General features: G+C 58.9%; 48 protein-coding genes and 4 tRNA genes (1 of these 52 only partly in view). 35 read left to right on the plus strand and 17 right to left on the minus strand.

Annotation, left to right across the window (positions count from 1 at the left end; all coding sequences use genetic code 11):
* The 3 genes from trhP to A3GO_RS26430 form a co-directional block, all read left to right on the plus strand.
* A protein-coding gene (gene trhP / locus A3GO_RS22255; protein ID WP_037374578.1) for a prephenate-dependent tRNA uridine(34) hydroxylase TrhP crosses the window boundary here: on the plus strand, nucleotides 1–1,078 show its 3' portion. The gene continues 245 nt to the left of window position 1, outside the view; 1,078 of the gene's 1,323 nt are visible here — the last part of the coding sequence; its start codon lies off the left edge, out of view; the stop codon is at nucleotides 1,076–1,078.
* Nucleotides 1,079–1,490: 412 nt separating this feature from the next.
* A complete protein-coding gene (locus A3GO_RS0102820) occupies nucleotides 1,491–1,676 on the plus strand; it encodes a PA3496 family putative envelope integrity protein (protein ID WP_029132117.1) in 186 nt (61 codons plus the stop codon).
* Between the two features lie 162 nt (nucleotides 1,677–1,838).
* Nucleotides 1,839–2,030 (plus strand): hypothetical protein, encoded by a 192-nt coding sequence (locus A3GO_RS26430; RefSeq protein ID WP_211245078.1) that lies wholly within the window; start codon nucleotides 1,839–1,841, stop codon nucleotides 2,028–2,030.
* 43 nt (nucleotides 2,031–2,073) lie between these two features.
* Here the strand turns inward: A3GO_RS26430 and A3GO_RS22260 are convergent, their stop codons facing one another.
* Nucleotides 2,074–2,919, minus strand: a complete 846-nt coding sequence (locus A3GO_RS22260) for a LysR substrate-binding domain-containing protein (protein WP_037374579.1) — start codon at nucleotides 2,917–2,919, stop codon at nucleotides 2,074–2,076.
* A gap of 192 nt (nucleotides 2,920–3,111) precedes the next feature.
* Here A3GO_RS22260 and msrB point away from each other — a divergent pair, with 192 nt between their 5' ends.
* Nucleotides 3,112–3,684 carry a peptide-methionine (R)-S-oxide reductase MsrB gene (gene msrB / locus A3GO_RS22265; RefSeq protein WP_084609702.1) on the plus strand — a complete coding sequence of 191 codons (573 nt, stop codon included), beginning with the start codon at nucleotides 3,112–3,114 and terminating at the stop codon, nucleotides 3,682–3,684.
* A 12-nt stretch (nucleotides 3,685–3,696) separates the two neighbouring features.
* Here msrB and A3GO_RS25145 read toward each other — a convergent pair whose 3' ends face one another.
* The 4 genes from A3GO_RS25145 to A3GO_RS0102850 all read right to left on the minus strand — a co-directional run bounded on the left by A3GO_RS25145 (nucleotide 3,697) and on the right by A3GO_RS0102850 (nucleotide 6,597).
* Entirely contained in the window at nucleotides 3,697–4,107 is a 411-nt protein-coding gene (locus A3GO_RS25145; RefSeq protein WP_051301771.1) for a Mov34/MPN/PAD-1 family protein, read from the minus strand.
* A 192-nt stretch (nucleotides 4,108–4,299) separates the two neighbouring features.
* On the minus strand, nucleotides 4,300–5,358 hold the full coding sequence (locus tag A3GO_RS0102840) for a DUF3549 family protein (RefSeq protein ID WP_029132118.1): 1,059 nt from the start codon (nucleotides 5,356–5,358) through the stop codon (nucleotides 4,300–4,302).
* 20 nt (nucleotides 5,359–5,378) lie between these two features.
* Entirely contained in the window at nucleotides 5,379–5,822 is a 444-nt protein-coding gene (locus tag A3GO_RS0102845) for a YcgN family cysteine cluster protein (protein WP_029132119.1), read from the minus strand.
* 520 nt (nucleotides 5,823–6,342) lie between these two features.
* Nucleotides 6,343–6,597, minus strand: coding sequence for a hypothetical protein (locus tag A3GO_RS0102850; RefSeq protein WP_029132120.1), 255 nt, complete (start codon nucleotides 6,595–6,597; stop codon nucleotides 6,343–6,345).
* Between the two features lie 301 nt (nucleotides 6,598–6,898).
* Between A3GO_RS0102850 and A3GO_RS22275 the strand changes: the two genes are divergently transcribed.
* Entirely contained in the window at nucleotides 6,899–7,741 is an 843-nt protein-coding gene (locus tag A3GO_RS22275) for a tetratricopeptide repeat protein (protein WP_051301772.1), read from the plus strand.
* 147 nt (nucleotides 7,742–7,888) lie between these two features.
* On the opposite strand, the gene sthA is transcribed toward A3GO_RS22275, so the two are convergent.
* The gene (gene sthA / locus A3GO_RS0102860; protein WP_029132121.1) at nucleotides 7,889–9,286 is read right to left on the minus strand and encodes a Si-specific NAD(P)(+) transhydrogenase; all 1,398 of its coding nucleotides are present in this window, start codon (nucleotides 9,284–9,286) and stop codon (nucleotides 7,889–7,891) included.
* A 341-nt stretch (nucleotides 9,287–9,627) separates the two neighbouring features.
* On the opposite strand from sthA, the gene A3GO_RS0102865 reads away from it, so the two are divergent.
* Nucleotides 9,628–12,036 (plus strand): heavy metal translocating P-type ATPase, encoded by a 2,409-nt coding sequence (locus A3GO_RS0102865; RefSeq protein ID WP_029132122.1) that lies wholly within the window; start codon nucleotides 9,628–9,630, stop codon nucleotides 12,034–12,036.
* A gap of 35 nt (nucleotides 12,037–12,071) precedes the next feature.
* Nucleotides 12,072–12,275 (plus strand): heavy-metal-associated domain-containing protein, encoded by a 204-nt coding sequence (locus tag A3GO_RS0102870; RefSeq protein ID WP_029132123.1) that lies wholly within the window; start codon nucleotides 12,072–12,074, stop codon nucleotides 12,273–12,275.
* A gap of 59 nt (nucleotides 12,276–12,334) precedes the next feature.
* On the opposite strand, the gene A3GO_RS0102875 is transcribed toward A3GO_RS0102870, so the two are convergent.
* On the minus strand, nucleotides 12,335–12,769 hold the full coding sequence (locus tag A3GO_RS0102875) for a host attachment protein (RefSeq protein WP_029132124.1): 435 nt from the start codon (nucleotides 12,767–12,769) through the stop codon (nucleotides 12,335–12,337).
* A gap of 382 nt (nucleotides 12,770–13,151) precedes the next feature.
* Here A3GO_RS0102875 and A3GO_RS0102880 point away from each other — a divergent pair, with 382 nt between their 5' ends.
* On the plus strand, nucleotides 13,152–13,610 hold the full coding sequence (locus A3GO_RS0102880) for a cupredoxin domain-containing protein (protein WP_051301773.1): 459 nt from the start codon (nucleotides 13,152–13,154) through the stop codon (nucleotides 13,608–13,610).
* Nucleotides 13,611–13,722: 112 nt separating this feature from the next.
* On the opposite strand, the gene A3GO_RS0102890 is transcribed toward A3GO_RS0102880, so the two are convergent.
* The 6 genes from A3GO_RS0102890 to A3GO_RS26750 form a co-directional block, all read right to left on the minus strand.
* Complete coding sequence (locus A3GO_RS0102890; protein WP_051301774.1) at nucleotides 13,723–14,226, minus strand: DUF302 domain-containing protein; 504 nt, start codon at nucleotides 14,224–14,226, stop codon at nucleotides 13,723–13,725.
* Nucleotides 14,227–14,354: 128 nt separating this feature from the next.
* Nucleotides 14,355–15,254 carry a sulfurtransferase gene (locus tag A3GO_RS0102895; protein WP_029132127.1) on the minus strand — a complete coding sequence of 300 codons (900 nt, stop codon included), beginning with the start codon at nucleotides 15,252–15,254 and terminating at the stop codon, nucleotides 14,355–14,357.
* 84 nt (nucleotides 15,255–15,338) lie between these two features.
* Nucleotides 15,339–16,520, minus strand: a complete 1,182-nt coding sequence (locus tag A3GO_RS22280) for a multiheme c-type cytochrome (protein WP_051301775.1) — start codon at nucleotides 16,518–16,520, stop codon at nucleotides 15,339–15,341.
* A gap of 47 nt (nucleotides 16,521–16,567) precedes the next feature.
* Nucleotides 16,568–17,311 (minus strand): DUF6969 family protein, encoded by a 744-nt coding sequence (locus tag A3GO_RS0102905; protein ID WP_051301776.1) that lies wholly within the window; start codon nucleotides 17,309–17,311, stop codon nucleotides 16,568–16,570.
* A complete protein-coding gene (locus A3GO_RS0102910; protein ID WP_084609706.1) occupies nucleotides 17,308–18,531 on the minus strand; it encodes a YeeE/YedE family protein in 1,224 nt (407 codons plus the stop codon). The genes A3GO_RS0102905 and A3GO_RS0102910 overlap by 4 nt, the downstream gene beginning before the upstream one ends.
* A gap of 90 nt (nucleotides 18,532–18,621) precedes the next feature.
* Nucleotides 18,622–19,386: a c-type cytochrome gene (locus A3GO_RS26750; RefSeq protein WP_157606691.1), complete on the minus strand. Its 765-nt coding sequence runs from the start codon at nucleotides 19,384–19,386 to the stop codon at nucleotides 18,622–18,624.
* A gap of 531 nt (nucleotides 19,387–19,917) precedes the next feature.
* Between A3GO_RS26750 and A3GO_RS22295 the strand changes: the two genes are divergently transcribed.
* The 6 genes from A3GO_RS22295 to nudB all read left to right on the plus strand — a co-directional run bounded on the left by A3GO_RS22295 (nucleotide 19,918) and on the right by nudB (nucleotide 26,758).
* Nucleotides 19,918–22,536: an EAL domain-containing protein gene (locus A3GO_RS22295; RefSeq protein ID WP_051301777.1), complete on the plus strand. Its 2,619-nt coding sequence runs from the start codon at nucleotides 19,918–19,920 to the stop codon at nucleotides 22,534–22,536.
* A gap of 152 nt (nucleotides 22,537–22,688) precedes the next feature.
* Complete coding sequence (locus A3GO_RS22300) at nucleotides 22,689–22,958, plus strand: hypothetical protein (RefSeq protein WP_051301778.1); 270 nt, start codon at nucleotides 22,689–22,691, stop codon at nucleotides 22,956–22,958.
* A 221-nt stretch (nucleotides 22,959–23,179) separates the two neighbouring features.
* The gene (locus A3GO_RS0102935) at nucleotides 23,180–23,452 is read left to right on the plus strand and encodes an FmdB family zinc ribbon protein (RefSeq protein ID WP_029132130.1); all 273 of its coding nucleotides are present in this window, start codon (nucleotides 23,180–23,182) and stop codon (nucleotides 23,450–23,452) included.
* A gap of 9 nt (nucleotides 23,453–23,461) precedes the next feature.
* Nucleotides 23,462–24,106: a DUF502 domain-containing protein gene (locus A3GO_RS22305; protein WP_037374580.1), complete on the plus strand. Its 645-nt coding sequence runs from the start codon at nucleotides 23,462–23,464 to the stop codon at nucleotides 24,104–24,106.
* A 328-nt stretch (nucleotides 24,107–24,434) separates the two neighbouring features.
* Complete coding sequence (gene aspS, locus A3GO_RS0102945) at nucleotides 24,435–26,225, plus strand: aspartate--tRNA ligase (RefSeq protein WP_029132131.1); 1,791 nt, start codon at nucleotides 24,435–24,437, stop codon at nucleotides 26,223–26,225.
* A 92-nt stretch (nucleotides 26,226–26,317) separates the two neighbouring features.
* The gene (gene nudB / locus A3GO_RS22310; protein ID WP_037374581.1) at nucleotides 26,318–26,758 is read left to right on the plus strand and encodes a dihydroneopterin triphosphate diphosphatase; all 441 of its coding nucleotides are present in this window, start codon (nucleotides 26,318–26,320) and stop codon (nucleotides 26,756–26,758) included.
* Between the two features lie 109 nt (nucleotides 26,759–26,867).
* On the opposite strand, the gene A3GO_RS0102955 is transcribed toward nudB, so the two are convergent.
* Together A3GO_RS0102955 and A3GO_RS0102960 are read right to left on the minus strand one after the other, a co-directional pair.
* The gene (locus tag A3GO_RS0102955) at nucleotides 26,868–28,274 is read right to left on the minus strand and encodes a PhoH family protein (protein WP_037374582.1); all 1,407 of its coding nucleotides are present in this window, start codon (nucleotides 28,272–28,274) and stop codon (nucleotides 26,868–26,870) included.
* 49 nt (nucleotides 28,275–28,323) lie between these two features.
* The gene (locus A3GO_RS0102960) at nucleotides 28,324–28,860 is read right to left on the minus strand and encodes a glycine cleavage system transcriptional repressor (RefSeq protein ID WP_029132133.1); all 537 of its coding nucleotides are present in this window, start codon (nucleotides 28,858–28,860) and stop codon (nucleotides 28,324–28,326) included.
* 294 nt (nucleotides 28,861–29,154) lie between these two features.
* Between A3GO_RS0102960 and dapA the strand changes: the two genes are divergently transcribed.
* From dapA to A3GO_RS0102995, 7 genes are all read left to right on the plus strand, one after another.
* Nucleotides 29,155–30,030, plus strand: a complete 876-nt coding sequence (gene dapA / locus A3GO_RS0102965; protein WP_029132134.1) for a 4-hydroxy-tetrahydrodipicolinate synthase — start codon at nucleotides 29,155–29,157, stop codon at nucleotides 30,028–30,030.
* 35 nt (nucleotides 30,031–30,065) lie between these two features.
* On the plus strand, nucleotides 30,066–31,223 hold the full coding sequence (gene bamC, locus A3GO_RS0102970) for an outer membrane protein assembly factor BamC (protein ID WP_245621646.1): 1,158 nt from the start codon (nucleotides 30,066–30,068) through the stop codon (nucleotides 31,221–31,223).
* A gap of 25 nt (nucleotides 31,224–31,248) precedes the next feature.
* A complete protein-coding gene (locus A3GO_RS22315) occupies nucleotides 31,249–32,010 on the plus strand; it encodes an MBL fold metallo-hydrolase (protein WP_037374584.1) in 762 nt (253 codons plus the stop codon).
* Nucleotides 32,011–32,013: 3 nt separating this feature from the next.
* Entirely contained in the window at nucleotides 32,014–32,430 is a 417-nt protein-coding gene (locus A3GO_RS0102980) for a hypothetical protein (RefSeq protein WP_029132136.1), read from the plus strand.
* A 154-nt stretch (nucleotides 32,431–32,584) separates the two neighbouring features.
* Nucleotides 32,585–36,478 carry a phosphoribosylformylglycinamidine synthase gene (gene purL, locus A3GO_RS0102985; protein WP_029132137.1) on the plus strand — a complete coding sequence of 1,298 codons (3,894 nt, stop codon included), beginning with the start codon at nucleotides 32,585–32,587 and terminating at the stop codon, nucleotides 36,476–36,478.
* A 60-nt stretch (nucleotides 36,479–36,538) separates the two neighbouring features.
* On the plus strand, nucleotides 36,539–37,216 hold the full coding sequence (locus tag A3GO_RS0102990) for an AzlC family ABC transporter permease (protein WP_029132138.1): 678 nt from the start codon (nucleotides 36,539–36,541) through the stop codon (nucleotides 37,214–37,216).
* Nucleotides 37,213–37,545 carry a branched-chain amino acid transporter permease gene (locus A3GO_RS0102995; RefSeq protein WP_029132139.1) on the plus strand — a complete coding sequence of 111 codons (333 nt, stop codon included), beginning with the start codon at nucleotides 37,213–37,215 and terminating at the stop codon, nucleotides 37,543–37,545. Before A3GO_RS0102990 ends, A3GO_RS0102995 begins: the two co-directional genes overlap by 4 nt.
* A gap of 183 nt (nucleotides 37,546–37,728) precedes the next feature.
* Here the strand turns inward: A3GO_RS0102995 and A3GO_RS0103000 are convergent, their stop codons facing one another.
* Nucleotides 37,729–38,169, minus strand: a complete 441-nt coding sequence (locus A3GO_RS0103000) for a universal stress protein (RefSeq protein WP_029132140.1) — start codon at nucleotides 38,167–38,169, stop codon at nucleotides 37,729–37,731.
* A gap of 168 nt (nucleotides 38,170–38,337) precedes the next feature.
* On the opposite strand from A3GO_RS0103000, the gene A3GO_RS0103005 reads away from it, so the two are divergent.
* The 10 genes from A3GO_RS0103005 (at nucleotide 38,338) to A3GO_RS0103055 (ending at nucleotide 47,876) form a co-directional block, all read left to right on the plus strand.
* Entirely contained in the window at nucleotides 38,338–40,476 is a 2,139-nt protein-coding gene (locus tag A3GO_RS0103005) for a PhnD/SsuA/transferrin family substrate-binding protein (RefSeq protein ID WP_245621647.1), read from the plus strand.
* 14 nt (nucleotides 40,477–40,490) lie between these two features.
* On the plus strand, nucleotides 40,491–41,099 hold the full coding sequence (locus tag A3GO_RS0103010) for a response regulator transcription factor (RefSeq protein WP_037374585.1): 609 nt from the start codon (nucleotides 40,491–40,493) through the stop codon (nucleotides 41,097–41,099).
* A gap of 369 nt (nucleotides 41,100–41,468) precedes the next feature.
* On the plus strand, nucleotides 41,469–41,867 hold the full coding sequence (gene soxX, locus A3GO_RS0103020) for a sulfur oxidation c-type cytochrome SoxX (protein ID WP_084609708.1): 399 nt from the start codon (nucleotides 41,469–41,471) through the stop codon (nucleotides 41,865–41,867).
* A 62-nt stretch (nucleotides 41,868–41,929) separates the two neighbouring features.
* A complete protein-coding gene (gene soxA, locus A3GO_RS0103025; protein ID WP_029132144.1) occupies nucleotides 41,930–42,757 on the plus strand; it encodes a sulfur oxidation c-type cytochrome SoxA in 828 nt (275 codons plus the stop codon).
* 49 nt (nucleotides 42,758–42,806) lie between these two features.
* Nucleotides 42,807–43,139 (plus strand): SoxAX-binding protein, encoded by a 333-nt coding sequence (locus A3GO_RS0103030; protein ID WP_037374586.1) that lies wholly within the window; start codon nucleotides 42,807–42,809, stop codon nucleotides 43,137–43,139.
* A 27-nt stretch (nucleotides 43,140–43,166) separates the two neighbouring features.
* A complete protein-coding gene (locus tag A3GO_RS0103035) occupies nucleotides 43,167–43,838 on the plus strand; it encodes a rhodanese-like domain-containing protein (RefSeq protein ID WP_029132146.1) in 672 nt (223 codons plus the stop codon).
* Between the two features lie 27 nt (nucleotides 43,839–43,865).
* Nucleotides 43,866–44,336, plus strand: coding sequence for a thiosulfate oxidation carrier protein SoxY (soxY, locus tag A3GO_RS0103040; RefSeq protein WP_029132147.1), 471 nt, complete (start codon nucleotides 43,866–43,868; stop codon nucleotides 44,334–44,336).
* Between the two features lie 58 nt (nucleotides 44,337–44,394).
* Nucleotides 44,395–44,703 carry a thiosulfate oxidation carrier complex protein SoxZ gene (gene soxZ / locus A3GO_RS0103045; protein WP_029132148.1) on the plus strand — a complete coding sequence of 103 codons (309 nt, stop codon included), beginning with the start codon at nucleotides 44,395–44,397 and terminating at the stop codon, nucleotides 44,701–44,703.
* Between the two features lie 283 nt (nucleotides 44,704–44,986).
* Nucleotides 44,987–46,765: a thiosulfohydrolase SoxB gene (gene soxB / locus A3GO_RS0103050; RefSeq protein WP_029132149.1), complete on the plus strand. Its 1,779-nt coding sequence runs from the start codon at nucleotides 44,987–44,989 to the stop codon at nucleotides 46,763–46,765.
* A 220-nt stretch (nucleotides 46,766–46,985) separates the two neighbouring features.
* The gene (locus A3GO_RS0103055; protein WP_029132150.1) at nucleotides 46,986–47,876 is read left to right on the plus strand and encodes a hypothetical protein; all 891 of its coding nucleotides are present in this window, start codon (nucleotides 46,986–46,988) and stop codon (nucleotides 47,874–47,876) included.
* 7 nt (nucleotides 47,877–47,883) lie between these two features.
* On the opposite strand, the gene folD is transcribed toward A3GO_RS0103055, so the two are convergent.
* The gene (gene folD / locus A3GO_RS0103060) at nucleotides 47,884–48,738 is read right to left on the minus strand and encodes a bifunctional methylenetetrahydrofolate dehydrogenase/methenyltetrahydrofolate cyclohydrolase FolD (RefSeq protein WP_029132151.1); all 855 of its coding nucleotides are present in this window, start codon (nucleotides 48,736–48,738) and stop codon (nucleotides 47,884–47,886) included.
* A 162-nt stretch (nucleotides 48,739–48,900) separates the two neighbouring features.
* Between folD and A3GO_RS0103065 the strand changes: the two genes are divergently transcribed.
* The 4 genes from A3GO_RS0103065 to A3GO_RS0103080 all read left to right on the plus strand — a co-directional run bounded on the left by A3GO_RS0103065 (nucleotide 48,901) and on the right by A3GO_RS0103080 (nucleotide 49,244).
* Nucleotides 48,901–48,977 (plus strand) — tRNA-Pro (locus A3GO_RS0103065).
* Nucleotides 48,978–48,991: 14 nt separating this feature from the next.
* Nucleotides 48,992–49,068, plus strand: a tRNA-Arg gene (locus tag A3GO_RS0103070).
* 18 nt (nucleotides 49,069–49,086) lie between these two features.
* Nucleotides 49,087–49,162, plus strand: a tRNA-His gene (locus A3GO_RS0103075).
* 6 nt (nucleotides 49,163–49,168) lie between these two features.
* A tRNA-Lys gene (locus A3GO_RS0103080) sits at nucleotides 49,169–49,244 on the plus strand.
* The last annotated feature ends 77 nt before the right edge of the window (nucleotides 49,245–49,321 follow it).

Below are 49,321 nucleotides of genomic sequence, written 5' to 3' on the forward strand. Positions count from 1 at the left end.
AGAGCCGGTAGTGGCACTGGGTCCGGATGCCCTGATTATGTCTGATCCCGGTCTGATCATGCTGGTACGGGAACGCTGGCCGGAGTTACCGGTACATCTCTCGGTACAGGAGAATACGGTGAATGCCGCCTCGGTCCGGTTCTGGCAGCAGGTGGGACTGACCCGGGTGATCCTCTCCCGGGAGCTCTCCCTGGATGAGATCGAGGAGATCCGCCAGGCCTGTCCGGAAATGGAGCTGGAGGTGTTTGTACATGGTGCACTCTGCATCGCCTATTCCGGCCGCTGTCTGCTGTCCGGCTATTTCAATCATCGTGACGCCAATCAGGGGAGCTGTACCAACTCCTGCCGCTGGGAGTACAAGGTGGGCCAGACAGAGGCGGGCGAAGAGATGACCGGTGTGGCCCAGTCGGGTCAGATACGGCATCCGGCGGCCGACGGGGTCTATCTGCTCGAAGAGAAAGAGCGGCCCGGGGAGTTCATGCCGATTTTCGAGGATGAACACGGCACCTACATCATGAATTCCAAGGACCTGCGGGCCGTCGAGCATATCCACCGGTTGGTGCGGATCGGCGTCGATTGCCTGAAGATTGAGGGCCGCACCAAATCCCATTATTACACTGCCAGAACCACCCAGATCTATCGTCAGGCCATTGATGATGCGGTGGCCGACAGACCATTCCGCCCGGAGCTGATGGGTGAGCTGGAGAATCTCTCAAGCCGGGGCTATACCGACGGATTCTACCAGCGTCATGAAAGCCAGGAGCTGCAGTCCTACCGGGACAACTCCTCCCGCAGCGCCCGCCAGCAGTTTGTGGCGGAAGTGATGTCGGTGGATGAGGCAGACGGCAAGGTGCTGCTGGATGTGAAAAACAAGTTTGCCGTGGGTGATCGGCTGGAACTGCTGACGCCGGCCGGCAATCAACAGTTTGTCCTGGAGGTGCTGGAAGATCAGCTCGGCAATCCCATGGCAGAGGCTCCCGGTGGCGGTTATGTCGTCAAGACCCGACTACCTGGGACTCAGGTGCGGATGGGGCTTATTACCCGGTTGCTGGAAGATCATGGCCATTCCCTCGGCTAGCCGACTCTCGGGCTGTCCCCACAATTATGCATCCATTCGGATCCCGAAAAGGCCCTGTCCCAATTAGTTGTTGGTCTTGTTTTGGCTTCGCTTGGCGATTCGCCCGGTAGGGGCGGCGCCTTGCTGCGAATTCGGCCCGGGGCGGGCCGCCTACGGGTCTAACCCCGCTCCGGCGGCCAAGCGTAGCGGTAGGAGTGGCTTCAGCCGCGAATTTCGCGGATAAATCCGCTTCTACAAAATGGCCACTTCTCATGCACCAGGTAACTGGGACATAGCCCCCGAAAAGCGCTGTAGGATAGCGCTGTCATTGATTAATATTTTTTATCATCACGACAAAAATTATTAACTTTACCTCCGGGTGGCGCTGGGAGTAATTACTGTGCCTCTTTTGTTTGCGTGAGATTGGCATGTAATGAATATGGTTGATGATGTTCTGGATGACGATGATCTGGACACCGATGACGAGTCTGATCTGGACTATAGCGCTTCCAGGGTGAAAAAGAGCTCGCCCGACGCCAGACGTCGTGTCGAGCAACTGATGGAGCTACGCCGGCTGCGGCAGTTGTTGGGAGACCCTGATTTTATCGGCTTTGATTGACCGCGGGACCTGTCTGTCCAGATCTGTTCCGGGCTAAGGAGCGGTGCAGGCAGGCGTATTGAATTTGCCATAAAATTTTTAAGTTGTTTTCCCGGTCCATTTCGCAGTAAAAAATACCTCTGAACAAGCAATTACCAGCCAATTTTTATTGGAGATCTGACAGTGAGTAGACGTTCCGATAGGGATGAATTTGATGATGACCTCGGTGAATGGTCAGATGTAGTGCACCATAAGAACCGCAAGCAGGGAGATGGTGGCAGGAGCAAGCGATCAACCATGCGCGATAAAGAGAGTGGTGCGCGGAAACCCAACAGTCCCCGCAGAAATACCAACAAACATTCGGATCATTTCTGATTTTGATGATGCCGGTACACGCGCTTGCTGTACCGGCATTTTTTCAGGTACCCGCTTTCAGGCAGGCGATGACGCTCCTGACCGGTTTGCGCTGTTCGCTTTCCGGGCGAACCACGAGGTATACCTGTCGTTCCAGCACCGGCGCACCCTCTACCCGGAACAGCTTCCCCTGTGCCAGCGCCTCGCTTACCATCTGCTCGGCAAGATAGGCGGTGCCACCCTGTTGTTGTATCAGATCATAAGCCAGACCACCCGATCCGGTCCGCATTATCGGGACTGCCGCATCGGGAAAGTACTCGGCGTGCAGACTGGCAAAGCTGTTACCCCAATCCACCAGGGTGTAGCCGGATTGCACCGCTTCTGCGGCCAGAAGACCTTCCCGGGACGAAACCATAATAAGCGGAACATCCATCACTTTTCTGATCAGCAATTCAGACATCTGCGGCGGCTCAAACATGAACGCGAGATCGAGCAGTCCGGAGGTCAGGCGCTGAATCAGCATATCACGGGTCAGAATCTCGATTTGCATCAACATTTCGGGTGCCTGCTGAGTCAGTTGCAGGCACAGTCCCTTAACCGTGATGGGCCAGAGATCATTCATGCAGCCGATGGCGATGGAATCGGAGAGTGAAGATTCCATGGCGATATCCTGCCTTGCCCTTGCCCATCCCTTGACGATGGTCTCCGCGTGGCGCTGCAGACGGTTTCCCGCGATAGTCAACTGGATGTCGCCACGCTTGCGGATAAACAACTTCACATCAAGCGTCGATTCAAGCTGTTTTATACGTGCGCTAACCGCCGACTGGGTAACGCACAGAGTTTCCGCCGCCTTGCCGAAATGACGAACTTTGGCAACCTCAAGAAAGGTTCTGAGTAGTGAGATATCCATGCATAAAGTTCGGTTAACAATGGGAATTTCAGGAGCATGACATTTCATGCCATCGAATGCAATTCGTGCCGTCGGGTGGCAATCTCCAGGTTTGCGCTGGTGGTAAATGTCACAGTTTTATAACGGCGGAAACAAAGGATGGTCTGTCGGGGTCTCTGTTAGAAGACAAACTAATTAGCAAGGAGTATGACCATGAGAGGATATGGGGCGGGAATCATCCTGACTGCTGTAGCCACTATGTTTTGGCTGAATGCAGGGGCTGAGAAAATGGCACCGGTTGCCGATAATCAATCCCTGGAGGTGGTCGTTGCCTCCTCTAAAGACAATCAGCGCTACGTCAAACCGACGGATGAGCAGTTACGCCGGCAGTTAACGCCGTTGCAGTATGAAGTCACGCAGAAGGATGCTACTGAGCGGGCCTTTAATAACGCCTATTGGGATGAAAAACGGGATGGCATCTATGTCGATATCGTAACGGGCGAGCCGCTGTTCTCTTCCCGTGACAAGTTCAAGTCGGGAACCGGCTGGCCAAGTTTTACCCGGCCGATCAATCCCGATGCTGTGGTCGAGCAGACCGACTACAAACTGATTTGGCCGCGTACCGAGGTGCGAAGCCGCCACGGCGACTCCCATCTGGGCCATGTGTTTGATGACGGTCCACAGCCAACCGGTCTGAGATACTGCGTGAACTCAGCCGCACTGCGCTTCATACCGCGTGAGGAGTTGACCGCTGCCGGATATGGGGACTATCTGGACAATCTGTGACCGGATGGCCGCTCAGGACACCAGGTCCTCTTCTTCAAACCGATTGCTGTTCAGTCGCCATGATCGCAGCTCGGCAATGCCTACCGGAGTAATGGAGGCGATCAGGTAGGAGTAGCCGGGGGACACCAGGTGTCGTTCGCCATCCGAGGGGATATGGCTCTGGTCGGGCAGGGCGCGCCAGATGCCGACGATCTCCAGTCCCTGCTTTTTTGTCCTGCGATCGATCTGCTGCTGGTTGAGCAGTTCCAGGCGGAAGTCGCCTTCTGTTTGATCGGGATAGGCTATCTGTTCTACCTTGTGTACCGAAATATGCCCCTGCACCTGTTTCCCGAACAGCACACCACAGGCCTCATGGGGATAGGCGAGACTCGCCAGCAGCCCCAGCTGATCACGCAGGTGTTGGGACAGATAAAGGTGCGACATATATCAATAATAGGGCATATTTTTGTCGCTGGAGTATTTATTTACCGGAACTGACTGATTTAACTGGTTTTTATTGTGGGATTAGCCGGTAGGGACAGATTACATCGTGGTATTGAGGTCGCGGTTTCCGTCGGTCAGGTAGATATGCCCTTCGGGTTGGTGATCCGATAGGCAGGGCCTTTTTCTGCCATCCTATTGTCCAGTTACGCCCTGGAACAGGGCGCCGATCGCGCTCGAAAGCCGGCTTGAACGGTTGGGGTCACGCACCGTGGCGAGGATCGGTTGACGCATGCCGGGCAGGTAGAGCAGATCGGTCATGCAGAGATTAAACGCCTCCTGTCCAGCGCTGTTCTCGGCCAGGCGTTCCAGGAACAGATGGCGTATTTCGGCATCCAGCAGCTGTTCCCAGGCGCGCCCTGAGACGGCGGTCAGAATCTCGATATGGTTGCCACCGGGGGATGTGAGGATACGGCTGATCAGCTCTCGCTGCGACCGCTGTGCGCTGGAGCGGGCACTGCCGCGAATTGCCGCCGCCAGCAGACCCGGGTCGGTGGTGGCCTGCTGCAACTCATGGTCTACCCGATCGAGCAGTGCCTGGGTGATTTGCCGTGGCAGGGATTCATTCTCCAGGCAGTGGCAGAGGGCAATCAAGGGTTGGGCGGGCATGACAGTGATGGCGCTGGCGACGATGGTTTCGTTGCCATCCTGGTCCAGCCGGGCCGCCAGGTCGGCGATGCCCTGATAACCGACAAAGGACCACTGCTCCCATCCCGGCTGGCCGGAAAAGTAGTGTTGTGCATGTGCATAGAAGCGGGAAGGCGGGGCGTTCAGCAGTCGGGAAATCCGGGCATGAAAGATCGCCATGCGTTCGTCCTTCGGTTTAAAGCTGTAGGGGTTGTCCTGCAACGCCGATTCCAGCTGCTGGCCCTCGCTGTCCGCTTGCATTTTTTCACCGATGCGTTCGATCAGTCGATGTATGAAGTCATCGCGTGCCGCCTGCAATAGCTTTCCCTGTTCGTCCAGCGGCAGGCGCAGGAACCAGATCAGCGGTTCCTGTTGGCTGCTTTTATCCTGGAACAGCAGGGCAAACCAGGCCTGTTGCTGCAGCGGGAAAGGGTAGGGGATAGCAGTTTTTTCAAACTGCAGAAAGCGATCCCGGGAGATTTTGTCAACCCGGCGCCCCATGTCGAAGAAGCGCAATCGGGCACCGCTGGTTTCCAGGAATTCGGTAATGGTACTGATCTGTTCCACGGGTTATCTCGTTAAGGCTGTTATCTGATCCAGTCTATGATGTGGTATTCCAGGTCATCGGCCTGCAGTTCACTGATCACCCGACCACCCACTGAGTGACCACTGTAGATAACCGAATCAGGATCACCGGAGACTAGTGGGTGCCACGACGGTAGTGGCTTGCCTTCCGCCAGCAGCCGGTAGGCGCAGCTCTCGGGTAGCCAGTAGGGGTCCTGGAGTACCTCCAGGGTGATGGTGACGCAATCCGGTACGTTGATGGAGCGGTTGGGGTAGTCGCTGCAGTGGCAATCGGACTGATCCAGATAGCGGCAACAGACATTGGTGAACTGGATCTCCCGGGTCTCTTCGTCTTCAAACCGGTGCAGGCAGCATTTGGCGCAGCCGTCACAAAGCGACTCCCACTCCCCGGGAGTCATTTGGGCAAGGGTTTTATCGACCCAGAATGGTGTTTCGGATGATGACATCGGCCTATTCTATCAGCCATCGGCTGAATGTGGCTTCCCCGCTGTGCATTTTCCCGGCGGATTTCACTTGCGTATTAATGCCAGGGTTAAGCCTGCTAAATGGTCTGACAATCAGCGTGATTATGTCTGAAATATCCTCTAAGTCATTGTCATTCTGGGAGTTTGTTAACACCGGGCGGCGGCATGTGGATTTGTCAGAATAATTTTCTTGGTGGTCGGGAAATTGTTTTGTCAGTCAATATAACTTTATGATTTATATCATAATTATAAATCGTATAAAAAATAACCAAAATAATAATATGGTTTAATGGGCAGGCTGTTCAGACTGATTTCAGCAACTTTTCCACAATGTTATCCACAGGTACTGTGGATAACCTGGGCGTGGTTCCACTTGTTAGCCATGCAGGGAATTAAACTATTTCTCAATTACCCGTCCTGCTCAACCCGGGTAGGGAAAATATTAGCCGCGAATGAACGGTATTCGAACCTGGCTGAGCGTTATGGGTAGTCAGGAACTATCTTATTTGCTTCCGGGTGGGTGTGGAGCCGATTCGGTTTGCAGTTGCTGATCCAGCAGGCGGTTCTGCTCGCGCTGTGCCTCAATCAGCTCCTGTAAAGCGTCAAGCCGGGTACGCGCATCCCGGGTGGTCTGCCGGATATGCTCGATTTCATGCCGCAGTTGATCCCGCTGGATGGCCAGCTCGGCCTGCTCGTCGGCTGGCGCCTGGGCAGGAAGCAGCAAGAGGCAGGAGAGTGACAAATAGCGTTTTTTCATGGTTTGTGGCCGGTATGCAGCGGAACGTGTAGGTGGGTATTGTGCCAGTTTCCGGACCGCTCTTCAGCCGCCGACGGGTTGAGAATCCGGGAATGGGAAACAGGTCGCTTTTCATGGGATACTATACCGTTTTTTAATTATTCAGTTCACGGCGCAAACCGTGTTTTTGCTTGTGGTCAATGGGGAAGTAGCACTTCTCTTCTTTGGCAACCTCAAAAACCGGAAAGTCGCTATTAGTAGACAGCCCGGTAAGCGGCCTTTTTGGACAGCGACGCCGTGTTTATATCTGAAGGAGTTCGGGATGCTCTCTGCGCGGCGTTCCATATCACAGGGGCAGGACCATCAGGCATCGGTGCGGCAGGATGCCGTCTCCTATGCGCAGGGCGTGGCGGCCTATGCGCGGCGCGCCTATGGCGAGGCCTATCGCTGTTGGGCGCAGCTGGCCGAGCGCGGCGATGTGCAGGCACAGTATGGTCTGGCGGTGCTGTTCGATCGTGGTGAAGGGATAGCCAGGAATCTCGCCAAGGCGGTCGATTGGTATCAACGGGCGGCCGACCAGGGACTGGCGGATGCACAGTACAATCTGGCTCTGCTTTACAACGAAGGCATCGGTGTCCAGGTCAGCCGTAGCCAGGCGGTACGCTGGTTTCGCAAGGCGGCTGAGCAGGGCGATGCCGAGTCCCAGTATCGCCTGGCCCGTTGTTATGACCAGGGGCTGGGTGTGGCGAGAAACCGGACCCTGGCGGCTGACTGGTACGGCAAGGCGGCCGAGCAGGGGCATGCCGCAGCGCGTAACTGCCTGGGGGATATGTATCGAACCGGCGACGGCGTTGCCCGGGACTATGCCCAGGCGCTGTACTGGCTGACCCTGGCGGCCCGGCAGGGCTACGGCTATGCCCAGGTTAACCTGGGCTTTCTGTATGATCAGGGCCTGGGCGTGCCCTCCGATCCGCTGGAGGCGATCAACTGGTATCGAGAGGCGGCCCTGCATGGCGACCCCATGGCGCAGTACAACCTGGCGGAGATGTTCCGGATCGGGCGCGGGGGACAGCAGGACCCGCAGCAGGCGATCCGCTGGTATCGGAAAGCGGCGGCTCAGGGCCATCCCGGTGCGGTCAGGCGCCTGCGCCAGATCGGCGCCTGATCTGTGTGCCGGGGTTCATAAGCTTACTCCAGCCTTTTAGCTCTGAACTCATCGTGGGAGGCTCGCCCCGGGCCGAATTCGCGGCGAGGGCGCCGCTCCTGCCGATACGGCTGACCGTCGGTGTGGATTTGATCTTTTGGCTGGGTATCAGAAGATCCGGTTGAGACCGTTCAGTGCCGCCACGCGGTAAGCCTCGGCCATGGTCGGGTAATTGAATGTGGTCTCGGTGAAGTAGAGCAGGCTGTTGGCGCTGCCCTTCTGGGACATGATCGCCTGGCCGATATGGATGATCTCCGCGGCCGTCTCGCCAAAACAGTGAATACCCAGAATCTCTAATGTCTCCCGGTGGAACAGGATCTTTAGCATGCCCACGGTATGTCCGGTAATCTGTGCCCGGGCGATACTCTTGAACATGGCGTGCCCTACCTCGTAGGGGACCTGCTGTTCGGTCAGTTCCCGCTCACTCTTGCCCAGGGAGCTGATCTCGGGGTTAGTGTAGATGCCAGTGGGAAACTGCTCGATCAGGCTCCAGTCGCACTTGCCGGCGCTGATCTGGGCGCCGACGAAGCGACCCTGATCATAACTGGCGCTGGCCAGTCCCGGTGGTCCGGCCACGTCACCGGCGGCGAAGATATGCGCCAGATCGGTCTGGTATTTTTCGTTGACCTCGATCTGTCCGCGATGATTGATCTGGACGCCGATCTCTTCAAGGCCCATGCCCCTGGTGTTGCCTGAGCGCCCGTTGGCCCAAAGCAGGATGTCTGTCTTAAACTTTTTGCCGGATTTACAGTGGAGGACCACGCCGTCGTCCAGCGGCTCCACCCTGGTGTACTCCTCGTTATTGCGGATCACCACCCCCTGGTTACGCAGATGGTAACTGAGGGCGTCGGTAATCTCGTCATCCAGGAAAGAGAGCAGGCGATCCCGGGTGTCCACCAGGTTCACCTTGACATCCAGGTTACAGAACATCGAGGCGTATTCGCAGCCGATCACCCCGGCGCCATAGACGGTCAGGGATTTTGGCGTGTGCTTCAGCGACAGGATGCTGTCACTGTCATGTACCCGCGGATGGGAAAAATCGATATCCTCCGGGTGGTAGGGGGAGGAGCCGGTGGCAATCACAAAGTGATCGGCCGTCACCTGTTCCGCTGAGCCATCCACATGCCGGATATTCAGGGTGTGGGCGTCAAGAAAGGCGGCGGTACCGTAGAAGATGTCCACGTTATTGCGGGAATAATAGCGGTAGCGAGTGCTCACCTGCTCCTGGATGACCGAGTCCGCCGCCCGCAGCATGCGCGGATAGTCCACGTTGACCTGCTCGATGCTGTGTTGAAACAGGGGGTTCCGCTTATAGTCCACCATCATGGAGATGTTATGGCGCAGCGCCTTGCTGGGGATGGTGCCCCAGTGGGTACAGCCACCGCCGACCTTGGCGTGTTTCTCTACAATGGCTATTTTTTGCCCCGATTTGGTCAGTTTCATGGCGGCGCCTTCGCCGCCGGGGCCGCTGCCGATAACGAGGGTGTCGTAGTGCTTTTGTGTCATATTGTCCGTTCTTCTGGAGAGGCATCAGGGTTTTCGCGGCAGCCCGGTTCGGGATTGGCCATCGAATTTATTAATATAATCATCAGTATACCCTGTGGGCCCGGTTGGAGCCAGAAGTAGAGTGTATGTTTGCTCTGAAATAGGATGATCGTATTATTTTCCCCCATTTTTTTCCGTGAGACGCCGGGAGGAAAATCAGTTTCCGCCCCGATCCGCCTTGTGGCGTGAATTATGTGCCGCAGGGGTAGTCGAAACAGGCAGGATTGAATTAGCAAGTCCTGATAGACTTGGTGGGTTATTCATGGGTCGCATGGCCCCCCCAATACAGCCTTGATACAGTTATGCAACAGCAACCGTTCGTACAATCCCTCAGCCTGCCCGTGGAGGGCATGACCTGCGCCGCCTGCTCCACCCGGCTGGAGCGGGTGCTGGGAAAGCAGGTCGGTGTCACGGCGGCGCGGGTCAACCTGGCCGCCAACAGCGCCAGTGTCGATTTCGATGCGGCGCAGCTCTCGCCCCTGGATATTACCGCGGCCATCAGCCGGGCAGGGTTTTCCGTGCCCTCGGAAACCCTGGAGCTGTTGATTGGGGGCATGACCTGTGCCGCCTGTTCCAGCCGTCTGGAGAAGGTGCTGTCGCGCCTGCCCGGTGTCGAACGGGCGGCGGTGAACCTGGCGACGGAAAAGGCATCTGTTACTGCACCTGCCGGTGTGGTTTCCTTGGCGGCAGCCATCGCGGCCGTTGAGAAGGCGGGCTTCACCGCTACTCCGGCGGTCACTGCGGCGCAACAGCAGGCCCAGTTGCAGGAAAAGTCCGCTCAGCAGAGCCGCAAGGAGTTGCAGCAACTGGTCCTGGCCATGCTGTTGTCCCTGCCGCTGGCGCTGCCTATGCTGTTGATGCCGTTCGGTATTCACGCTGAGTTGCCGGCCCTCTGGCAGCTGACGCTGGCTACTCCGGTGCAGTTCTGGCTCGGCTGGCGCTTTTATGAAGGGGCCTTCAAGTCCTTGCGCGGCGGTGCCGGTAATATGGATGTGCTGGTGGCCATGGGTACCAGCGCGGCCTGGGGGCTGAGCGCCTGGGTCACCCTGTTCGGTGGCGCGGGTGGCCACCTCTACTTTGAGGCGGCGGCCATGGTCATTACCCTGGTGCTGCTCGGCAAGTGGTTGGAAGGTCGGGCCAAGCGCAGTGCCGCATCGGCTATCCGCGCGTTGATGGATCTGCAGCCGGAACTGGCCCGGGTTGAACGCGATGGAGTCGTAATGGAAGTGCCGGCCGAGAGCGTCATCGGCGGCGAGGTGGTACAGATTCGTCCCGGCGAGCGGGTACCGGTGGATGGGGTGATCCTGGAGGGGGCAAGCCAGCTGGATGAATCCCTGATCACCGGTGAATCCCTGCCGGTTGACAAGGGGGTTGGTGAGCGGGTGACCGGTGCGTCGGTGAACGGTTCCGGACTACTCAGGGTCGAGGCCACCACCGTCGGCACCGAGTCCACCCTGGCACGGATTATCCGTCTGGTGGAAAACGCCCAGGCGAGCAAGGCGCCGGTTCAGAAACTGGTGGATCAGATATCGGCCGTCTTCGTGCCGGTGGTCGCCACCATTGCCCTGGTGACTTTTCTGGGGTGGTGGCTGATCGGTTCCAATCTGGAAGTGGCCTTCATCGCGGCGGTTTCGGTATTGGTGATCGCCTGCCCCTGCGCCCTCGGACTGGCCACTCCGACCGCCCTGATGGTGGGCACCGGTGTCGCCGCCCGCAACGGCGTACTGATCAAGGATGCGGAGGCGCTGGAGCGCGCACATCACAGCAGTGCCGTGGTGCTGGACAAGACCGGTACCCTGACCCTGGGTAAGCCGACCGTCGAGTCGGTGGTGGCGGCGGACGGCGATACCGCCGGGCTGTTGCGGCTGACCGCTTCCGCACAACAGGGCAGTGAGCATCCCCTGGCCCACGCCATATTGAGCCGGGCAGAGACGGACCGGCTGGAGCTGCTGCCGGTGGCCGATTTCAACACCCTGCCCGGGCGCGGACTCTCCGCCAGGCTGGGCGAACGTAAACTGCTGGTCGGTAATAGCCGCCTGATGCATGAACAGGGGATTAAGCTGGATGCGCTGGGGGTAGAAGGCGAACAACTGGAGTCCCGGGGGCGCACCCTGATGTGGGTTGCCGAGACCGCTCCAACACCCGGCGTGCTGGGCTACATCGCCGTGAGTGATCCGGTGAAACCGGAGGCGGTGGCCGCAGTGGCGGCACTGAAGCGGCAGGGTATTCTGACGGTGATGCTCACCGGTGATAACCGGCATGCCTCCCGCGCGGTGGCTGAGGCAGTCGGCATTGACCGGGTAGTGGCTGAGGTGCTGCCCGAGGAGAAGGCGGCGGAAGTGGCCCGCCTGCGGGAGCAGGGTCGGATGGTCGCCATGGTGGGTGACGGGATCAATGACGCCCCGGCCCTGGCGGCGGCCGATGTGGGCATGGCAATGGGCACCGGGACCGATGTGGCCATGCACACCGCCGGTATCACCCTGATGCGTGGTGATCCGCTGCTGGTGGCGGATGCCATCTCGATCTCTCGAGCCACCTATCACAAGATCAGGCAGAATCTGTTCTGGGCGCTGATCTATAATCTGGTCGCCATACCCCTGGCAGCGTCGGGCCTGCTCAGCCCGGTGGTCGCCGGAGCGGCCATGGCCATGTCGTCAGTCAGCGTGGTTTCCAACTCCCTGTTGCTGAGACGTTGGCGCAGGGTTGCCTGACAAGTTTTTATATGCCCTTGTTTTCGGAGAGAATGATGTCAAAGACCTACAAAGTGGAAGGCATGAGCTGCGGCGGTTGTGCCAGCTCGGTGGAACAGGCGATCAAGGCTGTGGCGGCGCAGGCTAGCGTCGAGGTCAAGCTGGAAGGGGGCCTGGTCACGGTTGCCGGAGTGGATGATGATAGCCTAGTGAAGCAGGCGGTTGAGGATGCCGGGTTCACCTACGCAGGAACAGTCTGACAGCGAGTCAGGTAGCCGTGGTGGACAGTCGGTACACCACGGCCTGTACGGACGCCAGATCAGAGCCTGTGGGGCAGGTTCTTGCGGATGGTTTCGACGTCGTGGGCAGTGAGGTTCTTGGATATTTCGGTAGCCACCAGTTTCTGCAGCGGTTGCGGCTGATGTTTCCTGAGCAGGCCGAGGAAGCTGGGCGCGGCGATGACATGAAGCTTGTTGAAATGGCCCTGGGCACGGCCGGATTCCAGGGTGGCGCAGACTTGGTGTGCAAAGCGTACCGCTTCGTCGTGCTTGGTCTCGTCCACATGGCCGACATCGTGGCTGCGTGGGCCGGCACTGCGGTCACGGCCAGGCTTGTCCGTCACCAGGTCGCCGGCGTGAAGCCGCGCTTCCGGATGGTCCAGGGTCTGGATCTCGACTAACGGGCTGAAGGCGTTCTCGGCGGAGAAGATTCTTGCACGGCTTGTGTCAGCAACAACTACCCAGGCTGCATTCATAATCATTCCTCTCTCGGTTGATGGCAGGGTCAAAGACCCCGGAAGTTAGAGTATAGAGGAATATCATCTGCCGGTTTAGCGCTGGATTCTTCCAAGTCGTCTTCTTCCCGTCTGATTGTCAGATGTTCAAGTGAAATCGGGATGGGGTGTTTTATCGCTCTTCTCCGGTCCGGATGCTGCCTTCGAGAATCTCCAGGTGTGTTCTCCCTTATGCCATGAGCGGCACTATGGAACTCGGCATATATGCGCCGCCTCCCTCTCCTGGGGCTTTGCTGCTCAGAGTGGTGTTTCCCAAACCACCCAAGTTGCCTTGATTAATGAAAGCTTTTCCCGCTAGTACCGGTCTCATGCATTGAGAATCCTGAAAAACGAGGAGGTTGAGATGCGCCAATATATGATGGCCGGACTGATTCTGTTAACTCCGATTATGAGTAACCCGCTTGCTGCAGAGACCCGTGTTGTCGAATTGACCCAGGTGCCCTGCCAGTTTCTGGAGAGCGAGAAAGATATCGACCGCGGTTTCACATCCCAAAGCATCAGTGATTGCCAGACGCTCAACAAACAGACGGGTGAAAAGCGTCTGGCCGAATCCGAAACACTGGAGCTTGCACCTGGGCGTTACGTGTTCCGGGTCACCAATAAAAATGTGCCATATGAGTTGGGTTTCTGGCTGCGCGGTGACGGCCTGATAAATCTCGCCCGATTACCCAGTGTTTCTGGTGGCGGATTGACCACCGGCAAGACCCAGGATTATGAAATCGAGCTGAAACCAGGCGAGTATGTCTACTCCTGTCCCCTGAATCCGACCCCTGACTACAAACTGATCGTCACTGAAGGCTGATAGTTGCCTGGAGGGCAAGCTGCGAGGCCACGCCAGAGGTGGCCGAGGCCATGACAAACTGGATGCGCAGCAATGGTTGGGTGTAATCCATCCTGGCGACTTCTGTTGCTTGTTACTCCACGCCGGATGATGGCCGGGTGGCATCCGATCCGATGGCCTCAAATAGCGCGTCGAGCTCCTTTGCCAGCGCATCCAGGTCCGCATTGCCATAGGGCGCGAAGACCGCGCTTGGCAGGCGATAGGTGAGGTTTGATGTGCCGTCGCTGTTCTCCGTCACATAGAGTCGCAATGGTGCCTCAATGCCGGCGGCAACGCTGGCCTCGAGCATGCGTACCGCATAGTCGTTACGGAACACCATCAGCACCAGATTGCCGGGGATCTTTACCCCGCGCTGGGCGGCACCCCGGCTGGCGCTGGCTTGCGCCACCAATCCCATCTGGTGTTTTTGAATCGCCTGTTCGACGCGGGAGGCGAGCGCATCAAATGGATAGGTGGACTGCAGGGTGACGGTTCCGGAAAGTGGTGCGTTGCTGTCGGCCCGGGCGGTTGCAATCAACAGCATGCCGAGAAGCAACAAGCCGATGTGGAGACGGATTGATATTGCCGTTGTGGTCATGGTGATTTCCTGTCGTGGCTTTCTGTTTCGGAACATACTTCGCTATTGCTCTTGCGGGGTTCTGCTTCCCCGATGGTCCATTTCGTGCGTGAGGACAATCAAGCCGCATGGCCCGCAATGCCTTCGGCTCAGTTGAGCCGGATTTTCTGCTCCAGTGGCAACGAGGGGTTTGCCGCCCACTCGGCAGTGGAGCCGTCATAGAGCTGTGCCTTGTCATTGCCCAGCAGTTCATGGGAGACGAACCAGGCCAGCGAGGTGCGGTGTCCGGTATGGCAGAAGGAGATCTGTTCGCCGTCCAGCGGCACGCCGGCGGCCTGGTAGATGCGCTTGAGGTTTTCCGGCGTGTGAAAGGTTGCTCCGCGGTTAACGGTCAGCCAGTCGAAGGGGAGATTGACGGCGCCGGGGATGGTGCCGGGGCGCTCCTTCTTGCCGCTCACCAGACCCATGTGTTCAGCGCTGCTCCGGTTGTCGACCAGACGGATGTTGCGGTCGAGGGCGTCCTTGACCTGCTCCGTGCGCACCAGATATTCCGCCCTTGGGTGGGCCTTGAATGTCTTGCCGACGGGCTGGTTGACACGGTTCTCCAGGGGGTGCGAGCGGTCCTGCGCGTAAGCGACGAGGCCACCGTCGAGAATGGAGACATTATCGTGTCCCAAGGCCTTGAAGGTCCAGTAGACCCGGGTGGCGCTAGCCATTTCGCCCGCGCTGCGTCCCGTGACCACCAGCACAACCTGGGTTGTGTTGTCGATGCCCAGGCCACCGATCAGTTGCTCCAGCTCCTTTACCGGGGGCAGCATCTGCGGGACGCTCTTGGCGTCGGTGCGGCGCCAGGAGCCGTAATCGCTGTGGATGGCGCCGGGTACATGGTATTGCTGATAGGCCGGCTTGGGTTGCAGATCCAGTACCAGCAGATCGGGCTTGCCCAAGTTGGCGGCCAGCCAGCCACCGTCCACCAGCGGCTGGGCCGCCGTCAGTGCGGGTGATATGAGCAACAGCAGAAACAGGGTGGCAAGTTGTCGGATTGGCATTGAAAGGCTCCTTCGGACGGGTCGGTTATTGGCGTTGGACCAATGGGACAGGTAGTAGTGCCACGGCCCGGACAGTGCTAGGTTTCAGGGCAGCGGAATTTCTCTCTGGAACAGCGTATAGGCAGACGCCTCTGCGGCACGCAGTGCGTGGCGCAGCATCCCGGTACCTTTGCCCTCCGCATCATTGCCCAGAACGGCGCGGTAGAAATTCCGGTAAAACAGATCCGGCTCGACCTGAACGCGCAGGCGCAGGGCGCCGGCTTCCCCGTCCTTTGGTAACCGGTAGTCGAGGCTGTTGCTCTCGCCGGGGGCGAGCCGGGTGTCGAACAGCTCCTCGCTCAGGTCCAGGCTCACCTGGCGGGCGATGATACGCTCCTGGCGGGTGTGCGGAATCGGTGCCCCGGTGCGGTCCAGCTGGACCGCTTCCAGTACCACGCGGGGTGTCACGTAGGTTGGGAAACGGTGGCCGACACCGCTATTGGTCAGGGTGAGTCTGGCAGAGAGTATCGCGCCGCTGGTCGTCAGTCGGTCAAGCGTGATCTCCACGCCTGACAATACGGTCGCCTTGTCGTGGATGCCGTGCCACAGGTGGCGGCGGTCCGGCATGTGGCAGGACTGGCAGCTCTGTCCGGCCGCTGCCTGGGGACTTGCGCGCCACTCCTCGAAGGTGTTCTCCAGCAGCTTTCCGTTGAGGGCAAAGCCGTCCGCCTCGAACTGGTGGCAGGCGGCGCAAAAGCGTGAATCCTCGAATGCCGCGCTGCTCTGAAAGCCGCCGTGAGGAACCGCCCTAGTGCCACCACGATCGTCACGTGGCGGTGGTCCGTGGATCTCCCAGGTGCGCAAATGGCAGGCGGCACAGATCAGCCCCTGCTGGTACAGCGAACCGTTGGTCTCCGGGTTTTCCGTCGGCGGGTCTCTGACGGTTTTATCATCGGCGATCCATGCGGCCAGTTCATCGGCCTGCTCCGCCAGTGGGGCATGACAGCGCAGACAGGCCTGGTGCCCCGCGCGATCGTTTGGCTCCATCTCCCGCAACTGCCCCAGGAGGCCCGGACCCATGGCACGGGCATGCAGACTGCCTTGCCAGTCCTGCAATTGCCGCGGATGACAAGTGCCGCAGGCGCGCGGATCAAGAGACGCCTCCAGGGGTGAAAAACCGGGGGGCGTTTCACCCTGGTAGGGCAGCGGACGCTGCCAGTGGCGGCTGAGGAAGGTGTCGATGGAGCTGGCGGAATTGCTATCCGCCACTGCTGCGGATCCGCCCATCGTGAGGAGTATCCCGCAGACAAACCAGCCCACGTATGGGTGTGGTGTCATGGCGCTGCCCGTCTCAGCGCCGCGATCCAGTCGCCGATTGAGATGGGCAGATAGCCGGTCAGTTCCAGATTGCGATTTTCAAACACATCCTGTTCAGGATAAGCCTGTTGCCAGGTGTTGATCACCTGGTCACGATGCAGGAGCAGTGTCTGGATGTGCGGCCGGAACAGCCGCAACATGGCACCGATCCAGCGGTTTACCGGCCAGGAGGGCCAGGCGTGTTCGATGGCGAAATGCGGCAGTATCTGAATGATGTCTGCGGCCGAATACCAGGTCTCGCCGGTGACCCAGCGATTGGCGGCAAACAGCCCAATGGGCCGGCCCCAGGCGTCCATCGAGATGCCTGCCAGATGGGCGATTGCCTCGTTGCCCTGCGGCCAGGGCGTGCTGGCCAGGGGGTAATCCAGGGGGTGGATCTCCCCGCACAGGCCGCCAGTACGCAGGAAGGTGTGGAAGTGGCCGTGCTCCCCGAATTCACTGCGATGGGCGTGGTAATAGTACTGGCCAAACGTCTCATCATCGAAAACGTCATCCCGGGGATAGTGTTCTGATTCAACAAAATCCCCCTGGCCCTTGAGCACCTCTCCCACCAGGTTGAACCCGACCCGCTCCAGTGCCCGCATGCAGGCGCGGACCTCGTCGCCCACGGCCAGCAGCTGCTCGATTTCGCCGGGCGGCAGCCGGGACGGATCGGGCGGTGTCGGTGCGGTTGACTGGATAAGAATCCCTCTGTCGTTCATCTGTTCGAAAGTCCGAAGCGGGGTCGCCAACGCACCCCCACCGCACTGCCGAGGAGGGCGCAGATGATCCACAGCCAGCCATGCAGGCTGAGCGAGGCAACCCCGGAGAAGAAGGCGCCGATGTTGCAGCCATAGGCGATCCGGGCGCCGTAGCCCATCATTATACCGCCGAGGATGGCGGCGGCCAGCGAACGTAGCGGTATGTGGAATGACGGCATAAAGCGGCCACCCAGACCGGCGGCGCTCAACGCCCCGAGCAGGACGCCGATATCCATTACCGAGGTCACATCGCGCAACAGGTTCATCTGCAGTGCGGATTGCTGGAAGGCCCCGTTCCAAAAAGGTGCGGTAGTGGGATCCCAGCCGAATAGCAGGGCAGTCTTGGCGCCCCAGAGGGTGAAGCCCCAGGTGATGGTCCAGGGATGGCCGGCGGTGAGCAGGGTTGCCAGATTGAGCAGTGCCAGTGCCAGTGCGGCGGCGGGCAGGGTCCAGGGTCCCGTCAGCAGGCGTCTCCAGAATGTCTGTCGTAAGGTGGGTGATGCCGCAGGTTGTACACCCCAGCGGCGCAACAGCAGGGCGAGCAGGCCTATGAAGCTGAGTTGCAGGGTGACCGCCAATGGATAACCCAGGGGTTCGGCCAGTGACTGAGTCTGTAACGATGGCAGTGCCTGCCACTGGCCCATGTGGAGGCTGGCCCAGAAAGATCCGCCGCAAAAGGCGATCAGCGTGATCACCATGCGCGGCGCCCCGCTACCCGCCTTGTAGAGGGTGCCGGAACCGCAGCCGTCACCGAGTTGCATACCGATACCGAACAGGAAGGCACCGGCGGCGACCTGCAGGCCGGCCGGAGCCCAGGCCCCGATCAGACCACGGCCAAAAAACTCTCCCTCGCTGAGAAACGGGGCGAACAGCAGGGTGGCTAACGCGAGCATAAGCAGTTGTGCCTGCAACGCCGGGATTTCTCGTCGCAACAGGAAGCGCCGGTAGGCGCTGGTAAAACCGAAGGCGCCATGCTGCAGCGTGACACCCAGGGCCACCCCCAACAGCAGCAGCAGCGCGAGGCGTGGCGTGGTGAGAACGGCGATAAGTACCAGGATCAGGAGAGAGGCTATCGACACAACGCCCCACTGAATGACCTTCCGGGAGACGCCACTGAATCTGGTCACTCCTGCCGATGGCAGCTTGTCCGCATCCGATAGGCTGTTCAGGGGCTTATTCATAAAATCTGATCAATCAACATAAATCATGAATATCGGGAATATGCAGTGACCACCCGGATGGGCGGCGGGCCGAAGCCCGCCCGCAACCATCTATTTGGCCGCACAAGGGTTCTTGGCNGCGCAAGGGTTGTTAGCCGCACAGGGATTCTTTGCGGCGCAAGGGTTGTTAGCCGCACAGGGATTCTTGGCGGCGCAAGGGTTGTTAGCCGCACAGGGATTCTTGGCGGCGCAAGGGTTGTTAGCCGCACAGGGGTTCTTGGCGGCGCAAGGGTTGTTAGCCGCACAGGGGTTCTTGGCTGCACAAGGATTCTTGGCCGCACAAGGATTCTTGGCCGCACAGGGGTTCATTGCCGCCGTCTTGTGCTGCTTGGCAAAAGCCTTCTGCTGTTCGGTCACGTAGGTGGCGAGAGCGGCCAGTTCCCTGGAGTCCCAGGGCAGTGGCTGTGCAGCCATCGGAGATACCATGCAGAGCTGCACCATCTCGTCGGCGTGGACTGCCTTTACCTGGAACTGGTCATTGGCCATCTGCACATAGTGTGGATAGGGCTGGGCGAATGAGGCCTGGAACATGCCGTTGTTGTTGTGGCAAGTGTTGCAGGACATACCGTTGGTGCTCAGGCTGGTATCCTTGAACAGCTTTTCCCCCTCGGCAAGCAGTGCCGTGGGATTACCCTGGTACGGCTTGTAGTCCTTGGGGCGTGTTACCGCATCATTGTTAGACTTGGCGGCGCAAAGATTCATCGGTTTGGCGGCGCATGGGTTGGCAGTATAGAGAGGGGTGCCGCCAAGCGCGATGGTGGTAAGGCACCCGCTCACAATGGCGGTCAGGGTTTTTCTGGAGCAGGGTTGTTTCATGTTGCTTCTCTTCTGGCAATAAACCCTGATGTTTCCTTAGGCGGAATTTTTGAATATTTTGTCACTGGAGTTTGCGTCGCCTCGCCATGTAGCCTGTAAATTCTGGCGAAGCAAAGTCCATTTAATGTTTGTCGAGAGTCAGGGCTTATACAGTAGGACCGGAAGAAGCGCGCTTTTTTTCAGGCTGTACTCACAAAACACATAAAAAGCTTTTAAAACTGCCAGTTAAATCAGAGATGTTATTTGCCGATTTGTCGGGTTTTATTGCGGGTGGCATCTTGTCACCGGCTCATTTGCTGGTTGGCGGGTGAGGATGTCGAACCATAATTCCTGTCCAATTAAAGGTTAAACCTGGAATGCCGATACTATTATCTCACTCACTCCATAAATCTTACTTGGAACGAAGAAGCATATTTTCTGTTTGACGGATAGGTCTAATGGACAAACTGTTACCCATCACAGCCATCGCCGTTTTTTCCACAGGTAAGGTCACTGTTCACCGCTTTATGCAACAGCATCCTCCGAAATCGGATGGCTAACGGCAGCTACCTCGGGCTCCTAAACAACGCCGTGCTGCTGCTGGCGCTTGGCGTCAGTTATGAAATGCTGGGAATCAACCGGATTCAGGGCAGGTTTTTACGGCGGCTGGTATCCGGGGTGCTGGTCGGCGGGATCAGTATTGCCGTGATGCTGACCCCGTGGCAGCTGGCGCCGGGTATCATTTTTGACACCCGCTGGGTTGTGATCAGCCTCAGCGGTCTCTTTTTCGGTCTTATTCCTACCCTGATCGGGGGAGTGATGGCGATCCTGTTTCGTCTCTTCCTGGGCGGTGACGGGGCGATTATCGGCAGCCTGACCATCCTGTCGGGGGGCGTGATTGGGCTGGGATGGCGCTATCTGCAGCGGCGTTTGGAGTGGCCGCTCGACTGGCTGCGGCTCTATCTGTTCAGTATTGTGGTGGAATTGACGGTCCTGGGTTGCTTGCTGCTGATGCCGTCGGAGGTTCGCTGGGCCATTATCTACGCGGTGGCTCCACCCATGCTGATATTGTTCCCTCTCGGCTCCCTGCTGTTGGGACTGTTGTTGATACGACAGGATCAACACCGCAAGGCGAAGCGGGCGCTGGCGGAGAGCCAGTCGCGTTATCAGACCATTATCGAATCGCTTGATGAGGTTGGTGAGGGGTTGTTCATTGTCGGTGAGGATTCCCGCATTGAGTACATGAACCAAACCATGATCAGATGGTTCGGTGACCGTACCGGCGAGTTCTGTTCAGACTCGGTGGCGACGCTGGATAATCATCATCAGTACCGGCGACTGGTTCAGTCCGAGGGGCAGGGCAGGAGCGTCTACTACCGGCCGGAATCGCCGGATGGCCGGCATTTCGAGATTATTGGCACGCCCATCAGTAACCGCGATGGCTCGGTTTCGCGTCTTGAGGTTGTCCGGGATGTAAGCGGGCGTAAACACAACGAGGAGCAGATTCGCACGCTCTCCCAGGTGGTGGAGCAGAGCCCGGTATCGGTGGTGATTACCGATACCGAGGGTTGTATCGAATATGTCAACAGTACATTCGAAAAGATCTCGGGATACTGCGCGGCGGAAGTGATCGGACAGCATACCCGTATACTGCAATCCGGAAAGACCCCTATGCGGTATTATCAGGAGCTGTGGCGCACCATCAAGTCGGGTGGCTCATGGCGGGGTGAATTCTGTAACAAGAAAAAGAGCGGTGAACTGTTCTGGGAGCGGGCGCATATTGCGCCGGTTCTGGATGAAGCGGGCGGAACGCGCCATTTTCTGGCGGTCAAAGAGGATATTACCCTGCACAAGGCCCAGGAGCAGCGCATCCTGCAGCAGGCCCATTTCGACGGGCTGACCGGTTTGCCGAACCGCTTCCTCTCGCTCGACCGCCTGGACCAGCTGACCCGGGATGCTGGCCGTGCTAATCAGCATGTCGCGGTGCTGTTTCTGGATCTGGATGATTTCAAGAAGGTGAATGACAGTCTGGGCCACGAAGTGGGTGACCAGTTGCTGGTGCAGGCGGCGGACCGACTCAGCACCCAGGTGCGCAGCAGCGATACCGTCGGCCGGCTGGGGGGTGATGAGTTTATCATCATGCTGGGCGGGCTGGATGAAATTGATCGTTCGGGGCGGGTGGCTGAGCAGATGCTGTCCCAGTTTCACCGGCCGTTCAACCTGGATGGACGTGAACTGGTCCTGACGGCCAGCCTGGGAGTGGCCATCTACCCGGAAGACGGCGCAAGCCCGGCGGAGCTGTTGCGCAATGCCGATACCGCCATGTACTGCTCCAAGGAGGCCGGGCGCAATACCTACCATTACTACACTGAGTCGATGAATCAGGGGGTCGCCAGGCGGCTGCTACTGGAGGAGCACCTGCGTGGCGCGTTGATGCGTGGAGAGTTCCGGCTCCATTATCAGCCGCAGATTGAGCTGGCCTCCGGCCGGCTGATCGGCACCGAGGCGTTGCTCCGCTGGAACAATCCCGAGCTTGGAGAGGTATCGCCGGCGGAGTTTGTACCGATAGCCGAACAGACCGGTCTGATTGTGAGTATCGGGGAGTATGTCATTACCGAATCACTTGCCCGGCTGGCGCAGTGGCAGCAGATGGTCGAGCAGCCGCTGCGAATGGCCGTCAACGTCTCACCGCGACAGTTCCGCGACCCTGCACTGGTGCCCTTTATCGAGCGAGCGATAAAACGCACGGGAGTCCCGGCCGAGTGTCTGGAGCTGGAAATTACCGAAGGGGTGCTGATGAGCGGCCACTCGTATGTCGACATTGCCCTCTCTGCCATTAACCGGCTCGGGGTAGCTATCGCGATGGACGATTTCGGTACCGGTTACTCATCCCTCAGTTATCTCAGAAACTATCCTTTCGACATCCTTAAAATAGACCGCAGCTTTATAGATGACGTGCCTATGGATGAGGCGGACCGGGAGCTGGTGAATGCAACCATCGCCATGGCCCATGGCCTGGGGCTCAAGGTCGTGGCTGAAGGCGTTGAAACCAGGGGGCAGTTGGATTACTTGAAAGCCCAGGGATGTGACTATGCCCAGGGCTATCTGTTCAGCAGTGCGGTGCCCGGTGAGGAGATTCCGTCCCTGCTGGACAATAAGGTTTTTGTTTGACTGCGGATAACATTGCAGATCCGGTGGAGCGGTGATTTCAAGGCGGATAGCGCGGCCTGAATCAGTGATTGAAAGGCACTTGTAGTAAGCGGGTTTTGACCCTATCTATGTCAGGCGAACAGCGCCCCGGCACAGCCGGCAGAGAAGTAACTATGAAACCGACAACTGAACAACTAAGCAATGCCCTGCAAACGGCGGAAAGGATGCGCGAGCAGGGAGAGGATCCGGATTTTCTGGCCAAGACGCTACTCTATCTGCATCGGCGGGATGAGACATTAGAGAAGGTACTTGAGCATCTGGAGCTGTTTTTACGTTTTGGCCTGCCGGTGGAAGAGCATATGAAGCTGGTTCGCCTGGTTGAAGAGGCCAAGGCGCAGCAGCGAATGGAACAAGGTGAGGGTGCGGATAAACTGGGGTTGTGAGCCTGAACTTGCTGTCGGTTGATAATTCTGAGTAGTGACGAGATTTATTAATATTTTCATGTGGTTAGCTTTATCCAGGTCGTCGCGGACAGGATTCGGTCACAGGTGCGTCTGGCGGGTGGTCAGGAAAATCTTTGGCCCGTTGACAACTGTGTTAGAATCCACAGCGATTTTGTACCCCCAAAGCTTTGTGGGGGCGGTTGAATTATCAGGAGTAACGCATGCCGATTTATGAGTACCGTTGTGATGCCTGCGGCCATGAGCTGGAGGCGATGCAGAAGATGAGCGATGCGGCGCTGACCGATTGCCCTGCTTGCGCCAAACCGGCGCTGAAAAAGATGATTTCGGCCGCCGGCTTCCGCCTCAAGGGGCAGGGCTGGTACGAGACCGATTTCAAGAGCGGCAAGCAGAAGAATCTGCACAGTGGCGAGAAACAGGAGTCCAAGCCGGCCCCGGCCTGCGCCAGCGGCGGTTGCGGCGGCTGCGACGCCTGACCCTGAGGCATGAAATTCATCCGCCGCTACCTGGTGGCCGGCCTGCTGGTCTGGGTGCCGCTCGGCATTACCCTGCTGGTGGTGCGCCTGCTGGTGCGCTGGCTGGATGGTTCGCTCCTGCTGCTGCCGGAAGCCTACCGGCCGGAGAACCTGCTGGGCTTCTCCATTCCGGGTCTCGGAGTGGTGGTCTCGGTGCTGATAGTCTTTGTCACCGGCGTGCTGGCGGCCAATCTGTTCGGCCGCTCGCTGGTTTCGGTCTGGGAACGGCTGTTGGCCCGTATCCCGCTGGTCAGGTCGATTTATTCAGGCGCCAAACAGCTGGCCGAAACCATGTTCAGCGAGGCGGGGCAATCCTTCAGAAAGGTCTTGTTGATTGAGTTTCCACGCAAGGGGCTCTGGACACTGGCGTTTCAGACCGGTACCGATGCGGGTGAGGCGCAGCGCAAAACCGGGCGGGATGTGATTAATGTCTATGTGCCCACCACGCCCAATCCGACCGGCGGCTACTTTGTCATGGTGCCAAGGGAGGATGTGATCGAACTGGAGATGAGCGTGGATGACGGTTTGAAAATGCTCATGTCCATGGGGGCGGTAGTGCCCCATTCCCACAAGCAGGCGACGCCGTCGCCGGGAACATCCAGTCCCGCGACCTGATTTATGCACTGCCATATCTCACACGCCCGGGGCGGGCCAGTCGACTGGCAAAGCGGACCGCCTGTAGGAGCGGCGCCCCGCCGCGAATTCGGCCCGGGGCTGGCCTCCTACAGGAATCCTGGCGACTGCTTCGCATTGACGGCAAGGAGGGTGAGTTTTTCAATGGGATGAAGGCCCGGGCTGGTTGTCGAGCCCGGTGATTTATACTCTTGCGGCGAATTAAATCGACTCAGCGCTTGCGCCTGCAGGGCCCAAACCTTAAAATTTCCTGTTTTTCTCATCGGGCGAATTTCTCGCCCGAAATCAGTCTGTAACGGTAATATCGAGCATGCGCACCCACTATTGCGGTCATATAAACGCCTCACATATCGACCAGGAGGTCGAAATCTGCGGTTGGGTTCACCGGCGACGCGATCATGGCGGGGTGATTTTCATCGATCTGCGGGATCGCGAGGGGCTGGTTCAGGTGGTCTATGACCCGGATCTGCCGGAGATCTTCAGCACCGCCGAACAGGTGCGCAATGAGTACGTGCTCAAGCTGAGAGGTCGTGTGCGCGCCCGTCCCGAGGGCACGGTCAATCCCGACATGCCGACCGGCGAAATCGAAATTCTGGGCTTGGGCCTGGAGGTATTGAACCGCGCCGACACCCCGCCGTTCCAGCTGGACGAGCATGAGCGGGTCTCTGAAGAGGTGCGCCTGCGCTACCGTTACATGGACCTGCGCCGCCCGGAGATGCAGAAACGCATCATGCTGCGAGCCGCGGTCACGCGGGCGCTGCGCAGCTACCTGGACGACAATGGTTTCCTGGATATCGAGACGCCGATGCTGACCAAGGCAACCCCTGAGGGCGCGCGCGATTACCTGGTGCCATCACGCACCCACCCGGGTCATTTCTTTGCCCTGCCCCAGTCGCCCCAGTTGTTCAAGCAGTTGCTGATGATGTCGGGCATGGACCGCTATTACCAGATCGTGCGTTGTTTCCGTGACGAGGACCTGCGGGCCGACCGCCAACCCGAATTCACCCAGCTGGATATCGAGACCTCGTTCATGAGCGAGAGCGAAATCATGGATTCCATGGAGGAGATGATCCGCGGGGTGGTGAAACAGGTGCTGGATGTGGAGCTCCCCAATCCGTTCCCGCACATGACCTATCAGGAGGCGATGCGCCGTTTCGGCTCCGACCGCCCGGACCTGCGCTGCCCGCTGGAGCTGGTGGATGTGGCCGATCTGATGGGTGGGGTAGATTTCAAGGTGTTTTCCGGTCCGGCAAAGGATCCCAAGGGACGTGTTGCCGCCCTCTGCCTGCCCAAGGGGTGTGAGCTGACCCGCAAGGAGATCGATGAGTACACCAAGTACGTCGGTATCTACGGTGCCCGTGGACTGGCCTATATCAAGGTCAACGACTGGGCCGGCCAGGGCCGCGACGGTCTGCAGTCACCAATTCTCAAGTTTCTGCCGGATGCGGCGGTCGATGGCATCATGCAGCGCACCGGCGCCGTGGATGGCGACCTGATCTTCTTCGGCGCCGACAAGGCGTCGGTGGTGAATGAGGCGCTGGGCGCCCTGCGGGTCAAGCTGGGCGAGGATCGTGGCCTGATGCAACCCGGTTGGCACCCGGTCTGGGTGGTGGACTTCCCGATGTTCGAATGGGACGAGGGGGGGGAGCGCTGGAACGCCTTGCACCATCCGTTTACCGCGCCCAAGGAGGATCAGCTTGAGCTGTTGGAAACCGATCCGGGGGCGTGTCTGTCGCGCGCCTATGACATGGTGCTGAATGGCACAGAGGTGGGTGGTGGCTCCATCCGTATCCACAACAGCGCCGTGCAGGAGAAGGTGTTCCGGCTGTTGGGTATCGGTGAAGAGGAGGCCGAGGAGAAGTTCGGCTTCCTGTTGTCGGCGCTCAGATATGGCTGTCCGCCCCATGGCGGCCTGGCCTTCGGCCTGGATCGTCTGGTGATGCTGCTGGCGGGCGCCAGCTCGATCCGTGACGTTATGGCCTTCCCCAAAACCCAGACGGCGGCCTGCATGCTGACCTCGGCACCGTCCGAAGTGAGTCCAGCGCAGTTGCGGGAACTGTCGATCCGGGTGCGTACACCACAGGTGGAAGAGAAGGGCTGAACCCGGGTGTGGTTGTCGGGTTACGCCGGTGGCCGGCCCGATCCCTAACTGGTATATGCAGGGTCCTGTTCGAGTCGCACGCCGGGGGAAGATTGGATAAAACCTGCAAACGCCCCGAATCGGTACTGGTGGTGATTTACACCGATCAGGGTGAGGTGCTGATGCTCAACCGGGTCCGCCCCAAGGGGTTCTGGCAGTCCGTTACCGGTAGCCTGGAATGGGGTGAGACGCCCCGGCAAGCGGCTGAGCGGGAATTGTATGAAGAGACCGGACTGCGCCATCATGGCAAGCTTCAGGATACTCGTCATACGGAGCGCTTTACTATCCTGCCGGCCTGGCGTGGCCGCTTTGCCCCCTCGGCGCACTATAACCGGGAACATCTATTTTACTTCCGTTTGCCGAGCCGCCGGCTGATCCGCCTCAATCCCCATGAACATGGCGAGATGCGTTGGCTCCCGGCTGCGCAGGCGGCCCGTAAAGCCACATCCTGGACCAACCGGAATGCGATCCTCAGGCTGCTGAATCCAGCGTGACGGCGGGCGGACCCGCCCTATGGGGTGCCCTGTGGGCGTCGGTTGCGGCACTATCCGGGTTGATGGGGGGCATGGCCCGCCCTATAGGGCGCCCCCTGGGCGCCGGCATTCACAACACATCCGAGGCGTAATCCGCCAGCCGTGAGCGTTCACCCCGCAGCAGGGTGATATGCCCACTGTGGCCCCAGTCCTTGAACCGGTCGACCACATAAGTCAGGCCGGATGTGGTTTCGGTTAGATATGGCGTATCGATTTGTGCCACATTGCCGAGACAGACAATCTTGGTGCCGGGGCCGGCCCGGGTGATGAGGGTCTTCATCTGTTTCGAGGTGAGGTTTTGCGCCTCGTCCAGGATGATGTACTTCTTCAGAAAGGTGCGGCCGCGCATGAAGTTGAGCGAATGGATGCGGATGCGCGAGCGCAGCAGTTCGTCGGTCGCGGCCCGTCCCCACTCGCCGCCGTCGGTCTGGGTCAGTACTTCCAGGTTATCCATCAAGGCGCCCATCCAGGGGGTCATCTTCTCCTCCTCGGTGCCGGGCAGAAAGCCGATATCCTCGCCCACCGGCACCGTGACACGGGTCATGATGATCTCGCGATAGATATTCATGTCCAGGGTCTGGGTGAGTCCGGCTGCCAGGGCCAGTAGAGTCTTGCCGGTGCCGGCGGTGCCGAGCAGCGAGACGAAGTCCACTTCCGGGTCCATCAGCATGTTGATGGCGAAGTTCTGCTCCCGGTTGCGTGCGCGGATGCCCCAGACCGAGTGATTGGCACTGCGAAAATCCGTTGCCATCTCGATAATCGCGTCATCACCGTCGCGGCGTCGCACGATGGCCTCGAAGTTTGAGTCGTCATCCAGAAACAGGCACTGGTTGGGATACCAGGATTGGGTGTCCTGGCCCTTGATGCGGTAATAGGTGCGCCCCTGCTCTTGCCAGGAGTCGAGGTTTTTGCTGTGGCTCTCCCAGAAGTCGCTCTGCAGTTCCGCCTCGCCGCTGTAAAGCAGGTTGACATCGTCCAGCACCTGATCGTTGTAATAGTCCTCCGCCGGCACCCCCAGCACGGCGGCCTTGATCCGCAGGTTGATATCCTTGGAAATCAGTGCCACCTGCGTGTCGGGATGCTCCTGCTGCAGGGTGAGGGCGGTGCTCAGTATATTGTTGTCCGGGGTGTTGCCCGGCAGGGTCGCCGGCAGGTTGCTGGCCAGAGTGGTGGTCTGAAAAAACAGCCGGCCGGCCGGGGCCGCGGTCGTGCTCTTGCCGTTGGAAGGTGCGGGGAGCGGCAGGCCGGCATCAATCTGCTGCTTGCTGGCACCGGACATCAGTTCGTCCAGGAAACGGGAGACCTGGCGCACATTGCGCGCCACCTCGGACACGCCCTTCTTGCCCTTGTCCAGCTCTTCCAGGACGACCATGGGCAGGAAGATGTCGTGCTCCTGGAATCGGAAAATGGCGGTGGGGTCGTGCATCAGTACATTGGTATCGAGCACAAACAGGCGGCGCTTCTCCGGGTCATTCATTTGCTGCTTTTCCTGCATAAGATTGAGGTAAATCGGGAAGTGGCGCCAGTCAGCGCTGCGCCGGTTCTATGATGGCGTCCAGGTTGATGGCGTCGCAGAACTCCATGAAATCGTCCCGCAGGGAGGCGATGTGTATATCCGCAGGAATACCCACGGTCATGTGGACGGAAAACATGACGGTCCCGGTATGGGGTGCGGCGTAGCTGGTGGTGGCCATGTCCTCGATATTGATTTTGCGTTTGGAGAAAAAGCTGGCCAGTTGGTGCACGATGCCCGGGTGATCCAGTGATACCACATCGACTACATAGGGCAGGGAGGGGTCTGACCTGTCCCGTCCCTCGGTGCGCTTGACGATGACGGTCAGGTCGAGCTGTTGCTCCAGCGCGGGAATCGCCTCCTCCAGCTTGCCGAGGGTGTTCCAGTTACCCTCGACCATCAGCAGAATGGCGAACTCGCCACCGAGTACGGTCATGCGGCTGTCGGCGATATTGCAGCCGATATCCAGAATGGCCTTGGAGAGCTCGTCGACAATGCCGGAACGGTCCTTGCCCAGGGCGGATATCACCAAATAGTTCTGTGTGGACATAGATAAATTTTGCTCCTGTTTCTTTTCCCCTGAGTGTAGCGTCCTGAGGGCCCGCTTGTCTTGCTTCGCTTGGATTTAACCGGGTGGACCGGGAACAAGCGTCACGTGCGGGGCAGGGCGGTGCTTCGGGACGGCCGGGGTCGGTTCGCCGAGAAAAATCAAATCGCGATGAATAACAACGACTTGAACGTGATGAATCGGAGTCGTAAGCCTATTGTCGGTCATCCGCCTTGTCAGCGTCCGAGTCGGCGTTTTAGAATGATCGATTAAGCGGGTTATTTGGAGTTTTTTCACATGTTTCAAGGCAGTATGGTAGCGCTGGTCACCCCGATGCGGGAGGACGGCAGCGTTGATGAGAACAGCCTGCGTGATCTGGTGGAATGGCACGTCGAACAGGGTACCGATGCCATTGTTGCGGTCGGCACCACCGGTGAGTCCGCCACCCTGGATGAGCGTGAGCATTGTGCAGTCATCCGGCAGATCGTCGAATTTACCGCGAAACGGCTGCCGGTCATTGCCGGTACCGGCGCCAACTCCACCACCGAGGCGATCCAACTCACCCGCTGTGCCAAAGACGCGGGCGCCGACGGTTGCCTGCTGGTCACCCCCTACTACAACAAGCCGACCCAGGAAGGGCTGTATCAGCACTTCAAAACGGTGGCGCAGGCCGTGGATATCCCGCAACTGTTGTACAACGTGCCGGGGCGGACCGCCTGCGACATGCTGCCAGAGACGGTGGGCCGGCTCGCTGCCATTGCCAATATCGTCGGTATCAAGGAGGCGACCGGTGATCTCAGCCGGGTCGCGACCCTGCGTGAGCTTTGTGGCGAGGATTTCGACCTGATTACCGGTGATGACGCCACTTCCCGTGAATTTATTCTGCTTGGTGGTGTCGGAACCATCTCCGTGACTGCGAATATTGCTCCGGCCGCGATGCAGCGGATGATCGCGGCAGCGCGCCGGGGTGATGCAGATGAAGCAGCACGCATCGACGCACCGCTGGCCGCTCTGCACAGGGATCTGTTCCTGGAGTCCAATCCGATTCCGGTGAAGTGGGCGCTGGCCGAGATGGGGCGGATCCCCAGGGGTATCCGCCTGCCGCTGACCTGGTTTGCCGAGCGCTATCAGGACCAGCTGCGTCAATCGATGGTTACCGCGAGTCTCCTCTGAAACGTCAGGCAACTGGCAACAAGGTTTTCGACAACATGGCTTTAACAACTCGAAATACGCTGATTCCATTCATGGTTACTCTCCTGCTGGCGGGATGTGGCGCCCTGCCGAACATGGATCAGGTACTGCCTGATCGAAAGGTCGAGTATAAAAAGGCCAAGGATGCCGGTACCAATCTGGAGATCCCGCCGGATCTGACCAAGAGCACGATTAATGATCAGCTGGTTATTCCCGGCTCTTCCGGTGCCGAGGCGACCACCCTGTCGGGACAGCTGGAACGGGAGCGTATTCGTGGCCGTGTCTCCACCCGCACCAGTGTTCTGCCGGAGATCGAGCAGATCGAGGTAATGCGGGACGGCAACCAGCGCTGGTTGCGTATTCAGGGTAGCCCGGATGACGTTTGGTACAAGACGGTTGCTTTCTGGCAGGAGAACGGCATCTTGCTGGCCCAGCAGGACCCTACCGTGGGTGTGATGGTGACCGACTGGTTGGAGAACCGGGCCGATATCAAGCGGGATTTCATTACCGAAAAGATTCGTACAGTGTTTGATGGTGCCTACTCGGCAGCGACCCGTGATCAGTACCGACTGCGCATCGAACCGGGCCTGACCGAGGGGACCACCGAACTCTATCTGACCCATCGCGGCATGGAGGAAAAGTATCTTCTTGATGGCGGTGGTGATCCTGAACGCACGGTATGGAATCCGCGCCCCACCGACCACGGCCTGGAAGCCGAGATGCTGCGCCGCCTGATGAACTACATGGGGGTCGCCGATCAACAGTCCCGCACATCTCTGGCCCGGGGTGGTGCTGCCCAGGCCCGCTCACGGCTGGTGCGCAACGGTAACGAGGTGCTGTTGCTGATGGATGAAGAGGTCAACCGCGCCTGGCGTCTCACCGGTGTGGCTCTGGACCGGGTCGGTTTTGCGGTGGAAGACCGGGATCGTAACAAGCTGGTCTACTACGTGCGCTACAACGATCCGCTGAAGGAGGTCGATGAGCCGGGCCTGCTGGGCAAGCTGGCGTTCTGGCGCGATAACGACAAGAACATCGACAAGGAGAGCCAGTATCAGGTCGGGCTGGATGCCGACGGTAACGGTACCCGCGTGGTTGTCAGGAACATAGAGGGTGTCCAGGACAACTCCGAAACGGCGCTGCGTATCCTGACCCTGTTGCATGAACAGATCCAGTAAGGGAGCGGTCGGTTAGGAGAGGTCGGTGCGTTTTGCCTCTCTGGGTAGTGGCAGTCGGGGCAACTCCACCCTGATCGAGTGTGGGGCGACCCGGCTGTTGCTGGATTGCGGTTTTGCCGCCAGGGAAGCCGAGCGGCGTCTCGGGCACCTTGGGGTCGCGCCGGAGAGCCTGACGGCCATTCTGGTCACCCATGAACATCAGGATCATATCAAGGGGGTCGGGCCGCTGGCCCGGCGCTATGGCCTGCCGGTCTGGATTACTCACGGTACTTATCGACAGGGTCGCTGTGGCGAATTGCCCGACGCCCAACTGATACACAGCCATCAGCCGCCGTTTCAGATCGGTACCGTCACTATACAGCCCTACCCGGTGCCCCATGATGCGCGCGAGCCGGCGCAGTATACCTTCAGCAGTGACGACTCCCGACTGGGGGTATTGACCGACAGTGGCAGCATTACGCCCCATATCCAGCAGATGTTGAGCGGCTGTCATGCGCTGCTGCTGGAATTCAATCACGACCAGGCGATGTTGAGTGCCGGGCCTTATCCGCCATCCCTGCAGCGTCGGGTGGGTGGCCGGCTGGGACACCTGAATAACGAACAGGCGGTTTCGCTGCTGGCCGATCTGGATCATGCCCGATTGCGGCACCTGGTGGTGGCGCATGTGAGCGAGCAGAACAATCACCCGGAAAAAGTTCGGGACTCCATCCTTTCCCGGTTGCCACAGCTGGCGTCACGTCTTACCCTGACCTGTCAGTCAGAGGTGAGTCCCTGGTTTGAGGTGTGAGTCATGAGCCTGAAAGCGCAACTGTTTCCCCGTCAATCCCGGTATCTGCCCGGTCAGCGCTGGCTCAACGTACTGTTCCGAACCCTGCATCTGGTCGGGTTGGGTGGCCTGGGCGCCGGCTTCCTCTACCCGGCGGCGGATGAGAGCTGGCAACTCTACCTGCAGATCACCCTCGCTTCCGGTCTCTGCCTCTCCCTGATCTCTATCTACTCCAACGGCATCTGGCTGCTCCAGTTGCGTGGGCAGGTGGTGTTTCTCAAGCTGCTGTTGCTGGCCCTGATGACACCCTTCCCGCAACTGCGGGCCGAGCTGTTTATCCTGATCATTCTGCTCTCCGGCTGGATTGCCCACGCCACTGCCCAGGTGCGCTATTACTCGCTCTATCACAGGCGGCGCATCGAATCGGGGGATCTGCACTGATTCAGCGGCAAAGCGGTTCCGCACCCTCATTCCCACGCTCTGCGTGGGAATGCACAGGCAATTCGCCCTCGCCTGCGAGGGTCTGATGCGGAAATTTTGGACGGCTTGGAGTATCATTAGCGATTTGATTTTCCGCCCATAGACAAGGTACTCCATGCTCACTCTTCGCGGTGCTCCGGCCCTCTCCGATTTTCGTCAGAACAAACTTGAACGCCGCCTTGCCGAGGTCGTGAGTCGACCACTTGGGCTGTATGCCGAGTTCATCCATTTCGCCGAGTTGAGCCAGGCCCTGGATGGCAATGAGCAGACTATCCTGGATCGTTTGCTGCGTTACGGGCCCCATCTGGCGGAGCATGAACCGGCCGGACAGCTACTGCTGGTGGTGCCGAGGCCCGGTACCATATCGCCCTGGTCGACCAAGGCGAGCGATATTGCTCACAACTGCGGCCTGAAGAAGGTCGAGCGATTGGAGCGGGGCACTGCCTACTATCTGACGGCAAAAGACGGCGCAGCCATTTCCGAGCATGAATTGCAGGCGGCGAAATCGGTGCTGCACGATCGGATGACCGAGGTGGTGTTTGATGAGCTGGAGGAGGCAGTCTGCCTGTTCGCCAAGGCCGAACCCCGGCCCTTCACCACGGTCGACGTGGTGAGTGGTGGCAAGCCGGCTCTGGAAGTGGCCAATGGAGAGCTGGGGCTGGCGCTGTCGGCGGATGAGATCGACTATCTGGTAGAGAGCTTCCAGAGCCTGGGGCGCAATCCCACTGATGTGGAGCTGATGATGTTCGCCCAGGCCAACTCGGAGCACTGCCGGCACAAGATTTTCAATGCCGACTGGATTATCGATGGTGAGTCGCAGAGCCATTCGCTGTTCAAGATGATCCGCAATACCACCGACCAGTCACCGGACAATGTGCTCTCGGCCTACAAGGACAATGCGGCGGTGATGAGCGGTCATCCGGGTCAGCGCTTTCTGACCGAGGCCGACAGCCACCGTTATGGCTACAGCGCCGAACCGATCCATATCCTGATGAAGGTGGAGACCCATAATCATCCGACCGCCATCTCCCCCGATCCCGGCGCGGCCACCGGCTCGGGCGGCGAGATCCGCGACGAAGGGGCCACCGGCAAGGGTTCGAAACCGAAGGCCGGACTGACCGGTTTCTCGGTTTCCAACCTGCGTATCCCCGGTGCCGAGCAGCCCTGGGAAGAGAATTTCGGCAAGCCGGAGCGTATTGTCTCCGCCCTGGATATCATGCTGGAGGGGCCGATCGGCGGGGCTTCTTTCAATAATGAATTCGGCCGCCCCAATCTGTGCGGTTATTTCCGTACTTTCGAGGAGCGGGTGGCCGGGCCGGAGGGGCCGGAGCTGCGCGGTTATCACAAACCGATCATGCTGGCCGGTGGTCTGGGCAATATCCGTGAAGAGCATATAGCGAAGCACGATTTCCCGGCCGGGTCACCACTGGTGGTGCTGGGTGGGCCGGCCATGCTGATCGGCCTGGGTGGCGGTGCTGCCTCGTCCATGGCCAGTGGCACTTCGGCCGAGGATCTGGATTTTGCCTCGGTGCAGCGTTCCAATCCCGAGATGGAACGCCGTTGTCAGGAGGTGATTGACCGTTGCTGGGCGCGAGGTGCGGAGAATCCGATCCTGTTTATTCACGATGTGGGCGCTGGCGGCATCTCCAATGCCCTGCCGGAACTGGTGCATGACGCCGGACGCGGCGGCCGCTTCGAACTGCGCACCGTGCCCAATGATGATCCCGGTATGTCACCTATGGAAATCTGGTGCAACGAGGCGCAGGAGCGCTACGTGATGGCGATCGACAATCAGCGCCTGGAGGCGTTCAAGACGATCTGCGAGCGCGAGCGCTGTCCCTACGCCGTGGTCGGTGAGGCGACCGATGAGGAGCACTTGCTGCTGGGCGATGCCCATTTCGAGAACAACCCCATCGATATCTCCATGCCGCTGCTGTTTGGCAAGCCGCCGCGCATGCTGCGGGATGTGAAACGGCGGCCCTTTAAAAAGCCGGAGCTGGATTTCAACGGTGTGAAGCTGGAAGAGGCGGCGTTGCGCGTGCTGCGCCTGCCGGCCGTGGCGAACAAGACCTTCCTGATCAGTATTGGCGACCGCTCCATTACCGGCCAGGTGGTACGAGACCAGATGGTCGGACCCTGGCAGGTGCCGGTGGCCGATCTGGCGGTGACCCTGTCCGATTATGTGGGCTATGCCGGTGAGGCGATGGCAATCGGCGAGCGCACGCCGCTGGCGTTGATTGACGCCCCGGCCTCCGGGCGCATGGCGATCGGCGAGGCGATCACCAACCTGGCGGCGACCGCCATCGACAGGATCAGTGATATCAAGCTCTCCGCCAACTGGATGGCCGCGGCCGGCCATGTGGGTGAGGACGCAAACCTATACGCCACCGTCAAGGCGGTAGGGATGGAACTCTGTCCGGCGTTGGGCATCGCCATTCCGGTGGGCAAGGACTCCATGTCCATGAAGACGGTCTGGCAGCAAGCGGGAGAGGCGCGCGCCGTCACTGCGCCGCTGTCGCTCATCATCAGCGGCTTCGCCCCGGTCAGCGATGTACGCCGCACCCTGACTCCGCAACTGCGCGTCGATCAGGGCGACAGTGACCTGATCTTCATTGACCTGGGCAAGGGGTGCAATCGCCTGGGTGCCTCCGCCCTGGCGCAGGTCTATCGTCAGGTAGGACACCAGGGGGCAGACCTGAATGACCCCCATGCCCTGAAACAGTTCTTTGCGACCGTTCAGGATCTCAACCGCGACGGCCTGCTGCTGGCCTATCATGATCGCTCCGACGGCGGCCTGTTCACCACACTGTGCGAAATGGCCTTTGCCGGCCACAGCGGAGTGACGGTACATCTGGATGACCTGGCGGAAGATGATCTGGCGGTGTTGTTCAACGAGGAGCTGGGCGCGGTGATCCAGGTGCGGCACAGTGATACCGACGCCGTACTCAAGCAACTGCACGATGCCGGCCTGGGCCACCACAGCCACCTGATCGGTACCTTGAATGATTCCGATCGCATCGTGATCCAGCGCGGTCGGCAGTCCCTGCTGGAGATGACCCGGATTGAGCTGCAACAAGCCTGGTCGGAGACCACGCTGGCGATGCAGCAGTTGCGGGACGATCCGGACTGCGCCCGCGAGGAGTTTGAACGGATCGCCGATGTCGCCGATCCCGGGATGCAGGTGACCCTGACCTTCGACCCGGCCGGGGACGTGGCGGCACCAATGATCAACAGCGGCGTCCGCCCTGAAGTGGCGATCCTGCGCGAGCAGGGGGTCAATGGTCAGTTGGAGATGGCCAACGCCTTCCATAAAGCCGGGTTCGACAGCATCGATGTACACATGTCGGATATTCTCTCCGGCCGGGTGTCGCTGGATCGGTTCAAGGGGCTGGTGGCCTGTGGCGGTTTCTCCTACGGTGATGTGCTGGGGGCCGGTGAAGGCTGGGCCAAGTCGGTGCTGTTCAATCCCCGTGCACGCGACCAGTTCCAGGCCTATTTTGAACGTGACGACAGCTTTTCCCTGGGAGTCTGTAACGGCTGCCAGATGCTTTCCAATCTGCATGAACTGATCCCCGGCGCGCAACAGTGGCCGCACTTCGTGCGCAACCGCTCGGAGCAGTTCGAGGCCCGCTTTGTCTCTGTCGAGGTCAAGGAATCCAGCTCCATCCTGCTGCAGGGCATGGCTGGATCGGTGTTGCCGATCGCTGTGGCGCACGGTGAAGGTCGGGCTGAATTCCGCGATCAGGACCATCTGGCCGCCGCGCAGGAGCAGGTGGTGATGCAGTATGTGGAGAACAGCGGTGAAGTGGCCAGTCGCTACCCGGCCAATCCCAACGGCTCACCCCTCGGTATCACCGGACTCACCAGCCGGGATGGACGGGTCACCATCATGATGCCCCATCCCGAACGGGTCATCCGCACGGTACAGAACTCCTGGCATCCTGATGGCTGGGGCGAGGCCGGTCCCTGGATGCGGCTGTTCCGCAATGCCCGTGTCTGGCTGGGTTAAACCGTCCGGGGCACACTTGCTGCACGGGACTGAACAGCAACCAACGCTGGGGAGCGACTGATGTCCACCATGGGCGCCGCGTTCCGGGCTTCGGTGCCGGTGATGTTCGGCTATGTCCCGTTGGGCATGGCCTTCGGTATCCTGTTCCAGAATCTGGGCTACGCCTGGTACTACGCCCCATTGATGGGGCTGACGGTCTATGCCGGTGCCGCCCAGTTCATGGCGGTGGGGCTGTTGGCGGCCCAGGCGTCGCTGTTCGAGGTAGCGATCTCTACCTTCATTCTCAACTCCCGGCACATGTTCTTCGGTGTGTCGCTGTTGAGTCGCTACCGTGCCCGGGGCCTGAAGAAACTCTACCTGATCTTCGGCCTGACGGATGAAACCTACTCCCTGATCACCAGCACCCATCCACCGGACGGGCATGACGAGCAGAACTACTACCTGGCGCTGACCGCGCTGAATCAGGGTTACTGGGTGATCGGCTGTGCCTTGGGCGCCTTGTTCGGGGCCAGCGTGCAGTTTGATACCAGCGGGATGGATTTCGCCCTCACCGCCCTGTTCATGGTACTGATGCTGGAACAGTGGAAAAAGCTGCGCGAGCCCTATCCCTTTGGCGTCGCCTTGCTCTGCGGCCTGATGGCGTTGTGGCTGTTCAGGGAGCAGATGCTGCTGGTCTCGATCGGCCTGTCCATTGCCCTGCTGTTGCTGCGCACCCGTATCAGACAGGTGGCATCATGAACGATACCGGCTATCTGCTGCTGGTCTTCCTGGTAATGACCGTTGCCACTTTCATTACCCGGCTGATCCCGTTTGTGGCGTTTCGTGATCGTGGGGATCACCCCCTGCTGATGTACCTGGGTCGCTACATGCCGCCGGCCATTATGACCCTGCTGGTGCTGTACAGCCTGAAATCCCTGGATCTGACCCAGGCCCCCTACGGGATAAACGAATTGCTGGCCCTGTTGCTGACCAGTGTGCTGCATCTGTGGCGCGGCAATGCGCTGCTCAGTATCTTTGCCGGGACACTGTTTTACATGGCGGCGATTCAATTGGGCTGGTTTGTTTAGGTAACCCTGTCGCGGCGGAAGCCGATCCTGTCATTCGATGCGGTTTCACGGTTGGGGATATGGCAGGAATTATAACCACTGCGAATGCAGGAACTACTTTAGCTGCGTCCCGTGCGCGATTGGGAAATCCTGCGCGGCAGGAAGCGAAGGATGATGTGCACCCAGGCTCCGCTCCAGGAGCGTTCAGCTGCTCTCGACCCGGATTGCAAGGACGTCGCAGGTCGCCTGATGCAGTACGCCGTTGGCGGTGGAGCCGAGCAGCAGTTGCAGGCCGTGTCGACCGTGGCTGCCCAGCACGATCAGGTCGGCCTTGAGTTCCTCAGCTACCCGCACGATCTCCCGCTTCGGGGTGCCGATCTCCACCTGAAAACCGGCATTGGTCAGGTTGTGCTGTTCAATCATTGCCTGTAGCTTGGTCTCCGCCTGTTTGGCCAGCCGCTGGTCCAGGTCGAGATCTTCCGGGAGGGGGATTTCGCCGGTATACATGGCGCCGGTGTACTCGACCACATGGATGAGGGTCAGGCGGGCCTTATACAGTTTCTGCAGCTCCATGGCCTTGGCCATGACCGAGTCAAACTCTTTGGAAAAATCCGCCGCTACCAGTATGTGTTGATAATTGGACATTTGCGTGCCTCCTGATCTCTGCTGTAGTCATTATGGTGCGCGCAGGCTTTTTTTTCCAGACATACCGTGGGGATGAAGTAACCGGCGCGGGGGCCCCATTCCGGGCCAGGCTTGCCTGTATCGGGAATATTCCGTAGTCTCAGGTCAATACCCTTGAAGGATGTTTACATGTGGCGTCGGGCGCTGTTGTTATTTCTGTTGCTGCCGCTGATTTCCGGGTCACTCCGGGCCGAGGATCAGTTGATCCGTATCGGGGTGTTGAGTCATCGGGGCAATCAGGTCACTTATGATACCTGGTCACCAACCGCAATCTACCTGAGCCGGGTAGTGCCGGGACATGATTTTGAAATTATACCGCTGGATTTCGCCGAGGTTGACCCTGCCGTCAAGTTCGGGCAGGTGGATTTCATCCTGGCCAATCCCGGTATTTATGTCAATCTGGAGGTACGCTATCGGATATCGCGCATTGCCACTCTGAACAACCTGGCGGGCACGAACGCCAACAATGTGTTCGGTGGCGTGATCTTTACCCGCAGTGATCGTAGCGATATCAATACCCTGGACGATCTGAAAGGGAAAAGCCTGATGGCGGTGGATGTCACTTCCCTGGGCGGATTCCAGATGTCCTGGCGGGAGATGCGCACCAGCGGACTTGATCCCTATCGGGACAGCTCATCCTTCTCCTTCGGTGGCATCCACGATGAGGTGGTGCGCGCCGTCAGGGACGGCCGGGTCGAAGTCGGCATGATCCGCACCGACATCCTGGAGCGTATGGCGGCTGCCAATCAGATTGATATTGACGATTTCAAGATCATCAATCCCAAGGTCAATCCCGGGTTTCTGCTTAATCGCAGTACCCGGCTCTATCCGGAGTGGCCGTTCAGTAAAGTGCTGCACACTTCCAATGAACTGGCGCAACGGGTTGCGGTTGCACTGCTCAATATGCCGAATACCCATCCGGCGGCCCGTGTCGGCAACTATGCCGGCTGGACCATTCCACTGGATTACCAGTCGGTGCATGATCTGCTCAGGGAGTTGCAGTTGCCCCCGTATGAATACTCCGGGCGATTTACCCTGGCGGATGCCATAAAGAAGTACTGGTACTGGTTGCTGGTTGCCCTGGTGTTTCTGGTGTTCATGCTGTTGATGACTACCTGGGTGTCACGCCTTAACCGGGAGTTGAAAAAGGCCAAGTTGCACCTGGAACGGCAGTATGAGTTGATCCTGAATTCGGTGGCTGACGGGATTATCGGAGTCGACCTGGACGGTAAAACCACTTTTGCCAACCGGGCGATGAGTCAGATCACCGGCTGGTCGGCCACCGACCTGATCGGCCGCAATCAGCATGAGATCCTGCACCATACCCGCGCCGATGGGACGCCGCATCCGGCCGATCAGTGTCCGGTCTACGCCACCTGCAATGACCAGATCCCCCGCTTCGTGGAGGATGATGTCTTCTGGAAGAAAGACGGCAGCAACTTTCCAGTGGAGTACTCCAGTACCCCGATCAGGAACGAACAGTTCAAAACTGTGGGCAGTGTGGTGGTGTTTCGGGATATCAGTGATCGCAAGCGCATCAGCGAAGAGGCGCGCCAGCACCAGGATGATCTGGCTCATGTGGCCCGGCTCAGCACCATGGGAGAGATGGCTTCCGGAATCGCCCATGAGATCAATCAGCCGTTGACAGCCATCGCCACCAATGCCCATGCCTGTATCCGCATGCTGGAGAGTCATAGTGGCGAGACCGAGCGGGTGATCGATGTAATGGAACGCATCGGTTCCCAGGCCGCCAGGGCTGGCGAGATCATTCGCCACTTGCGGCAGTTTGTAAAAAAAGAGCAGCCTGAACTGAGCCGGATTGACATCAACGAGGTGATCAATGAGGTGATTACCCTGTTACGCACCGAGATCAGAAAGTTTGAGGTGAAAATTGCGCTTGATCTGGATGACCGGATAGGCAAGGTGATGGCGCTGCATGTGCAGATTGATCAGGTGATACTGAATCTGGCCAGAAATGCGATTGAGGCAATGGCCGATATCGAGGAGGGGACACGGTTGTTGAGCATTGCCACGAGCAATCAGCCGGATGATTATGTCAGGGTCACGATTACCGATACCGGCCCCGGACTGGATCCGGCGGTGGCTGATCAGCTGTTCAATCCCTTTGTTACTACCAAGCCCAACGGCATGGGGCTCGGCCTCTCCATCAGTCAGGGTATTATCGAGGCGCACAAGGGGCGGATTTTCACCGAGCCCGGAGAGGGTCGTGGTGCGCGCTTCGTCTTCCTGTTGCCTACATTCCCATAAAACGAGACAGAAGCATGAGTGAGAGTACAGTCTTTATTATTGATGATGACCGGGAAGTGCGCGAGGCGCTCCAGTTGTTGATGGAGTCGGTCGGCCTCGATGTGACATCATTTGATTCGGCCAATGCCTATCTGGAACAGTTCGACGCTGCCCGGCCTGGCTGTATTATTCTGGATGTGCGCATGCCGGGTATGAGTGGTCTGGATCTGCAGAACCTGCTGCTGGAGAAGCCGCTCTGTCCGCCGATTATCATCATTACCGGGCATGGTGATGTGCCGATGGCGGTGCGGGCAGTGCAGGCCGGTGCGGTGGATTTTATCCAGAAGCCGTTCAATGACCAAGCGTTGCTCGACAGTGTGCACCGGGCGTTGGCGCATGATGCCCGACAACGGGGCGAGGCCTCCCATATTGCCGAGATCAAACAGAAACTGTCCCGCCTGACTCCCCGCGAACGGGAGGTGCTTGAACTGGTGGTGCAGGGGTTGCGCAATAAACTGATTGCCTCGGAGCTATCGGTCAGTCAGTCCACGGTTGAAGCTCATCGGGCCAAGGTGATGGAGAAGATGGAGGCGAAAACCCTCTCCGATCTGATGCGCATGATGTTGACCCTGGAATCCCAGTAGGTGCATTTTCTATTTCCCTGTTTTTTATATTGAATCAGTTCCGTACGCCGGAGCCTGCGGGTTGCCTGTTGGTGCCTGTAGGTAGTTGCCGGGGCGGGTTAAGGAAAACCCCAATAACCGCTGCTGTATGTTCCAATTTCCATCATGCCAGCCCCTTTCCATAATCAGGTACGTCTGAAAATTCGCCAAGGTATCCGCTTCCGGTCGCAACCCTGCCGGCCGCATCGGACCATCTACTAAAGCAATAAACCGGCGAAATGACGACATAACTGACCTCTTGTCCGATAAACGAACGTGCAGGGATGCGCACAGGCTGACGTTCAGCTATTGGACAGGCGGTCACCCTTCAGCATTCCGTAGGAGGAGATGATGAAAAAAACCATCAGGCTGGTTTCAACGCTGGTCATCATAACGTCGGCGACCTGGTTGACAGGCTGCACCGGCACACCCACAACAACAGAAGAACCGAAAGCGATGGCTCCCCAGGTTGATCCCGCAATTATTGCCGAAGGCAAGGCGATCACCATGGGGCGCACCAAGGGCAACTGCCTCGCCTGCCACATGATCGAAGAAGGCGAATCGCCCGGTAATATCGGGCCACCTCTGCTGGCGATGAAGGCACGCTATCCCGACAAGGCCAAGCTGCGTGCGCAGATCTGGGATCCCACGGCGGTCAATCCGGAGTCGGCAATGGTTCCTTTCGGCCGCATGCAGGTTCTGACAGAGGATGAGATCGATAAGATCGTCGAGTATATCTGGACCCTCTGAGGCAACGGTGCTGCACAACCGCGACTGATTATTTTTGGTTTAGGGTTTTGGGAAGAGAGACTATGAAAAAAATACTGATTACTCTGGCGATACTGGCGTTCAGCGCCGCTACCGCCCAGGCGGGGCCGGAAGAGGACCGCACGGCGTTCATCAAACATTACGAGGCCAGATTCCCCTCGGTGCCGAGGGAAGAGTATGTGAACGGTGCCTATGCAATCGACCCCATCGGGCGTGAGAACTGGGAGGCAATTGAAGAGTTCCCTCCCTATGAGCCGTTCATTGATGCCGGCCAGACGATGTGGGAGAAGCCGTTTGCCAATGGCAAGGGTTACAAGGACTGCTTCCCCGATGGTCCGGCGATCGCCCACAAATACCCGCACTGGGATAAGGAAAAGGGCATGGTTATGACCCTGCCATTGGCGCTGAATGAGTGCCTGAAGGCCAATGGAGAGAAGCCGCTCAAGTACAAGAAGGGGCCGATCAACAATATTCTCTCCTATATCGCCTTCCAGTCCCGCGGCAAGGTGATTAACGTCGTGGTGCCGGCGGACGATCCCCGTGCCATGGCCGCCTATGAAGAGGGCAAAAAGTTCTATTTCACCCGCCGCGGTCAACTGAATTTTTCCTGCGCCAGCTGCCATGTGCAGAATACCGGCCTCAAGGTGCGTACTGAAATTCTCAGCCCCTCGGTGGGACATGTCACTCACTGGCCGGTGTATCGCTCCAAGTGGGGGACCGTGGGTACGCTGCACCGTCGCTTCTCCGGCTGCAACAACAACATCCGCGCCAAGGCATTGAAGGCTCAGGGTGAGGAGTATCGCAACCTGGAGTATTTCCTCAGCTACCTGAGTAACGGTCTGGAACTGAATGGACCGGGCGCTCGCAAGTAAGCGATCACTGTTATTTGCAATCAGGTAATAAAAGAAACTGGAGAGGAATATGAAAACCAAATATTTAATCATCATGCTGATGCTGGCATTCAGCCTGTTGGTCGGCGGTACGGCCGCACTGGCCGGGGATATGAAGGCAGATGCGGCGACAGCCTCGGACGCTATCGCCAAGGCCGAGGCCGCACGCAAGAAAGCGGCATCCGTGAATGGCGAGTGGCGTGATACGGGCAAATTCATCAAGCAGGCCGAAGAGGCAGCCAAGGCCGGTGATTACGCCAAGGCCGTAAAACTGGCTAACAAGGCCGAAGCGGAAGGCCGGCTTGGCTATGAACAGCAAGTCTCACAAAGCGAACTCAAAATACCCTCCTATCTGAAGTACTGATACGGATCAAATCGAAGGAGAGACATAATGAAATATGGCAAGGTACTGATTACCCTGGCCCTCGTTGGGAGTGTGGCCCTGTCCGGTCTGGCGCTGGCCGGCCCAAAGGCCAAGATAACCCCGGGATTGGAGTCGCTGGATGTAATGCACAACGGCCAGATGGTGACCATCCGGCGCATTGATGACAAGGAAGCCAAAATACCGGACGCCTACAACCATCCCTCGCGTCACTGCCCGCCCTTCTGCATCCAGCCGATGCAGATTATTCCGGGAGTGGATACGGTCGGTGAACTGGATGTGCTGGGTGTTTTGAAACGCATCAGCAATGGCGATCGTTCGGTTATGCTGGTGGATTCACGCACCCCGGACTGGGCCCAGCGCGGCACTATACCCGGTGCAGTCAATATCCCCTGGGACAAGATCAATATTGATGTGGCAGGTAACTTTGAAATTGAAGCAGAAGCCGAGACCCTGCAGGATATTCTGGTAAACAGCTTTGGTGTGCAGATGGTGGATGGTAAGTGGGATTTCCGCAGTGCCAAGACCCTGGTGCTGTTTTGCAACGGTATCTGGTGTCCCCAGTCATCGGTGAACATCAAGACCCTGACCAAGATGGGTTACCCCGCTTACAAGCTGAAATGGTATCGCGGTGGCATGCAGGACTGGGTCAGCGTCGGACTGACCACGGTCAAGCCCTGAACAGAAGCATAACGACAGGAAACAGCTATGAATGAATTACGCAGACTGATTATCAAAGGTTCAGTGGCCGCCGGCACGCTGGGTGTCGCCGTGGGCGCCGGACTGTTGGTGCCGGGCCGTGTACTGGCCGCCTGGCCGGACAAGGCGTTTGGCCAGAAGAAGATGGAAGACGCCCTCACCACACTCCTGGGTTCAGCGGAGATGACGGAGAGTGCCGAGATCAGCATCAAGGCACCGGAGATTGCCGAGAATGGCGCGGTGGTTCCGGTTACCGTCACGGCGGCGATGGCCGGTGTGGAGTCGATTACTATCGCCGCGCCCAACAACCCGGCGCCGTTGGTCGCCAGCTTTGATCTGGCCGATGGCGCCCACGGTTATGCCTCTACCCGTATCAAGATGGGCAAGAGTGGTGATGTGATTGCGGTGGTCAAGGCCGGTGGCAAGCTCTATACCGCGAAAAAGGGTGTCAAGGTGACGATCGGCGGCTGTGGTGGCTAAGCCCGGCAGGACGCATATCGGAACAGAACAGCAGACAGCATATTTTGAGGTATAGAACATGGCAACAATCAAGATTCGCGCGAAAGAGAAGGACGGGGTAACCACCGTCAAGGCACTGATGACCCACCCCATGGAGTCTGGTCTCCGCAAGGATTCCAAAAGTGGCGGGATGATTCCGGCACATTTCATACAGGAAGTGGTGTGCGAGGTGGGCGGCAAGATGGTGATGAATGCGCACTGGAGTGGAGGTGTCTCCAAAAACCCTTATCTCTCTTTCAAGTTTGACGGCGGCAAGGGTGAAACCCTGAAGCTTACCTGGACCGACAATCAGGGCAAGAGCGACAGCATCGAGGAGGCCATCGGCTAGGAGTCTGTCGGACTTAACACTGATCTACTGCGGAAAAGCCGGATTTGGCCATATTTTCCGATCTTCCTCGTTGAATAGGTCCACTATTCGCCTCGAAAGATCAAAAAATCTGTCTCAAATCGGCTTTGCCTCGCTACGATCGGTCAAGCCCGACAGACTCCTAGACGGGCCGTTTGGGAGGTAACGACACCCTCGTCCCCGGTGGGGCGGGGGTGGTACGGCATAATAACGAAACAGGCCGGTCAGAAGCGCTGGCCGAAGCCTGACAGAAGGTTGATCTGACATGAGCATATCCAGAAGAGAGTTCCTGCACCTGATGGGGATGGCGGGCGCGGCAGGCCTGTTGCCGGGTTCGCTTCGAGCGGCCAACCAACGGCCTGCCGATATCTACGAGACCCCCCGCTTCGGCAATGTCTGCCTGATGCACATGACCGATTGTCACGCCCAGCTTAATCCCATCTATTTCCGCGAACCCAATGTCAATCTTGGGGTGGGCGGTGCACTGGGCAAGGCGCCACACCTGGTGGGGAATGCGCTGCTGAAACAGTTTGGCATTACACCAGGCAGCCAGGCAGCACACGCCTTCAGTTATCTGGATTATGATGCCGCCGCCAGGACCTATGGCAAGGTGGGCGGATTCGCCCATCTGGCGACCCTGGTCAAACGCCTGCGGGCGGAGCGGGGCGATGGCAATTCGCTGCTGCTGGATGGTGGTGATACCTGGCAGGGCTCAGGCACCGCCTACTGGACTCGGGGCAAGGATATGGTCGAAGCTTGCAATAGGCTGGGCGTGGATATCATGACCGGGCATTGGGAGTTCACCTATCAGGATAGCGAAGTCATTGAGAATATCGGTGCCTTCAAGGGTGAGTTCGTGGCGCAGAATGTGAAAGTGACCGAAGAGGCGCTGTTCGACTACAAGTTCAGTGATTTTGACGGCTTTAATGAAGATGCTGGACTTGCCTTCAAACCCTACACCATGCGTAGCGTGAATGGGGTGCGGGTGGCGGTGATCGGCCAGGCTTTCCCCTACACCCCGATCGCCAACCCGAGCCGCTTCATCCCGGACTGGACCTTCGGCATTCGTGATGAACAGATGCAGGCAATGGTGGACAAGGTACGTGCCAGGGAGAAACCGGACCTGGTGGTGGTGCTGTCGCATAACGGCATGGATGTGGATCTGAAGATGGCCGGCCAGGTCACAGGCATCGATGTCATCTTCGGCGGCCATACCCATGATGGCATGCCTGCACCGACGGTGGTGGAGAATGCTTCCGGCAAGACCCTGGTGACCAATGCCGGTTCCAACGGCAAATTCCTCGGGGTGATGGATCTGGATGTGCGCAACGGCAAATTGCAGGGCTATCAATACCGGCTGCTGCCTGTCTTCTCCAACCTGCTGGGGGCCGATGCGGAGATGCAGGCCTATATCGACGAGGTACGCGCACCCTTCCTGGCGAAGCTGCAGGAGCCGCTGGCGGTTGCCGAAGAGACCCTGTATCGGCGGGGTAACTTTAACGGCACCTTCGATCAGGTAATCTGCGACGCCCTGCTTAAGGTGAATGACGCGCAAATCTCACTCTCCCCCGGATTTCGCTGGGGCACCACGGTGATACCCGGGCAGACCATCACCATGGAACATGTGATGGATCAGACCTGTATCACCTATCCGGAGACCTATCGTCGGGAGATGAGCGGCGCCGACATCAAGGCGATCCTGGAGGATGTGTGCGACAACCTGTTCAATCCCGACCCCTATTTTCAGCAGGGCGGTGACATGGTGCGCCTGGGTGGTCTGGACTATGTGTGTGATCCCAACCAGTCATTCGGCAAGCGCATCAGCGGTATGACCCTGGATAACGGTACCGCCATTGAGGCGGATAAACAGTACATGGTCGCCGGCTGGGCCACCGTGGGCAGCCAGTCGCCCGGCAGACCGATCTGGGACGTGGTGGCAGACTACCTGCGGGACCGGAAGCAGGTGAAGATCGACAAGCTCAATACGCCAAAACTGGTGGGCATGGCGGGCAACCCGGGGCTGGAGGACTATCCCGCTGCCTGATGACCCGGATCGGAGCCAGCTCTGGCTCCGGTGCCAAGATCTCTCTCCCATGGGATTGGGCTCGTGAAACCCTCTATAGGGCGGGCCGTGCCCGCCGGCGGCGCCCACTGGGCGCCCTATGTTCATCCCACCCCGTAACCGTCGGCCAGGCGGATGGATTCGCGTCGGCTCCTTCACGTAAGATGGGTGTCTCAGTCACTTTACCGGGTCGCCAGTGATCATGCACAAGCCGTCACTCAAACAACTCGCCATCACGCTAATGTTGTTATTGCTGATGGCCCTGATCCAGGAGGGTAGTCTGGATCGCATCGGCCACGAACAGACCGAGGCGGGTTTCAAACGGGCGCTGCTGGTATTTGCCGTCAGCCGGGGGTTAAACGGGGTGATCTCGGTGGCCCAGGGCACGGAAGTGGCGGTGGAGCCGGTGGGGATCGGCCTGAACTTCAAGCCGGGCGAGATACTGGACCCGATCAACGACCTGGTGGAGCGCTTCTCCTGGGTCATGCTGGCCAGCAGCGCCTCGTTCGGCATCCAGCGGGTCCTGCTGGATGTAATGGCTTCACCCTGGCTGACCTATACCACGGTTGGTGCCGTTCTGGCGCTGCTGTTGGTGATCTGGCAGCCCGGCGGGCGGCGCCTCGGCGCTTTGGGCAGGCTGGTGTGCCGCCTGGCGCTTGTCCTGCTGATCCTGCGTTTTTCCATCATCCTGATCGCCATTGGCGGCGAGCGTTTCTACCAGGCGTTTCTGGAGCCGCAGTACAGTGAGTCGCGCGAACAGTTGGAGCGGGCGGCGGGCAATCTCGGTGAAGTGAACAGTGAGCTGCAGCCCAATCTGCCGCCAGCGGAGGATGAATCGCTGCTGGAACAGGCCAGGCGGGTCTACAATTCAGCTGCCAAGGCGGTGGATGTGGAGGCACGCATGGCCGCTTTCAGCCGCGCGGCCGCCGATATCAGTGAGCACGCCATCAATATGATCGTGGTATTCCTGATGCAGACGGTGCTGTTCCCGCTGGTCTCGCTCTGGTTGATCTGGCAACTGCTGAAGCGGGTGCTGCGTGCCCGTTTGAAGTGGCTGAGGCACGGCCCGCCGGAGACCGGGGTCGCGCCCTAACGGCCTGTCAACTGCCGTGCAACTCACGCGCCTGCAGCGTGTTCTCCAGCAGCGTTGCTACCGTCATCGGACCAACGCCACCGGGCACTGGCGTAATCCAGGCCGCATTCTTGCTGGCGCCGATGTAATCCACGTCACCGCACAGGGTGCCGTCTTCCAGACGGTTGATGCCGACATCGATCACCAGCGCGCCCGGCTTGATCCATTCACCCTTGACGAAGTTGGGCCGGCCGACCGCCGCCACCACAATATCGGCCTGGGCGATTTTTTCCTGCAGATCCCTGGTGCGGCTGTGGCAGACCGTGATGGTACAGCGGGCTGCCAGCAGTTCCAGCGCCATCGGGCGTCCGACGATATTGGACTGACCGATAATCACCGCATCCAGCCCCTCCAGCTTCTGCCCGGTACGCTGCAGCATGGTCATCACCCCTTTCGGGGTGCAGGGGCGAAGAATCGGCATGCGCAACGCCAAGCGGCCCACGTTGTAGGGGTGGAAACCGTCCACATCCTTGGTGGGCAGGATACGTTCGGTGACCGTCTCTTCGTCGATCTGCCTGGGTAGGGGTAGTTGAACCAGAATCCCGTCCACATCCTCGCGTCCGTTCAACTCGTCGATATGGGCGATCAATTCGGCTTCGGTTGTGTCATCTGGCAGGCGGCGCAGTTCGGAAATAAAGCCTACCTCCTCGCAGGAACGCTGTTTGTTTCTCACATAGACCTGGGAGGCGGGGTCCTCGCCTACCAGAATCACCACCAGCCCCGGCGGACGTTCGCCAGCCTCGGTCATGCGGGATACCTGGGCCTTGATGTCGCTGCGCAGATCAGCGGCGATGGCCTTGCCGTCAAGGATTTTTGCACTCATGGGTGAGATTCCACTACAGTTTCAATAAGAGGGGCGCATGATAGCGCGAATGCCCGCATATTTCACCGCACAGGCGTTCGCGTGAGGGAAATTTTTCGTTGACTCGATGGAGTTGGCTGCGTATCATTCCGGCCTCTCGCAAAGAGGCGGGGGTCCGGTTATCGGGGTATAGCGCAGTCTGGTAGCGCGCCTGCTTTGGGAGCAGGATGTCGGGAGTTCGAATCTCTCTACCCCGACCAATTTTATCGATCATGCGCCCGTAGCTCACTCGGATAGAGCATCGGCCTTCTAAGCCGAGGGTAGCAGGTTCGAATCCTGCCGGGCGTGCCAGGTTCTTAACAGTTTATGGTGGGCGTAGCTCAGTTGGTAGAGTCCCGGATTGTGATTCCGGTTGTCGTGGGTTCGAGCCCCATCGTCCACCCCATAAATTGGGCCATTAGCTCAGCTGGTAGAGCAGTGGACTCTTAATCCATTGGTCGTAGGTTCGAATCCTACATGGCCCACCAAGTGGTAACGAAGCCCGGACCCAGCGTCCGGGTTTTTCGTTTTCAGATAACGCATTCGAACCTACGACGTCAAACAG

Source organism: Sedimenticola selenatireducens DSM 17993, assembly GCF_000428045.1.
GTDB lineage: Bacteria > Pseudomonadota > Gammaproteobacteria > Chromatiales > Chromatiaceae > Sedimenticola > Sedimenticola selenatireducens.

What these genes read in the sequence shown, in the direction of transcription:
- folD (WP_029132151.1), bottom strand. Translation starts at nt 48,738, where the DNA reads ATGAGTGCAAAAATCCTTGACGGCAAGGCCATCGCCGCTGATCTGCGC.
- A3GO_RS0103030 (WP_037374586.1), top strand. Translation starts at nt 42,807, where the DNA reads ATGAAAACCAAATATTTAATCATCATGCTGATGCTGGCATTCAGCCTG.
- A3GO_RS0103010 (WP_037374585.1), top strand. Translation starts at nt 40,491, where the DNA reads ATGAGTGAGAGTACAGTCTTTATTATTGATGATGACCGGGAAGTGCGC.
- soxA (WP_029132144.1), top strand. Translation starts at nt 41,930, where the DNA reads ATGAAAAAAATACTGATTACTCTGGCGATACTGGCGTTCAGCGCCGCT.
- A3GO_RS0102890 (WP_051301774.1), bottom strand. Translation starts at nt 14,226, where the DNA reads ATGACCACAACGGCAATATCAATCCGTCTCCACATCGGCTTGTTGCTT.
- A3GO_RS0103035 (WP_029132146.1), top strand. Translation starts at nt 43,167, where the DNA reads ATGAAATATGGCAAGGTACTGATTACCCTGGCCCTCGTTGGGAGTGTG.
- bamC (WP_245621646.1), top strand. Translation starts at nt 30,066, where the DNA reads ATGGCTTTAACAACTCGAAATACGCTGATTCCATTCATGGTTACTCTC.
- A3GO_RS22280 (WP_051301775.1), bottom strand. Translation starts at nt 16,520, where the DNA reads ATGGGCGGATCCGCAGCAGTGGCGGATAGCAATTCCGCCAGCTCCATC.
- A3GO_RS0103055 (WP_029132150.1), top strand. Translation starts at nt 46,986, where the DNA reads ATGCACAAGCCGTCACTCAAACAACTCGCCATCACGCTAATGTTGTTA.
- A3GO_RS0102845 (WP_029132119.1), bottom strand. Translation starts at nt 5,822, where the DNA reads ATGTCATCATCCGAAACACCATTCTGGGTCGATAAAACCCTTGCCCAA.
- A3GO_RS0102960 (WP_029132133.1), bottom strand. Translation starts at nt 28,860, where the DNA reads ATGTCCACACAGAACTATTTGGTGATATCCGCCCTGGGCAAGGACCGT.
- A3GO_RS22300 (WP_051301778.1), top strand. Translation starts at nt 22,689, where the DNA reads ATGAAACCGACAACTGAACAACTAAGCAATGCCCTGCAAACGGCGGAA.
- A3GO_RS0102850 (WP_029132120.1), bottom strand. Translation starts at nt 6,597, where the DNA reads ATGAAAAAACGCTATTTGTCACTCTCCTGCCTCTTGCTGCTTCCTGCC.
- soxB (WP_029132149.1), top strand. Translation starts at nt 44,987, where the DNA reads ATGAGCATATCCAGAAGAGAGTTCCTGCACCTGATGGGGATGGCGGGC.
- A3GO_RS0102820 (WP_029132117.1), top strand. Translation starts at nt 1,491, where the DNA reads ATGAATATGGTTGATGATGTTCTGGATGACGATGATCTGGACACCGAT.
- A3GO_RS0102935 (WP_029132130.1), top strand. Translation starts at nt 23,180, where the DNA reads ATGCCGATTTATGAGTACCGTTGTGATGCCTGCGGCCATGAGCTGGAG.
- A3GO_RS0102995 (WP_029132139.1), top strand. Translation starts at nt 37,213, where the DNA reads ATGAACGATACCGGCTATCTGCTGCTGGTCTTCCTGGTAATGACCGTT.
- A3GO_RS0103005 (WP_245621647.1), top strand. Translation starts at nt 38,338, where the DNA reads ATGTGGCGTCGGGCGCTGTTGTTATTTCTGTTGCTGCCGCTGATTTCC.
- soxZ (WP_029132148.1), top strand. Translation starts at nt 44,395, where the DNA reads ATGGCAACAATCAAGATTCGCGCGAAAGAGAAGGACGGGGTAACCACC.
- A3GO_RS0102980 (WP_029132136.1), top strand. Translation starts at nt 32,014, where the DNA reads ATGAGCCTGAAAGCGCAACTGTTTCCCCGTCAATCCCGGTATCTGCCC.
- A3GO_RS22275 (WP_051301772.1), top strand. Translation starts at nt 6,899, where the DNA reads ATGCTCTCTGCGCGGCGTTCCATATCACAGGGGCAGGACCATCAGGCA.
- A3GO_RS0102910 (WP_084609706.1), bottom strand. Translation starts at nt 18,531, where the DNA reads ATGAATAAGCCCCTGAACAGCCTATCGGATGCGGACAAGCTGCCATCG.
- soxY (WP_029132147.1), top strand. Translation starts at nt 43,866, where the DNA reads ATGAATGAATTACGCAGACTGATTATCAAAGGTTCAGTGGCCGCCGGC.
- A3GO_RS0102955 (WP_037374582.1), bottom strand. Translation starts at nt 28,274, where the DNA reads ATGAATGACCCGGAGAAGCGCCGCCTGTTTGTGCTCGATACCAATGTA.
- aspS (WP_029132131.1), top strand. Translation starts at nt 24,435, where the DNA reads ATGCGCACCCACTATTGCGGTCATATAAACGCCTCACATATCGACCAG.
- A3GO_RS0102905 (WP_051301776.1), bottom strand. Translation starts at nt 17,311, where the DNA reads ATGAACGACAGAGGGATTCTTATCCAGTCAACCGCACCGACACCGCCC.
- A3GO_RS0102865 (WP_029132122.1), top strand. Translation starts at nt 9,628, where the DNA reads ATGCAACAGCAACCGTTCGTACAATCCCTCAGCCTGCCCGTGGAGGGC.
- A3GO_RS25145 (WP_051301771.1), bottom strand. Translation starts at nt 4,107, where the DNA reads ATGTCGCACCTTTATCTGTCCCAACACCTGCGTGATCAGCTGGGGCTG.
- sthA (WP_029132121.1), bottom strand. Translation starts at nt 9,286, where the DNA reads ATGACACAAAAGCACTACGACACCCTCGTTATCGGCAGCGGCCCCGGC.
- A3GO_RS0102875 (WP_029132124.1), bottom strand. Translation starts at nt 12,769, where the DNA reads ATGAATGCAGCCTGGGTAGTTGTTGCTGACACAAGCCGTGCAAGAATC.
- A3GO_RS22305 (WP_037374580.1), top strand. Translation starts at nt 23,462, where the DNA reads ATGAAATTCATCCGCCGCTACCTGGTGGCCGGCCTGCTGGTCTGGGTG.
- A3GO_RS0102870 (WP_029132123.1), top strand. Translation starts at nt 12,072, where the DNA reads ATGTCAAAGACCTACAAAGTGGAAGGCATGAGCTGCGGCGGTTGTGCC.
- A3GO_RS22295 (WP_051301777.1), top strand. Translation starts at nt 19,918, where the DNA reads ATGGCTAACGGCAGCTACCTCGGGCTCCTAAACAACGCCGTGCTGCTG.
- msrB (WP_084609702.1), top strand. Translation starts at nt 3,112, where the DNA reads ATGAGAGGATATGGGGCGGGAATCATCCTGACTGCTGTAGCCACTATG.
- purL (WP_029132137.1), top strand. Translation starts at nt 32,585, where the DNA reads ATGCTCACTCTTCGCGGTGCTCCGGCCCTCTCCGATTTTCGTCAGAAC.
- A3GO_RS22260 (WP_037374579.1), bottom strand. Translation starts at nt 2,919, where the DNA reads ATGGATATCTCACTACTCAGAACCTTTCTTGAGGTTGCCAAAGTTCGT.
- soxX (WP_084609708.1), top strand. Translation starts at nt 41,469, where the DNA reads ATGAAAAAAACCATCAGGCTGGTTTCAACGCTGGTCATCATAACGTCG.
- A3GO_RS0102990 (WP_029132138.1), top strand. Translation starts at nt 36,539, where the DNA reads ATGTCCACCATGGGCGCCGCGTTCCGGGCTTCGGTGCCGGTGATGTTC.
- A3GO_RS0102895 (WP_029132127.1), bottom strand. Translation starts at nt 15,254, where the DNA reads ATGCCAATCCGACAACTTGCCACCCTGTTTCTGCTGTTGCTCATATCA.
- A3GO_RS0102880 (WP_051301773.1), top strand. Translation starts at nt 13,152, where the DNA reads ATGCGCCAATATATGATGGCCGGACTGATTCTGTTAACTCCGATTATG.
- A3GO_RS0103000 (WP_029132140.1), bottom strand. Translation starts at nt 38,169, where the DNA reads ATGTCCAATTATCAACACATACTGGTAGCGGCGGATTTTTCCAAAGAG.
- dapA (WP_029132134.1), top strand. Translation starts at nt 29,155, where the DNA reads ATGTTTCAAGGCAGTATGGTAGCGCTGGTCACCCCGATGCGGGAGGAC.